General features: G+C 66.1%; 50 protein-coding genes and 1 pseudogene (1 of these 51 running past the window's edge). 15 read left to right on the top strand and 36 right to left on the bottom strand.

From position 1 onward, the window contains the following. Positions 1–628: 628 nt before the first annotated feature. The 6 genes from AC0L3X_RS15325 to AC0L3X_RS15350 form a co-directional block, all read right to left on the bottom strand. Positions 629–1861: a Zn-dependent hydrolase gene (locus AC0L3X_RS15325; protein ID WP_063981931.1), complete on the bottom strand. Its 1233-nt coding sequence runs from the start codon at positions 1859–1861 to the stop codon at positions 629–631. Continuing rightward, positions 1854–2639: an ABC transporter ATP-binding protein gene (locus AC0L3X_RS15330; protein WP_063981932.1), complete on the bottom strand. Its 786-nt coding sequence runs from the start codon at positions 2637–2639 to the stop codon at positions 1854–1856. The genes AC0L3X_RS15325 and AC0L3X_RS15330 overlap by 8 nt, the downstream gene beginning before the upstream one ends. Beyond that, on the bottom strand, positions 2636–3409 hold the full coding sequence (locus AC0L3X_RS15335; protein ID WP_063981933.1) for an ABC transporter permease: 774 nt from the start codon (positions 3407–3409) through the stop codon (positions 2636–2638). Before AC0L3X_RS15335 ends, AC0L3X_RS15330 begins: the two co-directional genes overlap by 4 nt. A 71-nt stretch (positions 3410–3480) precedes the next feature. Then, on the bottom strand, positions 3481–4425 hold the full coding sequence (locus AC0L3X_RS15340; protein ID WP_063981934.1) for an ABC transporter substrate-binding protein: 945 nt from the start codon (positions 4423–4425) through the stop codon (positions 3481–3483). Positions 4426–4529: 104 nt separating this feature from the next. Then, positions 4530–5258: a histidine utilization repressor gene (hutC, locus tag AC0L3X_RS15345; RefSeq protein WP_014493578.1), complete on the bottom strand. Its 729-nt coding sequence runs from the start codon at positions 5256–5258 to the stop codon at positions 4530–4532. Further along, positions 5255–6613 (bottom strand): formimidoylglutamate deiminase, encoded by a 1359-nt coding sequence (locus AC0L3X_RS15350; protein ID WP_063981935.1) that lies wholly within the window; start codon positions 6611–6613, stop codon positions 5255–5257. The genes hutC and AC0L3X_RS15350 overlap by 4 nt, the downstream gene beginning before the upstream one ends. Positions 6614–6695: 82 nt before the next feature. Between AC0L3X_RS15350 and hutI the strand changes: the two genes are divergently transcribed. The 3 genes from hutI to hutU are packed head-to-tail and all read left to right on the top strand — an operon-like array spanning position 6696 to position 11150. Continuing rightward, the gene (gene hutI, locus AC0L3X_RS15355) at positions 6696–7910 is read left to right on the top strand and encodes an imidazolonepropionase (RefSeq protein WP_063981936.1); all 1215 of its coding nucleotides are present in this window, start codon (positions 6696–6698) and stop codon (positions 7908–7910) included. After that, entirely contained in the window at positions 7907–9466 is a 1560-nt protein-coding gene (hutH, locus tag AC0L3X_RS15360; protein ID WP_063981937.1) for a histidine ammonia-lyase, read from the top strand. The genes hutI and hutH overlap by 4 nt, the downstream gene beginning before the upstream one ends. A gap of 13 nt (positions 9467–9479) precedes the next feature. After that, entirely contained in the window at positions 9480–11150 is a 1671-nt protein-coding gene (hutU, locus tag AC0L3X_RS15365) for a urocanate hydratase (RefSeq protein ID WP_063981938.1), read from the top strand. Here the strand turns inward: hutU and AC0L3X_RS15370 are convergent, their stop codons facing one another. Continuing rightward, on the bottom strand, positions 11151–11771 hold the full coding sequence (locus AC0L3X_RS15370; RefSeq protein WP_028170512.1) for a TetR/AcrR family transcriptional regulator: 621 nt from the start codon (positions 11769–11771) through the stop codon (positions 11151–11153). It lies immediately after the preceding gene. 257 nt (positions 11772–12028) lie between these two features. Here AC0L3X_RS15370 and AC0L3X_RS15375 point away from each other — a divergent pair, with 257 nt between their 5' ends. Genes AC0L3X_RS15375 through AC0L3X_RS15410 form a run of 8 tightly spaced genes read left to right on the top strand, consistent with a single transcriptional unit; the run spans position 12029 to position 20391 of the window. After that, on the top strand, positions 12029–12889 hold the full coding sequence (locus AC0L3X_RS15375) for an FAD binding domain-containing protein (RefSeq protein WP_063981939.1): 861 nt from the start codon (positions 12029–12031) through the stop codon (positions 12887–12889). Further along, positions 12886–13410, top strand: coding sequence for a (2Fe-2S)-binding protein (locus AC0L3X_RS15380; RefSeq protein ID WP_354142013.1), 525 nt, complete (start codon positions 12886–12888; stop codon positions 13408–13410). The genes AC0L3X_RS15375 and AC0L3X_RS15380 overlap by 4 nt, the downstream gene beginning before the upstream one ends. After that, a complete protein-coding gene (locus tag AC0L3X_RS15385) occupies positions 13407–15782 on the top strand; it encodes a xanthine dehydrogenase family protein molybdopterin-binding subunit (RefSeq protein WP_063981941.1) in 2376 nt (791 codons plus the stop codon). The genes AC0L3X_RS15380 and AC0L3X_RS15385 overlap by 4 nt, the downstream gene beginning before the upstream one ends. 22 nt (positions 15783–15804) lie before the next feature. Further along, a complete protein-coding gene (locus AC0L3X_RS15390) occupies positions 15805–17046 on the top strand; it encodes an ABC transporter substrate-binding protein (protein WP_063986203.1) in 1242 nt (413 codons plus the stop codon). Between the two features lie 10 nt (positions 17047–17056). Beyond that, positions 17057–17932, top strand: coding sequence for a branched-chain amino acid ABC transporter permease (locus AC0L3X_RS15395; protein WP_063981942.1), 876 nt, complete (start codon positions 17057–17059; stop codon positions 17930–17932). Next, entirely contained in the window at positions 17929–18927 is a 999-nt protein-coding gene (locus tag AC0L3X_RS15400; protein ID WP_063981943.1) for a branched-chain amino acid ABC transporter permease, read from the top strand. The genes AC0L3X_RS15395 and AC0L3X_RS15400 overlap by 4 nt, the downstream gene beginning before the upstream one ends. Beyond that, a complete protein-coding gene (locus AC0L3X_RS15405; RefSeq protein WP_063981944.1) occupies positions 18924–19679 on the top strand; it encodes an ABC transporter ATP-binding protein in 756 nt (251 codons plus the stop codon). The genes AC0L3X_RS15400 and AC0L3X_RS15405 overlap by 4 nt, the downstream gene beginning before the upstream one ends. After that, complete coding sequence (locus AC0L3X_RS15410) at positions 19672–20391, top strand: ABC transporter ATP-binding protein (RefSeq protein ID WP_063981945.1); 720 nt, start codon at positions 19672–19674, stop codon at positions 20389–20391. Before AC0L3X_RS15405 ends, AC0L3X_RS15410 begins: the two co-directional genes overlap by 8 nt. Before the next feature lie 27 nt (positions 20392–20418). Here AC0L3X_RS15410 and AC0L3X_RS15415 read toward each other — a convergent pair whose 3' ends face one another. From AC0L3X_RS15415 to blaBJP, 24 genes and pseudogenes are all read right to left on the bottom strand, one after another. Then, positions 20419–20940: a hypothetical protein gene (locus tag AC0L3X_RS15415; RefSeq protein ID WP_028152189.1), complete on the bottom strand. Its 522-nt coding sequence runs from the start codon at positions 20938–20940 to the stop codon at positions 20419–20421. Between the two features lie 15 nt (positions 20941–20955). Continuing rightward, positions 20956–24138: a DUF6519 domain-containing protein gene (locus AC0L3X_RS15420; protein WP_063981946.1), complete on the bottom strand. Its 3183-nt coding sequence runs from the start codon at positions 24136–24138 to the stop codon at positions 20956–20958. A 21-nt stretch (positions 24139–24159) separates the two neighbouring features. Then, a complete protein-coding gene (locus AC0L3X_RS15425; protein ID WP_063981947.1) occupies positions 24160–26289 on the bottom strand; it encodes a hypothetical protein in 2130 nt (709 codons plus the stop codon). After that, positions 26286–28925, bottom strand: coding sequence for a putative baseplate assembly protein (locus tag AC0L3X_RS15430; protein ID WP_063981948.1), 2640 nt, complete (start codon positions 28923–28925; stop codon positions 26286–26288). Before AC0L3X_RS15430 ends, AC0L3X_RS15425 begins: the two co-directional genes overlap by 4 nt. Then, complete coding sequence (locus AC0L3X_RS15435; protein ID WP_354142014.1) at positions 28922–31468, bottom strand: putative baseplate assembly protein; 2547 nt, start codon at positions 31466–31468, stop codon at positions 28922–28924. Before AC0L3X_RS15435 ends, AC0L3X_RS15430 begins: the two co-directional genes overlap by 4 nt. Then, the gene (locus AC0L3X_RS15440) at positions 31465–31836 is read right to left on the bottom strand and encodes a GPW/gp25 family protein (protein WP_063981950.1); all 372 of its coding nucleotides are present in this window, start codon (positions 31834–31836) and stop codon (positions 31465–31467) included. The genes AC0L3X_RS15435 and AC0L3X_RS15440 overlap by 4 nt, the downstream gene beginning before the upstream one ends. A gap of 12 nt (positions 31837–31848) precedes the next feature. Further along, the gene (locus AC0L3X_RS15445) at positions 31849–32163 is read right to left on the bottom strand and encodes a hypothetical protein (protein WP_063981951.1); all 315 of its coding nucleotides are present in this window, start codon (positions 32161–32163) and stop codon (positions 31849–31851) included. A gap of 9 nt (positions 32164–32172) precedes the next feature. Beyond that, positions 32173–32685, bottom strand: coding sequence for a phage baseplate assembly protein V (locus AC0L3X_RS15450; protein WP_063981952.1), 513 nt, complete (start codon positions 32683–32685; stop codon positions 32173–32175). Then, positions 32682–33812 (bottom strand): hypothetical protein, encoded by a 1131-nt coding sequence (locus AC0L3X_RS15455; protein WP_063981953.1) that lies wholly within the window; start codon positions 33810–33812, stop codon positions 32682–32684. Before AC0L3X_RS15455 ends, AC0L3X_RS15450 begins: the two co-directional genes overlap by 4 nt. Positions 33813–33826: 14 nt before the next feature. After that, positions 33827–34177: a hypothetical protein gene (locus AC0L3X_RS15460; RefSeq protein WP_063986204.1), complete on the bottom strand. Its 351-nt coding sequence runs from the start codon at positions 34175–34177 to the stop codon at positions 33827–33829. Between the two features lie 11 nt (positions 34178–34188). Continuing rightward, positions 34189–34854 (bottom strand): hypothetical protein, encoded by a 666-nt coding sequence (locus tag AC0L3X_RS15465; protein WP_063981954.1) that lies wholly within the window; start codon positions 34852–34854, stop codon positions 34189–34191. Further along, positions 34851–35399, bottom strand: coding sequence for a hypothetical protein (locus AC0L3X_RS15470; RefSeq protein ID WP_063981955.1), 549 nt, complete (start codon positions 35397–35399; stop codon positions 34851–34853). Before AC0L3X_RS15470 ends, AC0L3X_RS15465 begins: the two co-directional genes overlap by 4 nt. A 3-nt stretch (positions 35400–35402) precedes the next feature. Then, a complete protein-coding gene (locus AC0L3X_RS15475; protein ID WP_063981956.1) occupies positions 35403–37748 on the bottom strand; it encodes an eCIS core domain-containing protein in 2346 nt (781 codons plus the stop codon). After that, positions 37745–37978, bottom strand: a complete 234-nt coding sequence (locus AC0L3X_RS15480; RefSeq protein WP_063981957.1) for a hypothetical protein — start codon at positions 37976–37978, stop codon at positions 37745–37747. Before AC0L3X_RS15480 ends, AC0L3X_RS15475 begins: the two co-directional genes overlap by 4 nt. Further along, complete coding sequence (locus AC0L3X_RS15485) at positions 37975–39948, bottom strand: ATP-binding protein (protein WP_231142752.1); 1974 nt, start codon at positions 39946–39948, stop codon at positions 37975–37977. Before AC0L3X_RS15485 ends, AC0L3X_RS15480 begins: the two co-directional genes overlap by 4 nt. After that, entirely contained in the window at positions 39945–41294 is a 1350-nt protein-coding gene (locus tag AC0L3X_RS15490) for a Pvc16 family protein (protein ID WP_354132230.1), read from the bottom strand. The genes AC0L3X_RS15485 and AC0L3X_RS15490 overlap by 4 nt, the downstream gene beginning before the upstream one ends. Continuing rightward, positions 41291–41821, bottom strand: coding sequence for a KAR9 family protein (locus tag AC0L3X_RS15495; protein WP_187387983.1), 531 nt, complete (start codon positions 41819–41821; stop codon positions 41291–41293). The genes AC0L3X_RS15490 and AC0L3X_RS15495 overlap by 4 nt, the downstream gene beginning before the upstream one ends. Positions 41822–41934: 113 nt before the next feature. Then, positions 41935–42639, bottom strand: a complete 705-nt coding sequence (locus tag AC0L3X_RS15500) for a hypothetical protein (protein ID WP_199877126.1) — start codon at positions 42637–42639, stop codon at positions 41935–41937. Positions 42640–42647: 8 nt separating this feature from the next. Next, positions 42648–43172: a phage tail protein gene (locus tag AC0L3X_RS15505; RefSeq protein WP_063981960.1), complete on the bottom strand. Its 525-nt coding sequence runs from the start codon at positions 43170–43172 to the stop codon at positions 42648–42650. 24 nt (positions 43173–43196) lie between these two features. Continuing rightward, a complete protein-coding gene (locus AC0L3X_RS15510; protein ID WP_063981961.1) occupies positions 43197–44717 on the bottom strand; it encodes a phage tail sheath family protein in 1521 nt (506 codons plus the stop codon). Between the two features lie 36 nt (positions 44718–44753). After that, a complete protein-coding gene (locus AC0L3X_RS15515) occupies positions 44754–45122 on the bottom strand; it encodes a hypothetical protein (protein ID WP_063981962.1) in 369 nt (122 codons plus the stop codon). A gap of 244 nt (positions 45123–45366) precedes the next feature. Beyond that, positions 45367–46149, bottom strand: coding sequence for a LuxR C-terminal-related transcriptional regulator (locus AC0L3X_RS15520; protein WP_063981963.1), 783 nt, complete (start codon positions 46147–46149; stop codon positions 45367–45369). 245 nt (positions 46150–46394) lie between these two features. Continuing rightward, positions 46395–48404: pseudogene (locus tag AC0L3X_RS15525) on the bottom strand (putative bifunctional diguanylate cyclase/phosphodiesterase). Positions 48405–48739: 335 nt separating this feature from the next. Further along, complete coding sequence (blaBJP, locus tag AC0L3X_RS15530) at positions 48740–49624, bottom strand: BJP family subclass B3 metallo-beta-lactamase (protein WP_473316498.1); 885 nt, start codon at positions 49622–49624, stop codon at positions 48740–48742. A 272-nt stretch (positions 49625–49896) separates the two neighbouring features. Between blaBJP and AC0L3X_RS15535 the strand changes: the two genes are divergently transcribed. After that, positions 49897–51213 carry an alpha/beta hydrolase gene (locus AC0L3X_RS15535; protein ID WP_063981966.1) on the top strand — a complete coding sequence of 439 codons (1317 nt, stop codon included), beginning with the start codon at positions 49897–49899 and terminating at the stop codon, positions 51211–51213. A gap of 19 nt (positions 51214–51232) precedes the next feature. Here AC0L3X_RS15535 and AC0L3X_RS15540 read toward each other — a convergent pair whose 3' ends face one another. Together AC0L3X_RS15540 and AC0L3X_RS15545 are read right to left on the bottom strand one after the other, a co-directional pair. Beyond that, positions 51233–51511 (bottom strand): Plug domain-containing protein, encoded by a 279-nt coding sequence (locus AC0L3X_RS15540; RefSeq protein ID WP_187387984.1) that lies wholly within the window; start codon positions 51509–51511, stop codon positions 51233–51235. Between the two features lie 63 nt (positions 51512–51574). After that, on the bottom strand, positions 51575–52927 hold the full coding sequence (locus AC0L3X_RS15545; protein ID WP_063981968.1) for a hypothetical protein: 1353 nt from the start codon (positions 52925–52927) through the stop codon (positions 51575–51577). A 125-nt stretch (positions 52928–53052) separates the two neighbouring features. On the opposite strand from AC0L3X_RS15545, the gene AC0L3X_RS15550 reads away from it, so the two are divergent. Both AC0L3X_RS15550 and AC0L3X_RS15555 read left to right on the top strand, forming a co-directional pair. Further along, complete coding sequence (locus AC0L3X_RS15550; protein ID WP_187387985.1) at positions 53053–53460, top strand: hypothetical protein; 408 nt, start codon at positions 53053–53055, stop codon at positions 53458–53460. Between the two features lie 179 nt (positions 53461–53639). Further along, positions 53640–54449, top strand: a complete 810-nt coding sequence (locus tag AC0L3X_RS15555) for an ABC transporter substrate-binding protein (protein WP_063981970.1) — start codon at positions 53640–53642, stop codon at positions 54447–54449. Here AC0L3X_RS15555 and AC0L3X_RS15560 read toward each other — a convergent pair. The 3 genes from AC0L3X_RS15560 to pstS form a co-directional block, all read right to left on the bottom strand. Continuing rightward, positions 54423–55121 (bottom strand): ABC transporter permease, encoded by a 699-nt coding sequence (locus tag AC0L3X_RS15560; protein ID WP_063981971.1) that lies wholly within the window; start codon positions 55119–55121, stop codon positions 54423–54425. The two genes, AC0L3X_RS15555 and AC0L3X_RS15560, sit on opposite strands and share 27 nt — an antisense overlap. Further along, on the bottom strand, positions 55118–55486 hold the full coding sequence (gene arsC, locus AC0L3X_RS15565) for an arsenate reductase (glutaredoxin) (protein ID WP_063981972.1): 369 nt from the start codon (positions 55484–55486) through the stop codon (positions 55118–55120). Before arsC ends, AC0L3X_RS15560 begins: the two co-directional genes overlap by 4 nt. Before the next feature lie 182 nt (positions 55487–55668). After that, the gene (pstS, locus tag AC0L3X_RS15570; protein WP_187387986.1) at positions 55669–56724 is read right to left on the bottom strand and encodes a phosphate ABC transporter substrate-binding protein PstS; all 1056 of its coding nucleotides are present in this window, start codon (positions 56722–56724) and stop codon (positions 55669–55671) included. Between the two features lie 244 nt (positions 56725–56968). On the opposite strand from pstS, the gene AC0L3X_RS15575 reads away from it, so the two are divergent. Continuing rightward, positions 56969–57671, top strand: the 5' portion of a protein-coding gene (locus tag AC0L3X_RS15575; RefSeq protein WP_354102673.1) for a 3-hydroxybutyryl-CoA dehydrogenase. Its footprint extends 209 nt past the window's final position; only the first 703 of its 912 coding nucleotides appear in the window; it begins with the start codon at positions 56969–56971; its stop codon lies off the right edge, out of view.

The raw sequence follows: 57671 nt of genomic DNA on the forward strand, positions 1-57671 counted from the left end.
TTGTCGTGCGGACGCTGAAAGGCTTAGGGCCGGGCCCTTATTTTGGTGAAGCCCGCTGAAACAGCCCGCATCAGGCTAGTTGAAAAAGCCTAAAAGGGTTTTGTTAGTTTCGGCGTGTTTCACCGAATGCCAAAGTATAGACGTGTGGTCCTGGCCGTCGTCGCTACGGTCAAGCCTTTGCGGATGCGGCAGTCGCGTCAACCGGCGCGGTGTCGGTGACTTTCGCAGGCGTGAGGGAGGCCAGAAGGAATTCGGCTCCCGGGAGAGCACGGCATAAGCCGTCCAACCACTGCGCAGGGAAGGCCGAGTGATTGGCACCACCTGTATGCTGCTGTGCGGTTTCCTTGCGCTACCTTTCGCGCAGCGGGCCGCGGGTGCGAGGTCAGCACCCGGCCTTCCCTGCGCCCTCTTGGCTTCGAGGGTGGAACGACGAAGCAAAGCTCGGGCGAGATGCGCCGCGAGAGCGCGAAGGTGTGTCTGCAACACGCGCTGTCATCGCCCGCGAAGGCGGACGACCCCAGCATTCCAGAGGCGGGTGTGGTTGAACGCTGCGCTTCGGCTATGCCGTGCCGATCACGAAGGGCAAGTACGACATCGTCCAGGAGTTCAGATGCGGCGGCACGTCGTTCTAACCACCGAGGAGCCGCCGGCAGGCGTCGACGAAGACCTGCGCGCCCGTGACGATGTCGGCGTCGGCGGTGTTCTCGGTCCAGTGGTGGCTGATGCCGCCGATCGACGGCACGAACAGCATGCCTGCGGGCATGACGGTCGCAAGCAACTGCGCGTCGTGGCCGGCGCCGCTGGGCATGCGGACGGACCGTCCACCGGCCAGGGCCTTGCTCGCGGCCTCGATTGCGTCCTGAATGCCGGGATTCATCATGGCGGGAGCACCGGTGCGCAGCTTCTCCACGGTGACGGCGCAAGGGCCCTTCGCGCTGGCCTCGTCAGCCATGGTCCGCAGCAATTGCTCCAGCCGCGAGATCACAGCCGGATCGTCGTCGCGGATCTGGAACAGCAATTCGGCCTTGCCCGGAATGATGCTCGGCGCGCCGGGATCGAGCGTCATGCGGCCGGTGGTCCAGACCGTGCGCGGGCCACAGGCGCCCGGGAACCGCTCGTCGATCGCGACGCAGAACTTGGCCAGCGCGAGGCCGGCGTCTTTCCGCGCCGCCATGCGGGTGGTGCCGGCATGGTTCTGCTCGCCGACGAAATTGATCTGGTACTGCCAGATGCCGACGATGGAGGTCACCACGCCGATCGAAAGCTTGCCGCTTTCGAGCGTGTCGCCCTGCTCGATATGCGCCTCCAGATATCCGACGTGGCGTCCCGGCTCGGCAGCGACGCGTGCGCGGCCCGAGAGCCCCATGTCGGCGAGTGCGTCGCGCATGGTGCGGCCGCTGGTGCGGTCGCGGGCGGCATCGATGTCGGCCTCGGTCACCTGTCCGACATAGGAGCGGGAGCCGAGGAAATGCCCAAAGTGTCCTTCCTCGTCGCACCAGGCGGCAACTTCGACCGCACCCTTCACGGACGGGTCGGCATTGAGCACGCGGGCCGCTTCGAGCGCATAGACGACGCCGAGAGGGCCATCGAGCCAGCCGGCGTAGTTCTGGCTCTCCAGGTGCGAGCCCGCCAGCAGCTTCGGCCCCTGCTTCGCGCTGCTGCCGAACACATTGCCGATGCCGTCGATCGCGGCGGTAAGGCCGGCGTCGGGCAGCTTCTGCACCAGCCAGTCGAGCGACTTCTTGTGCGGCTCGGAGAAGGTCGGCTTGTGCACGCCGGTCTTGTAGACGCCGATGGCACGGAGCGCATTGAGATCGGCGAGAACGCGTTGCCCATCGGCACGCGGCTTGGTGTCAGGCATGTTCGGCAACCTTCAGCGCCTCGGTGCGGATCTCCTCGACCAGCCGTTCCTTCAGCTGGACGAATTCGGGCGTGGTCTTGATCTTGTAGGAGCGCGGATGCGGCAGGTCCACATTGATCTCGGCCTTGATGCGGCCGGGGCGCGCGCTCATCACGATGACGCGGCTGCCGAGGAAGATGGCTTCCTCGATGTCGTGGGTGACGAACAGCACGGTCTTCTGGTCGCGCTCCCAGATTCCGAGCAGCATTTCCTGCATCAAGGCGCGGGTCTGGTTGTCGAGCGCGCCGAAGGGCTCGTCGAGCAGCAGAATCTTTGGATCGTTGGCGAGCGCGCGGGCGATCGCGGTGCGCTGCTGCATGCCGCCGGAGAGCTGCTTCGGCCAGTGGTTCTCGAAGCCGGACAACCCGACCTGGCGGATGAAGGCATCGGCGATCTTGTTGCGCTCCGCCTCGGGCACGCCGCGCTCGCGCAGGCCGAAGGCGATGTTCTCGCGCACGCTCAACCAGGGAAACAGTGTGTAGGACTGGAACACCATGCCGCGATCGGCTCCGGGGCCGGTCACCTCGCGCCCGTCGAGCGTGACGCGCCCGCTGGTCGGCCGGTCGAGACCGGCGACGATGCGAAGCAGCGTGGACTTGCCGCAGCCGGAGGGGCCGAGGATGGTGACGAAATCGTTGTTGCCGATGGTGAGGTCGGTCGGCTCCAGCGCCCTGGTCGGTGCGTTGCCGTGGCGCGCGGGGAAGGTTCGCGAGACCTGTTCGATCTTCAGCGTGGTCATGCGAGCCTCCACGGAAACAGCCAGGCGTTGAACGCCTTGAACATGAAGTCCGAGAGGAGACCGATCAGTCCGATCACGATGATGCCGAAGATGATCTGGCCGGTGTTGAGCAGCGCCTGGCTGTCGGTGATCATGTGGCCGATGCCCGATGACGAGCCAATCAGCTCGGCGACGATGACATAGGTCCAGGCCCAGCCCAGCACCAGCCGCAGAATCTCCGCGATCTCGGGTGCGGAGGAGGGCAGCAGCACCCGGCGGATGATGCCGCGGTCGCTGGCCCCGAGCGTATAGGCCGCCTCGACCAGATCGCGCCGCGTGGTGCCCACGGTTACGGCGATCATCAGGGTGATCTGGAACACCGCGCCGATGAAGATGACGAGCAGCTTCTGCAATTCGCCGATGCCGGCCCACAGGATCAACAGCGGGATAAAGGCCGAGGCAGGCAAATAGCGAGCAAAGGAGACGAACGGTTCGAGGAACGCTTCAACCGGCTTGTAGGCGCCCATCAGCACGCCGAGCGGAACCGCGATGATCGCAGCGAGCGCGAATCCGCCGACGACGCGCCAGATCGTCATGCCGATGTCGAACAGGAAGCCTTGCTTGGCGAGCAGGTCATAGCCTTCCTGCATCATGGTCAGCGGGTTGGCGAGAAAGGTCTTCGACACATGGCCGCCGAGCGTTGCCCACGACCAGAGGGCGACGAACAGCACGAAGAACGCGAGGCCGTAAGCCACGCGCTGCTTCGATGTCACGGGATCCAGGGGACGCATCAACGATCTATCCGGGCGGTGAACGAGTTTCCGGCCCCGCCGCGAGACGGGGCCGGCAGCTCCTCAAGGGTTTACTTGATGTAGCTCGCGTCGAAGAGGTCCTCGACCTTCGGCGCGGCCTTGATGATGCCGATCTCGAGCAGGAGGTCGGCGGCGTCCTTGTTGAAGGTCAGGAAATCGCCGGCAAAGAACTTCTGGTTCGCGGCCTTGTCCTGCCAGCGCAGATACTTTGCCGAGTTGCCGAACGCCTCGCCGGTCTGCTTCACGTCGGCACCCATGATCTCATAGGCCTTGGCCTGGTCCTTGGCGATCATGTCGAGCGCCTCGAAATAGCTGTCGGCGAGCGCCTTGGCAGCCTTCGGGTTCTCGGTGAGGAACTTCGGCGTGCAGCCAAAGGTGTCCATGACCATCGGATAGTCGAGCGTGGTCGCGATGATCTTGCCCTTGTCGGGCGCGGCCCGAACCGTCGACAGATACGGCTCATAGGTCATGGCGGCGTCGTTCTGGCCGGAGACGAAGGCCTGCGCGGCCGCCGCGGGCTCGAGGTTCACGACGGTGACGTCCTTCACCGAGAGCCCGTTCTTCTTCAGCATCCAAGCCAGCGCGAAATAGGGCGAGGTGCCGGGCGCGGAAGCCGCGACGGTCTTGCCCTTGAGGTCCTTGATCGATGCGAGATCGTTGCGCACGGCCATGCCGTCGGCACCGTAGCTCTTGTCGAGCTGGAAGATCTGTTTGGTCGCAACGCCATTGGCGTTCCACGAGATCCAGGTCTCGACGGTCGTGGCAGCGCACTGGACGTCGCCGGAGGCGATCGCGAGGTGGCGGTCCTTCTGCGGGATCTTCTTGATCGTCACGTCAAGACCGTTCTTCTTGAAGATGCCGGCCTCCTTCGCCAGCGTGAGCGGCGCGAAGCCGGTCCATCCGGAGATGCCGATGCCGACCTTGACGTCGTCGGCGAGCGCGGGAGTGGAGGCCGTAAGGGCAATGATTGTCGCAAATACCTTTGAACTACGCATGATTGTCGTCCTCTTGCCGATCGATGGTTTGACGTCCTGTTGATCATTCGGTCCTGATGGACCGTTGCCCGAAGCGTTGCACGATTTGTGCCGACATCGTTCTCTCAGCCTCCCTTGAATCGGGCGACAAGGCGGTGAGAGTCACCGGGATAGAGCAGGCGCACTGCGGTGATGGTGCGCGCGCTGCGCCAGGTATAACGGTCGATCACGAGGCAAGGCGCGCCGACGGCGATGTCGAGCGCCTCCGCCGTGCGATCGTCCGCAACGATGGCGCTGATCGTATGCTCGGCTTCCGTCCATGGGACATGATGAAGCAGCCACGAGCCGGGCGGCTCGCGCGAGAAATCCGCGGTCGCTGCATCCGGCACGGAGGATAGATCGATCAGTCGGTCCTCGACGGCAAACGGCACCTTGTCGGCGCTGTGCCGGCAGGTGATCGCAACGACCTTGCCGGCCTTCTTGACACCAAGACGCTCGCGGTCGGCGGCGGTCGCCGCACGCAGCTTGCGCCCGATCAGCTCGTAGCCGTAGCCGCGGCCAAGCGCGGTGATCTCGGCGCGAATGTCTGCGATCTTCAGCACCGCCGACAGATGCTGCGGCCGGCGTACGAAGGAGCCGGCGCGCCGCCGCCGTTCGATCAGGTCTGCCTGCGCGAGCTCCGACAGCGCCTTGTTCACCGTCATGCGCGAGCAGCCGTAACGTGCGACCAATTCGTGCTCGAACGGGATGCGATGCCCGGGCGGCCATTCGCCGGTCAGGATGCGCTTCTCGATATCGGCGCGGATGCGCTTGTAGAGCGTCGGCTGGTCGGCGGCATCGGTGGCCAGGCTCATACGACAAGCCTCCGCATCGCCGCGTTGAAGCGTTCGCGCGCGGTCTGTCGCAGTCTGTGTCGTCCGCCTTCGACGACCTTGTGGCCGCCGGCCCAGACGCAATCGATCGCGCCGGTCCCTCCGGAAAAAATCCAACCGTCGATGGCGGCGTCGCGCAAACGTCCCGCGAGCGACGGATGTGCGGTGTCGAGCGTGACGATGTCGGCGCGTGCGCCGGGCCCGAGGCCAGCCGCCGCCTGTGCCAGCGCGCGTGCACCGCCGGCGAGCGCATGATCGAACAGCGTACGTCCCGTCGAGCGGCCTGCGCCGCCGGAGAGCACGTTGCGCTCGCGATGCTTGAGACGCTGGCCATATTCGAGCTGGCGCAGCTCGTCGGCTGCGCCGACCAGCACGTTGGAGTCGGTGCCCACACCGAACGCGCCGCCAGCACCGACGAATTCGCGCGCGGGAAAGATGCCGTCGCCGAGACTGGCCTCGGTGATGGGGCAGAGACCCGCCACCGCACCGGTCTTTGCGAACGCGGTGACTTCCTCATCCGTCGTATGGGTCGCGTGGATGAGGCACCAGCGTTGATCGAGCGGCGCGTGCTCCAGCAGCCATTGCACCGGCCGTCGTCCCGACCAGGCCAGGCAATCCTCGACTTCCTTCACCTGCTCGGCGGCATGGATATGCACCGGCCCGCCATCGGCGAGCGGAATGATCGCCGCGAGCTCGTCCGGCGTCACCGCACGCAGGCTGTGCGGCGCGATGCCGATATTGGCGCCCGGCAATCTGCTGATCGCCTTGCGCGATGCTGCCATCAGCGCGGCGAACTGATCGACCGAACAGATGAAGCGGCGTTGTCCAGCATGCGGTGCGGCGCCGCCGAAGGAGCCATGCGCATAAAAACTCGGCAGCAGCGTCAGCGCAATGCCGGAAGCTTCGGCGGCCTGTGCAATGCGGGCAGCCATTTCCGCGAGGTCGGCATAAGGGGAGCCGTCGCGATCGTGGTGGAGGTAGTGGAATTCGCCGACGCGGGTAAAGCCCTGTTCGAGCATCTCGACATACAGCAGCGTCGCAACGGCGGCGACATCGTCCGGCGTCATCGTCAGCGCGAAGCGATACATCGTGTCGCGCCAGGTCCAGAACGTATCGGTGCTATCGCCGCGCAGTTCGGCCAGCCCCGCCATGCCGCGCTGGAATGCGTGGCTGTGCAGGGTCGCCAACCCCGGAAGCGCAATTCCATGACGCTCGTCGCCGGCGGCCGGCGCCACGCCCGGCGTCACCTCGGCGATCGCGCCGGCGGTGATCACCATCTGCACGTCATTGGCCCAGCCCGAAGGCAGGAGCGCGGAGGCGAAATGCAGTCGGGTCATGATTACACGCCGGCTGGACAGAACCGCCCCACGATTATATGTCTAGACATATAAGTCAAGCATCCCACGAAGGGACCATTGCATGGCAGAGCGCTTCGACCGGATCTGGCACAACGCCCGGCTCGCCACGATGCGGGCCGACCGTCCCGATCTCGGCGAGATTGAGCATGGCGTGATCGCCACGCGCGGCGGCCATATCGCTTATGCGGGCGCTGCGGCGGATTTCCCTGGTGATGCGGATGCGATCAAGCGGATCGATTGCGAGGGGCGCTGGATCACGCCCGGCCTCGTCGATTGCCATACCCATCTCGTCTACGGCGGCAACCGCGCGCATGAATTCGAGCTGCGCTTGAAGGGCGCAAGCTACGAGGAAATCGCGCGCGCCGGTGGCGGCATTGTCTCGACAGTCGCCGCGACCCGCAAGGCGAGCGAGGCCGAGCTCGTTGCAAGCGCGCTGCCGCGGCTCGATGCGCTGATCGGTGAGGGCGTCACCACCATCGAGATCAAGTCCGGTTACGGCCTCGATACCGAGACCGAGATGCGGCAGCTCTCAGCGGCGCGCATTCTCGGTCGTCAACGACCGGTTGCGATCCGCACATCCGCTCTCGGGGCGCATGCGCTGCCTGTGGAGGCCGGCGGTGACAAGGATCGCTACATCGATCTCGTGTGTCATGAGATGCTGCCGGCCGTCGCAAAGGCCGGTCTTGCCGATGCCGTCGATGCCTTCATGGAAGGTATCGCGTTCTCGGCCGGGCAGACCGCGCGGGTGTTCGAGACGGCGAGGGGGCTTGGGCTGCCGGTCAAGCTCCATGCCGACCAGCTGTCGAACCTCGGCGGCGCTGCGCTCGCCGCAAAATTCTCGGCGCTCTCCGCCGATCATCTCGAGCACACCGACGAGGCCGGCGCCGCCGCAATGGCGAAGGCCGGAACTGTCGCCGTGCTGCTGCCCGGCGCCTTCTATTTCATCCGCGAGACGCAGAAGCCGCCGGTCGAGGCGTTCCGCAGGCACGGCGTCCACATGGCGCTCGCGACCGACTGCAATCCCGGCAGCTCGCCGCTGACATCGCTCCTGCTCACGATGAACATGGGCGCGACGCTGTTCCGGATGACGGTGGCTGAATGCCTCGCTGGTGTTACCCGCGAAGGCGCGCGTGCGCTCGGCGTGCTCAGTGAAACCGGCACGCTGGAAGCCGGGAAGTGGTGCGATCTCGCGATCTGGGACATCGAGCGGCCCGCCGAGCTCGTCTACCGCATCGGCTTCAATCCGCTGCGCCGCCGGGTGTGGAGGGGACAGTGACGGAGCAGGGCCCAGCGATCGTCGTCAAGCCGGGAACGGTCAGCCTCGACGATCTCGCGCGCGTGCTCAAGGGACAATCCGTCGTACTCGATCCGTCATTCTGGCCGCGCGTCGAGGCGGCCGCTGAGATCGTCGCAAAGGCAGCACACGCCGCCGCGCCGGTCTACGGCATCAATACCGGTTTTGGAAAACTGGCCTCGAAGCGCATTCCGCCCGACCAGACCGCGCTGCTCCAGCGCAATCTCATCGTCTCGCATTGCTGCGGCGTCGGCCCGGCCACGCCGGAGCCGATCGTCCGGTTGATGATGGCGCTGAAGATCGTTTCGCTTGGGCGTGGTGCCTCCGGCGTCCGCCGCGAGGTGATCGAGCAGTTGCAGGCCATGCTGGCGCAGGACGTCTATCCGCTGGTGCCGCAGCAGGGCTCGGTCGGCGCCTCCGGCGATCTTGCGCCGCTCGCGCACATGACGGCGGTGATGATCGGCGAGGGGCAGGCGATCGTCGATGGCAAGACTGTCTCCGGCCGTGAGGCACTCGCCGTCGCCGGCCTTGCGCCGCTGACGCTGGGCCCCAAGGAGGGGCTCGCGCTGATCAACGGCACGCAGTTCTCGACCGCCTACGCTATCTCCGGCGTGCTGCGCGCGTTTCGCCTGGCTCGCGCCGCGCTCGTCACCGGCGCGCTGTCGGTCGATGCGGCAATGGCCTCGACGGCGCCGTTCCGCCCCGAGATTCAGGCGTTGCGCGGTCACGCCGGACAGATGGCTGCCGCCGCGACGTTGACCGCGTTGCTCGACGGCAGCGATATCAGGTTGTCGCATCTCGAAGGTGACGAGCGCGTGCAGGATCCCTATTGCCTGCGGTGCCAGCCGCAGGTCGCGGGGGCTGCGCTCGACCTGCTCACGCAGGCCGCGCGCACGCTGATCGTCGAGGCCAATGCCGTCACCGACAATCCGCTCGTTCTGGTCGAGACCGGCGAGATCGTCTCCGGCGGCAACTTCCACGCCGAGCCGGTCGCCTTTGCCGCCGATACGATCGCGCTGGCGCTGTCGGAAATCGGTGCGATCAGCGAGCGGCGCATCGCGACGCTGGTCGATCCCGCGCTCAATTTCGGTCTGCCGCCGTTTCTGACGCCCGACCCCGGCATCAATTCCGGCTTCATGATCGCCGAGGTCACGGCTGCCGCACTGTACGCCGAGAACAAGCAGCGTGCGGCTGCCTGCTCGATCGACTCGACTCCGACCAGCGCCAACCAGGAAGACCATGTTTCGATGGCCGCGCACGCCGCGCGTCGCCTCTCGGATATGGCCGACAATCTCGCCGCCATCCTCGGCATCGAGCTTCTGGTTGCCGCGCAGGGAATCACGCTGCGCGCGCCGCATGCGACCAGCGCCCCACTCGTTGCCGTCATCGCTGCGCTTCGCGAGCATGTGCGCGCGCTCGCCGCCGACCGCTACATGGCCGGCGATCTCGCCAGGGCGGCTGCGTTGATCGAAGCCGATGCGCTACCGGCCCTGGCGATCGCGGCGCTTCCAACCGATCCGTTCCCGAGACTTGACTAAAGAGGTGCTCCGCATGAACCGCCGACTGGACAATGACCGCACCATCCGCGCCCCCCGCGGCAGCGACATCAGCGCCAAGAGCTGGCTGACGGAAGCGCCCCTGCGCATGCTGATGAACAATCTCGATCCTGATGTCGCGGAGCGTCCGAGCGAGCTCGTCGTCTATGGCGGCATTGGCCGCGCCGCGCGCGACTGGGAGAGCTTTGACCGCATCACGGCGGCCTTGCGCAAGCTCGAGAATGACGAGACACTGCTGGTCCAGTCCGGCAAGCCGGTCGGCGTGTTCCGTACCCATGCCGATGCCCCGCGCGTCCTGATTGCGAACTCCAACATCGTGCCGCATTGGGCGACGCTCGATCATTTCAACGAGCTCGATCGCAAGGGCCTGATGATGTACGGCCAGATGACCGCAGGTTCCTGGATCTATATCGGCAGCCAGGGCATCGTGCAGGGCACCTACGAGACCTTCGTCGAGGTCGGCCGGCGCCACTATGGCGGCAGCCTCGCAGGAAGATGGATTCTCACCGCCGGCCTCGGCGGCATGGGCGGCGCGCAGCCGCTGGCCGCGACGATGGCGGGCGCCTCGATGCTCGCGGTCGAATGCCAGCCGAGCCGCATCGAGATGCGACTGCGTACCGGCTACCTCGATCGGCAGGCCGCGACGCTCGACGAGGCGCTGGCGATCATGGAAGAGGCCGCAAAGACGAAGAAGGCGGTATCGGTGGGCCTGCTCGGGAATGCCGCCGAGATTTTCCCCGAACTCGTGCGCCGCGGCGTCAAGCCCGACATCGTGACCGACCAGACCAGCGCGCACGATCCGATCAACGGCTACTTGCCAAAGGGCTGGACGCTCGCCGATTGGGAAGCCAAGCGCGCCTCCGATCCGAAGGCGGTCGAGCGCGCCTCAAAATCGTCGATGGTCGAGCACGTCCAGGCCATGCTGGATTTCCATGCGCAAGGCATTCCGACGCTCGACTACGGCAACAACATTCGCCAGATGGCGCAGGACATGGGCCTGAAGAACGCCTTCGATTTCCCGGGCTTCGTTCCCGCCTATATCCGTCCCTTGTTCTGCCGCGGTGTGGGGCCGTTCCGCTGGGCTGCGCTGTCGGGCGATCCCGAGGACATCTTCAAGACCGATGCGAAGGTCAAGGAGCTGATGCCTGACGACAAGCATCTGCACAACTGGCTCGACATGGCCAGGGAACGCATCAAGTTCCAGGGCCTCCCGGCGCGGATCTGTTGGGTCGGCCTCGGCGACCGAGATCGCCTGGGCCTTGCCTTCAACGAGATGGTGGCACGTGGCGAATTGAAGGCGCCGATCGTGATCGGCCGCGATCATCTCGACAGCGGCTCGGTGGCGAGCCCCAACCGCGAGACCGAGGCGATGAAGGACGGATCGGACGCTGTGTCCGACTGGCCGCTGCTCAACGCACTGCTCAATTGCGCCAGCGGCGCGACCTGGGTCTCGCTGCACCATGGCGGCGGCGTCGGCATCGGCTACTCGCAGCATGCCGGCATGGTGATCGTCGCCGACGGCACGCCGGAAGCCGCGAAGCGCATTGAGCGCGTGCTGTGGAATGATCCCGCCAGCGGCGTCATGCGCCACGCTGATGCGGGCTATGAGACCGCGATCGATTGTGCCCGCGACAAGGGGCTCGATCTGCCGAGCCTCGCGAGGTAACTAGCCGCTCACCAGCAGCTTCGGCATCGTCATCTTCGCGCCGTCCATGAAGGTCTGGACGGCGTCGCGGACGATCGCGTCGAGATCGGGCGGGATCGGCGTCTCGTAGATGAACTTGCGGATGGCGAGATAGAAGATGCGGCCGTGCAGGCCCCAGAACAGCTCGGTCTCGCGTTCGCTGAGCGGATGGGATTTCGCGTCGGGCAGCTTCAGATCGTGGCGCAGCTCGGCCGCCGCGGGCTCGATGATCTCGCGGCGGACAATGTCGAGATAACGGCCGGTGATGCCGAACGACTTCATGCCGGAGAAGACGAAGATCCGCACCCAATTGTACTCGAACACGCGTTCGACATAGTCGAGATAGAAGCGCGTCAGCCGCGCCTCGAGCGGCAAGGTTCGGTCGCGGATCATCGGCCCCCAATCCGGCGACCAGCGGCTGAGATAGACCTCCTGGTAGACCCGCTCGATCAGCGCCTCCTTGCTCGGGAAGTGGCGATAGATCGCCGAATGCGTGATGCCCATGCGTTTGGCGAGCTCGCGGGTCTGGCCCTCGAAGCCATGCTCGGCGAAGAAGCGGATCGCCTCGTCCACGATCGCGCGCTCGCGATCGGCCGCACGCATGTTGCGGCGCTTTGGCGCGGACTTGCTGCCTGTGTCCGTCCGCTTCCGGACCGGTCGCTTCGCTGGTTTCTGCGCTTTTCGGGCCATTTCGTCGCTGTTTAGCAATCTCCGGCTGCCTTCTTAGCCCAAAGGTGCATTTGTGACCAAATGGTCATTTCCTGTTGACCGCCTCCCGGCGGCGTGTCAGGATTTTGAGACCAGATGGTTACAAATCTGGCATCCCGGCTGATGAGCCGACGGATATCGAGGAAACGGCGGTGAAGGCGAGGGCTTTCAGCTATTTTCGTGCTGCGACGATCGACCAGGCGCTGGATGCTCATGCCCGCGCCGGCGATGACGCGCGCTTCATTGCCGGGGGCCAGAGCCTCGTGCCGGCGTTATCGCTGCGGCTACAAGCGCCGCGGTTGCTGATCGACATCACCCATATTGGCGAGTTGCGCGGCGTCCGGCGCGAAGGCGCCTATTTGCGTATCGGCGCGCTGACGCGGCACTGCGAGATGCTGAGCGAGCCGCTAATCGCCGAATTCGCGCCGCTGCTGCATGCTGCTGCGCCTTTTGTCGCCCATCCCGCGATCCGCAACCGCGGCACCATTGGCGGCAGCGTCGCGCTCGCCGATCCTGCCTCCGAATTCCCGGCGATGACCCTGGCGCTCGATGCCGAGATCGAGATCGCCGGCCCTTCCGGCAGCCGGCGTGTGAAAGCCGACGACTTCTTCGTCGAGCTGTTCGAGACCGCATTGCAACCCGGTGAGCTGATCACCGCGATCTACGTTCCGCTGTTCAAAGCCGATCAGCGTTTTGCGTTCGACGAGCTGGCGCGCCGGCGCGGGGACTATGCTCTGGTCGGATGCGGCATGCTTGCGACTTTCACAGCCGAACGCATCGACGACATCCGCATTTCCTTCTTCTCGGTCGGCAATACACCGACGCGGGTGAAGGGCGCTGAGGCAACTCTGATCGGCTCGAACCTGGATCCTGAACGTATCGCCGCCGCGCAAGCGGCGCTCGAAGGCGATCTCGCCCCACCCGACAGCGACGAGGTGCCGCCGGCGATGCGGCTGCATCTCGCCCGCGTGCTGCTCGGCCGCCTGCTCGGACGTCTGGGTGAGGGCGCATGAGCGGTTTTGACGAAACCCTGCTGGATGACGCGGGCGAGACCGTGCGGGTCCGCTTCGTCGTCAATGGCCGCAAGGTCGCCTGCGAGGTGGCGCCGCGCGAGACGCTGGTCGATTGCCTGCGCAACGGGCTCGAACTGACCGGCACGCATGCGGGCTGCGAGATGGGGGCCTGCGGCGCCTGCCTGGTGCAGCTCGACGGCCGCGCTGTGCACTCCTGCCTGATCTTTGCAGTGCAGGCCGATGGCGCCAAGATCAATACCATCGAAGGTCTTGCCGAGAGCGGCGTGATTGCCGATCTCCAGGCCGAATTCCATCGCCGCAACGCGCTGCAATGCGGCTTCTGCACGCCGGGCATGCTGGTCAATGCCCATGAACTGCTCTCGCAGGTGGCGCGGCCCAGCCGCGACGAAATCCGCGATGCGCTGTCGGGCAATTACTGCCGCTGCACCGGCTATGAAGCGATCGTCGATGCGATCGACGCCGTGGCGAAAGCACGCAGCGAAGACGGGGGTCCGGCATGACCGCGCCGCTGACCTCGCTCGACCGTCCCAACTCCTATATCGGCCGGTCCGTGCCGCGGCCGAACGCCAAGCGGCTGCTTGCCGGGCGCGGACGCTATATCAGCGATCTCAAGCTGCCGCGCATGCTCTATGCCGCGTTCCTGCGCAGTCCGCATGCGCACGCGAAGATCGTCGCCATCAATACCGAGCAAGCGCGCGCGCTCGAAGGGGTGCATCTCGTTGCCACCGGCGAGGACCTCGCAAGGATCTGCACTCCCTGGACCGGCACGCTCGACCACTTCAAGGGCATGACGTCGACTCCGCAATTGCCGCTGCCGCTCGACCGCGTGGTGTGGGCCGGGCAGGCTGTGGTGGCCGTCGTCGCCGAGAGCCGGGCGATTGCGGAAGATGCGCTGGAGCTGATCGAGATCGATTACGAGGACCTCCCCGTCGTCGTCGATATCGACAGTGCGCGCGAGGTTGGTGGCCCGCTGATCAATCCGGGGACCGCAAATAACACCTGCTTCCGCAGCCAGCTCGACAACGGCACAGTCGACGAGGCATTTGCGCAGGCCGCCCACGTGGTGGAAGAAGAGTTCTCCTTCGGCCGCCATACCGCGGTGACGCTGGAGCCGCGCGCCATCGTCGCCGACTACGACCCGGCCGCCGGCGCACTCACCGTGCATCACGCGACGCAGACGCCCTACCAGTTCCAGGATCTCTATTCGCGCCACTATGGCATCCCCGAGGCCCGTGTTCGCGTGATCGCGACAGATATCGGCGGCTCCTTCGGGATGAAGCTGCATGTCTATCACGAGGACATGGCGGTGGTCGGTCTCTCGATCTTGCTCGGCCGTCCTGTCAAATACGTCGCCGACCGCATCGAGTCCTTTGTCTCCGACATCCACGCCCGCGATCATCGCGTCCGCGCCCGCATGGCGCTCGATGCCAAGGGCGAGATTCTGGCGATAGACGTGCTGGACCTAACCGCGATCGGCGCGTTCTCGACCTATCCGCGCACCAGCGTGGTCGAGGGCAACCAGGTGATCCGCCTGATCGGCGCGCCCTATCGTTTCAAGAACTATCGCGCCACGCTGGAGGTGATCTTCCAGAACAAGGTGCAGACCAGCCAGTATCGCGCCGTCGGCCATCCCATCGCCTGCGCCGTCACCGAGCGGTTGGTTGACATGGCGGCGGTCAAGGTTGGCCTCGATCCCTTCGCCATCCGCGCGCAGAACGTTATCGCTGACGATGCCTATCCGCAGACTTCGCCGACCGGCTATCGCTTCGAGGCGCTGTCGCATCAGGCCTGCCTGAAGCGCCTACACGAGATGATGGGTTATGAGGCGTTGCGCGCCGAGCAGGCCGATTTACGCAAGCGCGGCATCTATCGCGGCATCGGCATTGCGGCCTTCGTCGAGATCACCAATCCCAGCCCGGCCTTCTACGGCGTCGGCGGTGCGCGCATCTCGTCGCAGGACGGCGCGATCCTCAGCCTGACGCCGTCGGGCGAGGTCCGCTGCCTGATCTCGGTCACCGAGCAGGGGCAGGGCACCGAGGCGATCATCAGCCAGATTGTGGCCGATCAGCTCGGCCTTGCGCAGGAACACGTCAAGGTCATCACGGGAGATACCGAGGTGACGCCGCATGGCGGCGCCACCTGGGCCTGCCGTGGCGCCGGCATCGGCGGCGAGACCGCGCTGCAGGCCACGCGCGTGCTCAAGCGCAATATTCTGGAGATTGCCGCGCTCATTCTTCAGGAGCAGCCGTCGGCACTCGACATCATCGATGGCGAGGTCGTCGACGCCGTGACCCGGAACCAGCGGTTGCCGATCTCCGAGATCGCGCGGATCGCCTATTTCCGCTCCGACACCTTGCCGCCCGGTACGCAGGCGCAGCTCACCGTCAGCCATCATTTCGCGCCACAAGGCTATCCCTTTGCCTTCACCAACGGCATCCAGGGCTGTTCGCTGGAGGTCGATGTCGAGACCGGCTTCGTCAAAGTGCTGAAGCACTTCATCGTCGAGGATTGCGGCCGCGTCATCAATCCGATGCTGGTGGACGAGCAGCTTCGCGGCGGCATCGTGCAGGGGCTGGGTGCGGCGCTGTTCGAGGAATGCCGCTACGGCGAGACCGGGCAGCTCATGAACGGCTCGCTCGCCGACTACCTCGTTCCGATGCCGATGGAGATGCCCGACATCGTCATCGGCCACGTCGAGACGCCGACCGCCGACACCGTGCTCGGAGCCAAGGGGGTCGGCGAGGCCGGCACGGCGGCGGCCTCCGCCTGTGTGCTCAACGCCGTCAACGACGCGCTCGCGCCGTTCGACGCCTCGATCAATTCGATTCCGATCACGCCCATAAAAGTCCTGAAAGCCCTGAAACGTTTCTAAAAAAAGACAGTTGGAGGAAATCATGCCCAAATCCGGTTCGACCTCGACAATATCCCGCCGCACTGCGCTCGCAGGCCTCTCCGCCGGCGCAGCCCTGCTCGCCATGCCGCGGCTCGGCCGCGCCGCGGACGAGACGATTCGCATTGGCTTCCCGACGCCGCTGACCGGACCGTTCGCCGCTGAGGCGCGCGATCAGGTCAAATGCGCCGAACTCGCCGTCAAGCTCGTCAACGACAAGGGCGGCATCGGCGGCCGTAAGGTCGAGCTCCTGGTGCGTGACGACAAGCTCAATGCCGGCGAGGCCGCGACCCGGACGCTGGAGCTGATCGAGAAGGACAAGGTCCACGCCGTGGTGGGCGCGCTTTCCAGCGCGGTGCAGCTCGCCGTCAACGAGGTGACCCGCGCCCGCGGCGTGATCTACGTCTCGATCAGCCAGTCCGACACGATCAACGAGGCCAAGGATTTCAGCAAATACACCTTCCATGAGGCGCTGAACCCGCACATGACGACCGCTGCCGTGGCGCGGCAGACCCTGAAGAAGGGCATGAAGGTCGCCCATCTCGCGGCCGACTATGCGTACGGCCACGAGATGCTGCGTGGCTTCAAGCGCGCGCAGGCGGCGACCGGCGCTGATAACGTTGGCGAGATCCTGCATCCGTTCGGCGCGGCCGACTACTCCACGTTCATGCCGCGCCTGATGTCGATGCGGCCGGACGTGCTCTGCATCTCCAATTTCGGCCGCGACCAGGCCAACGCGATCAAGCAGGCGGTGGATTTCGGCGTCAAGCAGCAGATGAAGATCGTCGTACCCGTCATCCTGCACAACCAGCGCCTCGCGGTCGGCCCCGACGTGTTCGAGGGCGTGGTCGGCGGCGCCAATTACTATTGGGGCCTGGAGCCGCAGAGCAAATCGGCGGCCGCTTTCAACGCGGCGTTCAAGGCTGCCAATGGTGGTGCGATCCCGACCGACTACGGCGCCTACGGCTATTCCGGCGTCGGTTCGCTGCTGGCGGCCATGCAGGCCGCCGGAGGCACCGACACCGACAAGGTCATCGATGCTCTCGAGAAGCTGCAATATGACTTGACCAAGGGCCCGCAGCATTACCGCAAATGCGACCACCAGTCGGTGCAGTCGGTGCTGGTGCTGGAGTCCAAGAAGAAGTCCGCGATGGCGAACGACAACGATTTGTTTGCGATTCTCGCCAACGATTCGGGTTCCGACGATATGCTGCGCAGCTGCAGCGAGCTCGGTCACGCGACCTGAAGCCTGGCCGATGGACCTGTCGCTGATCATCATGCAGCTTCTTTCCGGGATCGCCCTTGGGGCGGTCCTGGTGATCACTGCGCTTGGACTGACGATCGTGTTCGGCATGCTCGGGGTGGTGAATTTCGCCCATGGCGCGCTGTTCATGATCGGGGCCTATGCGGGGCTGTATCTGGCATCGCTCACCGGCAGCTTCTGGTGGGGATTGCTGCTCGCTCCTATCCTGATCGGCGCCTTCGGCATGCTGATCGAGCTCGTCCTGATCCGCAGGCTCTATGGACGCTCGATCGACGATCCGCTGCTGCTCACCTTCGGCCTCAGCTACATCCTGGTCGAGGGTGTGCGCATCGTGTTCGGCAGCGACGGCATTCCGTTTCCGACCCCGCCGCAGCTGATCGGCGTGCTCGATCTCGGCATCGGCTTCTTCCCGCGCTATCGCCTTTTCGTCATCGCGCTGGTGGCGGTGGTGCTGCTGGTGCTCTGGCTGGCGCTGGAGAAGACCCGCATCGGCCTCATTGTGCGCGCGGGCGCCCGCGATCCCACCATCATGCAGGTGCTCGGCGTTGATATCGGCCGGGTCTGGCTTGCGATTTTTGGCCTTGGCGTCGGACTTGCCGCGCTCGGTGGTGTGCTCGCGGGTCCCATGCGCAGCGTCAATCCGGAGATGGGCTCGCTGGTACTGGCGGAGGCCTTCGTCGTGACCGTGATCGGCGGGCTCGGCTCGATCGTCGGCGCGGTCGTCGCCGGCCTCATGGTCGGCATCTCCATCAGCCTTGTGGCGCTGTTCGCACCCGAAATGGCGACCATCGTGATGTTCGCGCTGATGGCGATTGTGCTGCTGATCCGGCCGCAAGGCCTGTTCGGCGTGAGAGGGAGGACCGCGTGACATCACCATCGAGCGGCGAAGCGGTCGCCAAGCCCTCGTCCCGCGGGCTCGGCTGGCTTCTCGAGCAGCGCGTCCTGCTCTCCATCGCGGTGCTGGCCGTGCTGCCATGGCTGCTGCCGTCCCAGGCGCTGGCCGTCAACGTCCTGATCTACGGCGTCGTGGTGATGGGCTACAATCTGCTGTTCGGCTACACTGGGCTGCTGTCGTTCGGGCAGGCGGCGTTCTTCGGCGCGGGCGCCTATTTCACCGGCATTGCGATCGGCCGCTACGGCGTGCCCTGGTTCGCCGCGGTGCCGATCGCCGTCCTCCTGAGCACCGGCCTTGCCGCCGCAATCGGCATCGTCTCGACGCGCACCCGCGGCATCTATTTCTCCATGGTGACGCTGGCGCTGGCCCAGCTGGTCTACTACGTCGCGCTGCAGGCCTCGTCCTTCACGGGCGGCGAGAACGGCCTGCGCGGCTTCACCGTCGACCGCATCAGCCTGTTCGGCTTCCCCGTCAATTTCCTTGACCCCGTCAACAAATATTACGTGCTGATGGCCTTCGCGGCGCTCGCGATGTGGTTCCAGTTGCGAATCCTGAACTCGCCGTTCGGTGCCGTCATCGAGGCCATCCGCGAAAACGAGCAGCGGGCGCGGGCGTGCGGCTATGACGTCGAGCGCAGCAAGCTGATCGTGTTCATGCTGTCGGGTGCGATCTCCTCGCTTGGCGGCTGCATGCTGGCGCTGCACCTGTCGATCGTACCGCTCGACCTTTTGCACTACCAGACATCGGGCATGATCGTGATGATGGTGCTGCTTGGCGGCGCGCGCAGCTTCTTCGGGCCCTTCGTCGGGGCTGCGAGCTTCCTGATCCTGGAGGATGTCATCTCGCTTTGGACGCCGCATTGGCAGATTTTTGTCGGCGCGATCTTCGTGCTGTTCGTGCTGTTCCTGCCCAAGGGGATCTGGGGAACGCTGCTCGACACGCTCGGCATCGGAAAGGCGCGGCCATGAGCGGCGAACTGCTTCGCGTCGAGGGGGTCGGCAAGCGTTTTGGCGGCTTCGTCGCGCTCGAAGACATTACCGTGTCCTTTGCGGCGGGACAGCTCACCTCGATCATCGGGCCGAACGGCGCTGGCAAGAGCACCTTCTTCAACATCCTCTCCGGCGCGCTGCCCCCGACGTCGGGCACGCTGCACTTCAGGGGACGCGAGCTGAACGGCCTTCCGCAGCACCGCTTCGTGCATCAGGGCATCTCGCGCTCCTACCAGATCACCAACATCTTTCCGGATTTGTCCGTGCACGAGAATGTGCGCGTGGCGGCGCAGGCGCTGACCGTGAGCTACGACATCTGGCGCAACCGCGCCCGGCTGACGGAGCTGAATGCGCGCGCCGATGCGGCGCTTGAGGCGGTCGGACTGCTCGGCAAGCGCGCCGAATTGGCAAAATTCCTCTCGCACGGCCAGCAGCGCGCGCTGGAGATCGCGATCGCGCTGGTCTCCGAGCCCGAGCTGCTCCTGCTCGACGAGCCCACCGCCGGCATGGGGCCGGAAGAAACCAAGGACATGGTCGCGCTGCTCGAACGGCTCGCGGAGAAGCGCACGGTGCTGCTGGTCGAGCACAAGATGAAGATGGTGCTCGGCCTGTCCAAGCGTGTCGTGGTGCTGCATCACGGCCGTCTGCTGGCGGACGGCGCGCCCGACGAGATCAGGAGCAACCCGGAAGTCCGACGGGTTTACCTCGGACAGAGTGAGGGCTATGGCTGAGACCGCGCTGCTCGAAATCGATGATCTCCACGCCTGGTATGGCGCAAGCCATATCCTGCACGGCATTTCCCTGCACGTGAAGGAGGGCGAGGTGGTCGCTCTCGTCGGCCGCAACGGCGCCGGCAAGACCACGACCTTGCGCTCGATGATGGGTCTGATGCCGAAGGCGACCGGCCGCGTGCGCTTTGCGGGCAGGGAGCTGCTGCCGCTCCGCGCTCATCAGCGCTTCCATCTCGGTTTGGCCTATGTGCCGGAGGAGCGCCGCATCGTTCCCGGTCTCTCCGTGCGCGAGAACTTGCGGCTCGGCCTGGTCGCGGCCGGAAGCGAGATCGAGGAGCGCGCCGCGATCGACGAGATCGCCGAAACCTTTCCGCGCCTGAAGGAACGCCTCGATCAGGAGGGCGTCACGCTTTCGGGCGGCGAGCAACAGATGCTCGCGATCGCCCGCGCGCTGATCGCAAAGCCCAAGATGATCCTGCTCGACGAGCCCTCGGAAGGCATCATGCCCGTCCTGGTCGAGGAGATGGGCGTGCTGTTCCGCCGCCTGCGCGACGAGGGCAAGACACTGCTGCTGGTCGAGCAGAACGTCGAATGGGCCCTCCGGCTGGCCGACCGCGCGGTGATCATCGACCAGGGCGAGGTCGTGCATCAAAGCAGCGCCGCGGCGCTGCTGGCGGACAAGGACATCCAGGAGCGCTACTGCGCGGTGTGACGGCTCCGAGGGCCGCACGCGAGCAGGTCATCCAAGCAGCTTGCCGAGTTCGTTGAGCTTTGCGATCGCGGCCTTGCCGACCTCAGTGATGTTCTTTTCCGCGCGTGCGGCAAGCTCGCGATCGGCCTCGAAGCCTTTCCTGACGGCATTGACGCTTTCGCGGATCTGGCCGCCCACATTGGGGTCGCCGATCGCTTTCTTCACCGCGCCGTCGTCGAAGGCCTTGACGGTCTGCTCCTGATCCGCGAGCCGCGCGTTGCTGCCGGCTGCGGTCTCCTCGAGCGCGAGGCCGAGCGCCTCATCCAGGAGTTCGTGCAAGGCTGTGAGCGGACCCTCGGTGGCGGAGCTTGTGGTGCTGACCTTGAAGCCCGGCGTATCCGGCACGAACAGCACAGTGCCGCGCGCGAGCCTGTTCAGATCGGCATGCGGATTGGCCTCCTGCAAGGCTTTCAGCGCAGCCTCGCTGCGAACCTGACTTAGATTGGCATGCAGCAGCTTCTCGCTGACAGCCTTGAGTTTTGTCTCGTCTCCAACGATGAAGGTGCGCATCGAAATCTCCGCGGATTAGCCGATCACGTTGAGTGGCGCCCACGGCGTGTTGGCAATGCCGCCGGGGATGATGATGTTGCTGGTTGTGATGTTGCCGATCACGGTCACTGCCCGCGCGCCGGTGAGGCGGATCGAGCTTTCGCCGCCGCGCACCCGGTTCGTGCTGATGATGGCGACCGCGCTCTCCAGCGAAACGGCGACGCTTCTGCTGCCGGATTCCACCCGGTTGTCGTTGAACAGGCATTCCTGGCCGGCCACGATCAGAACGGCGGGGGCTGGCCCGCGCGCGGACAGCATGTTGCCGATGATGCCGGCGCGCGCGCCCTCGGTGTCGTTGGCGGCAAGGCTTGCCCTGACGAACGCATAGTCGGCGCCAAGCGCGAGGATCCGCCCGTCGCCGAGCCGGATCGCGATCTTGTCGCCGGCTTGTCCGAACGGCACCTTCGGATTGACCTCTGCCGTGGTGAGCGCGAACCAGTTGCCGTCTGAATTGTCCACGCCTGCCGTGAGGTCGCGCTGCACGCTGTTGTGATTGACCTCGATCTGGGTCTGCGGCGCGCGCAGCATGATGCCGGCGCTGGTGCCGACAAACCCCTTGGCGGGCGCGACCTCGACGATCTCGTTGCCGCCCACGCGCGGGCGGTTGACGCCGAAGGTGACGACGCCGGCGCGCAGTGCGGACTTGACCGCCGTCAGGCCGATCGCGCGAACCAGATTGCCCGCAATCGTCGCGCTGTCAGCGCGGATCACCTCGATGCCGACCACGGTGCCGTTCTCGCTCTCGGTGACCGGTTCGATGTTGCGGATGTGGTTATTCTCGATCGAGACGGCTGCGGCGTCGGTCGCGCCGCCGAGCATGATCCCGGCGCCGCAGGCGTCGATCGCGTTGAGCTTGATGATCAGGTCCTGTGCTCCGGCAATCACCTTGATTCCGGCCGTGCCGAAGCCGTGGATCTGGTTGGCGAGGATATGCGCAGTGGCGGTGCTGCGGCGGTCGAGCCCGGGGATCAGCCCGATGCCGACGTGATCGCCGGGCGACCAGTTGCGCAGCTGGTTGCGCTCGATCCACAGCCCCGCCGCGGCACAGGCGATGCCGTTGGCCGTGACGTTGCAACTGTTGCCGTCGATAGCCAGCGAGGCGCCGGGAAGCGCAAGGCCCTGCGCGGCGATGGCGGTGTCGGTGCAGCCGATGATCTCGTTGTGCGCAATCCGTGTGGCGAGCAGATGCAGCACCTCGTCGGCGAAGGCGATCGCGCCGCGCTGGCACAGAAGGACGTTCTCCTCGATCGTCACCGCGGCCGTCAGCAGGAAGCCGGCACCGTTCTCCACGCCCTTGAGGGCGCCGCCCGCAATCGCAACCGGCGCGAAGATCGCGTTCTCGGCGAGCTTCGCACCGCCAACCACACCGCGCAGCACCACCGCCGGGAGCTGTGCATTCTCGGTGCCGAGTGCCGCGATGGCGAGACGGGTCAGGCCGAGGCCGATGCAGGTCGAGACGTCGATGGTGGGGTCGCGTGCGAGCGAAAGGATCGCGAGGTCCTCGATTGCGATCGCAAAAGAGTCCTGGATGGCGAAGGCGCCGGTCGGCGCCACCAGCAGCGTTGCCGGGCCCTTGCCGGCGATGCGGACCGATTTCGCCTGGTTGATCGCCACGGCCTCTTTGAGCACGTAACGGCCGGGGCCGAGGCAGATGGTGCCGCCGGTCTCGCGCACCTTGTTGACGGCGTCCTGGATGGTGAAGCTGCCGCTCTCGTGCTGCTCGACCGTGACACAGGCCGTGCAGGCACAGTCGTGGCCTTCGCCTTTCGGCGGCCACGGGTGGCGGCAGTCGGTGACACTCTTGGCGCCGACATCCCAGATGCCGAGCCGTGCATAATGGTGATGGATGCCGCGCGGCGGAGCGCGGTCGAGCAACTCGACGCTGGCATCCGCCGTGCGCGCGGCGAAGGCCCACCAGTCGCCGGCACGACAGCCCGCAGCCCCGGTCGAATCGAAGCTCACTGTGACGCCGTCCTCGAGCAGGACTGTCGTGCCCGCGGCGGGCACCTTGATCACGCCGGTCGATCCGGCGGCATCGAGATCGCCGATCTGCACCGGCGTGCCGCTGGCATCGGTCCGGAACACCTTTCCCTTCTGATCCCAGCGGCGCACTCGCAAATTGGTCTGCTTCGGCCAATCGCTGTTGGGGAATCCCGGCGGCAGCATCAGGGCCGGCAGTGCCGGTGTGAAGCTGATGCGGCGGGTCGCCTCGGTGACGGTGATGCGGCGCATCTCGCCGGCCTTCTGCGAGAACTCTCTGGGGTCGTCGATGATCTCGACCCAGTCGCCGGTGTTGAAACGCAGCACGTCGTCGCGCCCGAGACTGTCGAGCTCGAGTTCGGTGGCCGAGATCATGCTGGCGACGCGCGAGCCGACGCTGGCATTTTCGCGCGACCATTTGAAGGTCGCAGTGCCGCCGGGCTGGCCGGGGTCGTGGATCTCGACCCGGTAGAGCTGGTTCTCGAGGCCGCGGAAGCCGCCGGTCGGCGGCAGCTCGCAGGGGTCGGTCACCGGAGCTGCGTCGAACGTGCCTGTCGTAAGCACGCCGGTCGATGGCGCGATCACTGTGGTCCAACCCGGCATGTCCTCGTCGGGCGTCGCGCAGCTGGTGTTGGCGCCGGCATCGGTGTCGAGCACGCGCACCTGCCACACCGTCTGGAGCCGCGAGCTGGTCTCGACGCCGACGGCGATCTCGACCAGTTCCGGCCGCTCGAGCCAGGTCAGCTCGCGATTCCAGACGTCGAGATAGACGAGATGACGGCCGGCGGTCGGCAGTGGCGGCCGCACCTTGGCCGGCAGATAGGGCTGGGTCTCATAGGTCAACTTGTCGGTGAAGACTGTCTCGGCCATGAGATCGTCGAACAGGCGCTTGCCGGGATCGGCAAGGCCGTGGTTCTCCGCGAGCAGACCGTCGACATAGAGCCGCCCCTTGCCGATCTCGAGCGTATTGCCGGCAACGCCGAGCTTGAATGCATCCGGGGTCGTCGAGGACACCGTATCGCGGTCGAGAATGTCGCTGGCGAGTGCACGCAGCCTGCGATCGAGGATCGCCATCAGCTCGTTGGCGTCGCCGTCCAGCAGCACCGCGCCCTGTTTCAGCTCCACGCCGGCGAAGTCGAGCAGCGGGTCGAGACGAACGCGTGAGAAGTCGGCACCCATGATAGCCTCCGATGCACTCGGTCAACTCGCGAAGAACAGGCCCGCGTGCAGCCCGAAACGTAGATATTCATCGAGCCGCAGCCTGAGATTGGCCTCGCGCTGCGGCTGGAATAATGCGTTGAGAACGCCGATCTCGCTGTCATTGTCGCCGCCGGCGCGGATCGTGAGGCTCGTGGCGCGGCGCAGCTGCCCGTAACCGGGATCGCCATAACGCAGCGAGGTGAACAGCGGCAGCGCCGTGGGCGCCGTGTCATTCGGCACGCAATGGAAGCGCCGCGGCGTGATCGAACCCGCGGGCACGTAACAGAAGCGGACGCAACCTTCCTGGCGACGCTGGACCAAGAGCGGCGCGATCCACTTTTCCGCGGGCTTTGGACCAAGCTCTGCGAAGAAGATGGTGTTGGAGGCGAGCTTCAACAGTTTCGTGTGAACCTTGCCGATGACGGTGCATTGGGCGACCGTCAGTTCGGCGCAGGGGCTGCCCGCGGCATCGGCGGCAAAGGCGACGTTCGCCGGCGCGCCGGCATCGATGATGCAGTCGGTCAGCGTTACCTCGGCATCAGTGACGGCGCGGATCGGGCCGACGATGCAGCGCTCCAATGTCACTTTGGCGAAGGGATGCTCGATGATCAGGCTCGGCTCGCCCGGCGAGGTCGGACTGCCGTCCCCATTCAGGGTAAGCCCAGGCACCAGCGTGCAATCGCGCAGCAGCAGCTCCCGCGGCTCGACATCGGCAAAGGCCGCCAGCCGCAACGCGCCGCCCGATATCACGAGCCCGTCGAGCGTGAGGCGACCGCGCGCGCCGATGTCGAGCGTGATCTCGCCGCCCGCCGCCAGCAGCGGGCGGGTCTGGTCATGCGCGGCGACCACGACATGGTGCGGCGTGGCATCTCCGGTCACATCGTCGACGACAAAGGTCGGCGTCTCCCTGTAGGTCAGGCTGTCGCCGATGATGAGGCGGCCACCGGTCCTGATCAAATTGAGCTTGGCCTGCCACGCGCCTCCGGCATCGACGGTCTGCTCGTTGCCGATATCGCCCGCGGCGGGCACGCGCGGATATTCGCCGCCGCCGATCTGCCGCGCAGTGCCGTAGTGGAATGTCGCAAGCAGCGGTCCGTCGGCGGGATTGCCGAGCAGCACACGGCCACGCTCGGGATCGAAGCCGATCGTGCCCGCCGTCACCTGCGCCTCATGGGCCCAGCCGATGACATTGCCGCCGCCATCGAGAATGTCGCGGAGATCGCAGACCCGCACCTTGGCCGTCGGCACCGGGATGGGCGGGGTGCCCGGCGTGAAAAACACCAGGCTCTCGCCGTCGCCATAATCGTCCTCGCGCCGTGCGTTCGGCTGTGCGGTTGCCTGCGCGGCGCGCACCGCCATCGCCATCAGCCGCACCGACAGCGGCTCCGGCGCATTGATCGGCTCGGCGAGATGGGAGATGTCGGACTCGGCCTGCGCGAATCGAAACAGCCGCATGTCCGCGCCGAGTGGGTTGAGATGGAATTTCCGGCCGGTCGCGTCGCCGGCGTCAGGCGTCAGCGGCACCGCCGTGAGTGACAGCGATAACAGCCGCCACAGGAAGATGCCGATATTGGGGATGTTGTAGCGGCCGGCGCCCGTTTCCGGCCGCCGCATCTCGGCGGTGTGCGCGATGCTGTTGAAGGCGCCGTCGCGCCGGAACAGTGCCGCCGTGTCGCGCAGATTGCAGGTCGCGGGCGCATGCAGTCGGATGTGCTTCATGTATTGCGTGGTGGCGAGCTGCTCGAAAAATTCGACCGCATGTGCCGGCCAGCCGGTGACGTCCTGCGCGAGCTCTTCCAGCATCAGCGCGGTGCCCTTGCGGCGGCGGAAGGCGATGGTGTCGGCGACTTCGGCACGCGGCGAGGTCAGCTCGGTGCCGAGCCCGCGCAGCGGCCGGTAGCCGATGAGATCGCCGATATAGGGCGTCACCCACTCGGCGCAGGTTTCGATGAACTGGTCGTCGTAGAGCTGGTCGACGGACTCTTCCAGCGTGGCGAACTCGCGCGCAAATGCCGCCAATAGAGCTTGGAGCGGACCGGCCTTTGCCGGATCGCCCGCAAGCGCGGCGTCGCGCAGCCGGTGCAGCGTCGGCAGCAGGCTGTAGAGCCGTTCGGGGGTGAGGCTGTTCATGCCATCTCCTCCAGGATGTCGAACGGCGCCGGGTTCAGCGTCAGCAGCTCGCTTGGCTTCGCCGCGCCCTGGTCGACATGCATCCGCGAGGCGAGCAGGCGGACCTGGCGCGAGGGAATGGTCTGCGCGAAGGGCGCCGTGCCGCCATAGAGCTGGACGAGGTCGACAGCAACGACGCCGGGCACCGACTGTGCCGCCGCGATCACGTCGGATTGCTGCACTGGCTGGCCGAGCTCACGCGCGTCGAAGGCGAAGTGCGCACGCAGCGCCGCCTCGACCGCGGTGAGCACGGCCTTGGCGTCGAAATCGGGATCGCGCTTGACCTTCAATCCGATCCGGAAGGTGCCGGGCTGGTAGGGCAGCAGCACGACAGCGACATGCGGATCGCCGCCGGCCTTCAGCGCAGCGAGCAAATTGGTCCACACCGGGCTGGTCGAATTGACGGGAGCGCCGGGCGGCCCCGCGATCGTGATGGCGATGGTCTTTCCGCGCGGCAGTTGCAGCACCTGCGCCTGCGCCTTGGCAATGCCGGTGAAGGCGCGGGCAAAATCCTCATAGTCAAGGACGGACACGACGCGGCCGAGCGTGCGTGCGCCGAGCGGCATGCTGCGTCGCGCCGCATCCGCCGGCTCCGGATCGTTGCCGCCTTCGGCCGCGAACGGGTTGCTCACGCCCTTGAGGCCGAGCGGGCGCGACAGCAGTTGGCTCAGTGTCTCGGCGCGGACATTGCCGGCGCCCCCGATGCCCTTGCGGTAGGTGGCGCGGACGTTGTTGAGCCCGCTCGGCAGCCGCGCACCGCTGGCGCCGTCGCCGAATTTCACGAGATTGCGCCCTTGCTCGTCAATATCGAGCGCAAAGACGCGATCGGTCGCGGCTGTGCCGAACAGCGTCGCGCGCTCGTGCCATGCGATCTCGCCGACCCGCAACGTCAATTCGCTCGCGGCACCACTCTCATTGGCGGCGGCGCGATAGGTCAGCGGAACCTGCTTCAGCTCGAATTGCTGGAACGGCTGGGCCGAATCGCCCGAGCCGAGGATCTGGGTCACCGTCTCGCCATGCGAAGCCGGCACTACATTGCCATGAACCACGATGCTGCCGCGGTCGAGGCTGCCGGCGAGCGGCGGGTCGATCTGAAGCATGCAGCGGCCGGCATCGACAGCCTGGGCGGATACGAGGTTGGCCTGCACGACAACGGCCTGGCCGTCGGAGACGCGATTGCCTCGCACGATCAGCCGTCGCCCTGCGACGAGGCCATCGGCACTGACGGCTGCAGGGATGCTGCTGCCGGTCGCGGCATCATCGACGGCGTAGGGCGCAAGCGCGAGCTGCTCGGACTGCACGAAGGCTGTGATGCGACGAACTTGGTCCTGATAGCGGTCGTAATGGGAGCCGCGCAATTGCAGCCGGGTGACCTTGCCGGCCAGCGCGAACTCCGCGCGCGACGTCTCGTCCGCATCGGCTATCTGGTAGACGTCGAGATGCGGGCCGAGATCGAGGATGACATCCGACTTGCCGAAGGCCTTGATGATGACCTGGATGGAGCCCCTGGCTGCCATCGAAAGCACGACGTAACCGCCGGCGCGGACCTCGGAATAGACCGTATCGAGATCAATGAAACCGCCGCCCTGGGCCGAGCCCATCGGCGAGATCGTGTAGTCGGGCCACTCCGGCGCGTCACTCCCGCTCGGATAGTTGTTGCGAAAGTCCGTCGACATCGACTTCCACATCGGCGCGTTGTGGCCGAAGGGTGCTGCCCGCTTGCGCAGCGCATAGACCTTCGAGTTCTGGGCGGCCGTGACCCCGGAAAGACCGAGCTGCCAGGTCACCTTGGTGCGATCGAAATCCAATTGCAGCTCGACACTGTCGATGAAGCGGAAATCGCAGTTGCTGTCATTCGTACCGGGATTGAAGGCATCGCCGACGATCAGCAGCGCATCGCCCGGCTTCAGATTGTTGCGCTGGCCGGCGAGGTACATGACCGTGTCGCCTTTGTCCGGTCTGCGTGTCTCCGCCAGCCACGGTCGGATCGCATTCCAGGCCGGCCGTGCGGCGGCCAGTCGCTCGACCGTTTCGAAGGTCTGCGGCTTCTCGTCCGGCCCCGGTACGCTCTGCACTTTCGTGCCGATCTCGATCGACACTTGAGCGGGCACGCCGGTGACGAAGCTGCCCGGCTCGGGCGACAGCTTTGGCGGCGGCGCAGGGGGCGTTTCCAGCGTGAAGGCGAGCCAGGTCTCGGCGGCGACGCCGGGCCGCAGGCGGTAGCCGATCAGCCGGCCCATCTCCTGGAGCGAGACGCGCTCCAGCGCAGTGCGGAGATAGGATTCGTTGGCGATGCGCTCCTGGTAGAAGGTGAGCACGTCGGCAGCGCAGGCGAACGCATCGATCAGGCCGATGGTGAAATCGTCATCGGCGCGGCTTTGCAGCTTGCCCAGCGGTGCGAACGCGGCAGAGGACAGCGCGGCGTGCAGGCTGTCGCGGAACTGGGCGTGGTCGCCGACGCGGTAGGCGATGGCGGAGAGGCCGTAGCGGTTCGAGATGCCTTGCGGCGTCTCGGCTTCAATGCCGGCGCAGCAGCCGCAGCTCTCGCTGCCGGCAGGCAGGGCATGAGGCTTGATGGTTGGGACCGGTAGCGTCATTTGCCGCCTCCCGCCTCGATGATGAGCCGGCCGCGCTCGCGGAAACTCGGATTATTGGCAAGCTGCGCGATCTCGAGGCTTCCGATCGGGATCACCTCGTCATCCAGCGAGGTCGCGAGCGGCGAGATCAGCCGCTGGAATTTTTCCGCCTGCACCGCCTCGACACCCTCGACCGCTTGTGCGGCCGCGATGATGCGGCTGAGATAGACGGGATCGCCGAAGGTGAAATTGTCGGGATGGAACAGGCCGAGCGTGCCATCGGGCAGCACCGCGCTCGACAGCACCGTCCGCACGGCCTGCGCGACATCGGCGCGGAAATAGTCTGGCTTGACGCAGACATGCAGTGTGACATCGAGCGGGACATAGCGTGGCGGCCGTACGTCGAGGTCGTAGCCGGCCATCCTGAACCGCTCGAGATGGTTGCGCAGTTGCGTAGCGAAGGGCGCGTCGACTACGCCGCCGCCGAAGCGGTCGGGCGTCACGAACACGGTGTGCCAGCTTCCGGTCCAGCGGAACGTTGCGGCCGCGCGCTGCACGTCGGCACGTCGTTCACTGGCGGCGGCGTAATCGGCCGCCGTCACCGCGCGCTCCTGGGTACGGAACGCCTGTGGGGCATCGCGTCGGGCGGCTTCGATGTCCTCGGGCTCGACGCCGCCGGATGCGGGAAGCGGATTGCGTACGGCCTCGAACACGCCGTCCGTGGTGCTGACGATGTGGGCGATGGCTTCGGCGCCGACATTTCCGGATGTGCCGTTGCCGATCCGGTAGGTCGCCGTGAATGCGGTGTCTTCGGCCGGGCGCTTGCCGAGCAGGCCGTCACCGAACCGCAGCAAGGCCTCGCCGTGGTTGTCGATCTCGACCACGACATGCGGCGCGTTGCCGGCGCTGTCGATGAGGTCGCGTCGCGGCAGCCAGTGCTCGGTGATGCCGGCGACTTGTCCCGTGAGATCGACGATGGCAGGCGTGGCGTCGCGCGGCGACAAGAGCGAAAATGCGCTGGCCGCCCACCACGGCTTGTCGTTGCTGACGGGAACGGCGAGCAGCGCGCCGAGATCGAAGGATTGCGTCAACGGGCTGTTTGCCAGCACCGGGCGGAAGCGCGGCGGCAGCATGACGTCCGGGGACGAGGTGCAGCAATTGCCCGGCGCGCGCGATGCCTGCTTCAAGCTGGCGCGCGGCATCACGCCGAGCTGTTCGGGCGGCAGCGTGCGGCCGTGATCGACGAGCACGATATTGCCGCGCGCAACACTGATCGCGAGCTCGGGGCGGTCCTCCACCGTCAGGCAGAGCGGGAAGGGCAGCGCGTCGGCCTCGCTCCAGGCGAGCTCGGTGACGTCGACCGGGCCGTCGACCGGAGGCTCGTCGAACAGCCCGCCGGACGGATCGCTCGTAAGCGTCCTCTCGGTCAGCCGCACCGCGCAGCGATGGCCAGGATCGGCATCGGCGGCAGACAACGTCGTTGGGCTGATCACCTCCTCGAAGATCAGGATATCGCCGATAGCGAGCGTATCAATGTGGCCGCGCAACGTCGCACGCGTGGTGCCGCGGGGCAGGCAGCATCCGTTGTTGCCCCAGGCATAAAAGGTGAGACTGTTCTGTTGCTGGTCCAACTCGGCGGGAGCGACCGTCCCGAACATCTCGGCGCCACCGTCGATCGCGTCGTTCAATTCGCGCGAGCCCGGCGTCAGCACTACGTCCAACCCGGGCACGCGGGTGAGAAGCTGCGTGCCCTTCGGTAGCGCGATTTTCTGTCCATTCACGCCGAAATGCACGAAGGCGCGCGCGTTGCAGCCCTCGTGCAAATGATAGTCGACCAGCCTCGCATGGCGTCGCACCGAGATGCGCTGCCGCGCGGTGGCGAGATAGGCTTCGTTGGCGACCGCATCCTGGCGATAGGCGAGGTTGTCGGCGGCATAAGCGAGCAGCTCGACCAGGGTCACGCCGAGATCCGCCGCCGAACGCTCCTGCCAGCCGGGCACGAGCAGGCTGAGCCTATCAAGCATCAACCGGCGAAAACCCTGATAGTCGCGCGCGAGATAGTCGATCTCCGGCCTCAAGCGCGGCACGGGCGGGCACGGCGCGGTGTCCGCGCAGTCATAGTCCGAGGGACATTCGACCTTGAAGGTGAAGTCGATCGCCGACAGCTTTGGATCGAAGCCGGCCGGCGGCTGGTCCGAGCCGGAATTGGCGAAGATGCCGAAATTGTAGATCGAATAATCCCCGCCGCTGTCGGTTCGGACGACCAGCGTGCGGGCGAGATCGTCGACGGTGTCGACGAGGCCCGGCTCGGCCTCGGCCGGCAGCGCGTCGGCCGGCGCACACCAGACCACGCCGACGGTCGCGATCCGTTCGCCGCCGGTGATGCGCAGATTATCCGACGAGAGCGTGAAGCCGGAATGCAGCAGCCGCACCAGCAGGGTCTGTTGCCGCGGCGCGCCGGGCGGAGAAGCGAGGTCGAGCACCTCGATGAATGCGATGGCGTTGGCGCTGCCCTTGGCCTCGAGCACTTCGAGCCGGCGCGGATCGCAGCAATGTTGCTTCATGCCGCGCCCCCCGGAACCGCAAAGCTCGCGACGTGGCTGGTGCGGTCGGCAAGCACGACGTAGCGGATCTCGACCCGCAGCACCGCATCGTCATTGATCACCTCGACCGAGGTGACGGCGATCAGATGCGACAGGTGCTGATGCAGCGCGGCCTGGGCCAGCATCTGCGTGGTCGCGGCGAGCGTCACCGAATTGGGCTCGAACACCAGCGCCAGGAGTCCCGCGCCGAAATCCGGCCGCATCACCCGCTCGCCCTGCATCGTGAACAGCACCTGCTCGATCAGGTCGCGGATGTGATCGGGACGGCCGGTCGTGGCCGTGCGGCCCTGGTCGTCGAAATGATAGGGGAAATCGAGTTCGCTGCTCACGCCGTCCTCCCCTCAGGTTGCCAGCACGCGCGTCTGCGCCACGACGGGCAGCATCGGGGTGCCCGTCGGCGTGCAGACGGATTGCCCGATCATGGTCGCGGCCGGTGCGCCGCCGATCATCACCCGTGCGGCGCCCACTACCATCTGCGCCGTGACGCAAGGCGGCGCCGAGCCGGTGAGCGAGCAGGCCGCGATCGCATAGGGGCTGGTGAGATTGACCGCGGGCTGGCCCGACAGCATCACGCGCGGGAACGGCGCGATCGGCGTCGCCTGTCCGGCATGGCTGCACAATACCGTGGCGCCGAGATGCAAGACGGGAGCGGGCATGTGCGTCTCCTAGATCACGGTGAGCGCGCCGAGATTCACGTCGACGGTCGGTCCGGTCATGGTGATGACCGCGCCTTTGCCGTTGGAAATGGTGATACCGACGTCGCTGACCGAGATCATCGCGCCCGTCGTGGTCTGCATCAGGATGCCGCCGGTCGGGCCCGGCACGTCGCTGATGGTGAGACCGTTCTTCAAGGGGGTTTGCAGGGTGATGCCGGGGACGCCGGGTGGCACTGCGTGCGCCAGTACCGGCACCTCCGCGGCACTGCCCCAGTAGCACCCGACCCAGATCGGATAGTCGGGGTCGCCGCGCTCGAACTCGATCCAGACCCCGGCGCCGATGATCGGCACCGTGAAGAAACCGGCATTGATGCCTGCGGTCGGCACGCAAGGCATCGCCCAGCTCGTCGGTATCACGGCGCCGACGTCGGGCACCATCACCTGGATCCGGCCGATCTGAAGCGGATCGATATTGTTGATCACCACCGCGCGATACTTTCCGAAAAGTGGCGCATCGCTCATGTCGGCACCTGCGGAACGGTCGAGATCAGCGCGTTGCGTGCGAGCGAGAATGATTGCTTGTAGGAGCCGCGCTCGATCTCGTGGGTGACGTTCTTGACGTAATAGAGCCCGTCGAACGGGAGGCCTGCGCCGCGCACGCCAACCAGTTGCCGCGACTTCAGAACGCGGCCATATCTGGCGACGTCGAGCTTGCCGCTCCCGAACACGCTGTCGCTGTGCTGGCTGGCGTAAGCGAGCCCCGCCATCAGCGCCTGCGGCGCGGACAAATGCGCGGTGTTGGAGAGCTTCTCGATCTTCGGCGGCAGCGGCGGCACCACGCCGAGCGGCGGGCTCATCGGCGTGATGTCGGGGATCGGCACCGGGATCGGCGCCTTGCTGTTGGCCTCCTGGAAGAACACGATCGGCATGACCTTGCGTTCCTTGTCGAAGTTGAACGAGATTTCCTCGACATTGGTGAGCGCGTCCATGTTGGTGGTGAGTGCCGGCTGCGGCGCGCCAAAGCGGATTTCCGGTCCCCAATAGGCCTTGGAGGCACCGGGCGCGGGACCGGCTTCGAGATAGAAGACGTAGCCGGCTTCACCCGCGAGCTTCTTGACGTAGGCGTAGTCGCTGCCCTTCTGCTGCGGGATCTGCTGGACCGGGATCGGCGGGATATCGAGCACGCTCGGGATCACCATCGGGATCACGCCGAGTGCTGCGTATTTGGCAAGGATGGCCAGCACGCGCACCGAGGGCGGCATCGCCGGGAAGGGCAGGCCCGGCAGCTCGATGATGTCCATCAGCGCCGACATGTCCTTGCCCTTGATCACCAGCTTGCCGACGCCGCCGCTGCCCGGCTGTGTCTCGACATTGGTGACCATGCCGTCGATGACGGACTCGGCCATGCCGTTGATGGTGACGATCAGCACCACGCGCAGCAGCGGCGGCAGCGCGCCGCCGCCGGCAAGCAGGAAGATGGTGCGCAGCGGCGAGCGCACCGGCAGGTCGAAAGTCAGCTCGAATCCGCTCTGCGCATCGCCCGATCCGATCTCGATCTTGGCATGGGTCAGCGTCTCCAGCACCTCGCGCGGCGCCGGCACCGGCGCCGGGCCGATCTGGAGCGAGAGCTGGACGCCACCCTGCATCATCGGGAATCGTCTCCCTAAAGCCCGTTCGGGCGCGGGATCTGCACGCGCTCACCGGGCGTGTCGGTGAGTTCGAGCGGATCGGTCACGACATTGGCGTCGGCGATCCGCCAATACAGTTCGGGGTCGCCAAGCGTTGCGGAGGCGAGCGTGTCGGGCCGGGCGCCGGCATTGACGATGTGTTCGCCGGCGATGCCGATGTCGCGCCCCTGGGGGATGAAGCGGCGCAGCACATAGGCGACACCGGGATCGTCGGCGCTGCGCTTGAGCCGTCCGATCGCGGTGCCGTGATAGCGGCTGTTCGGCGGAAAACTATTGTCCGGAAACGCGCCGGCATCGATCAACATCTGGACGGGATCCGAGGACATCATGTGCTCCGTCAGGGCAGGCTGGAAAGACCAAGCGAGGCCAGTGAGGCGCTCCCGGTCAGGCCGGCAAGCGTCTCGCGATTGCGCAGGTAATTGAGGAAGATGGTGCCGCCACGATGCGAGAAGCCGAGATCGTCGGTGCTCATCACATGCAGCCCGAGCGAGACCTTTGCGCGGATCGGATTGAGCGCGGGATCGAACGCTTCCTCGACGATGGAGAACTCGGCGACGCGCACCGGCGCGACCCGGTTCTTGCTCCAGACGAACAGAGTGAGCGGCGCCTCCGGCGGCAGGATCTCGAGCGTGCCGCCATCGGCCTGGCTTGCGATGCCGAGCAGATCGTCGACGCTCGGATTGACGAGCGCCTCGAGCACCGCGAGCTGCGGCGCGATGCCGAAGGCGACCGCATTGGCGTGCGCGTCGGGATCGGCGAGCTGGTCGGTAGCGTCGATCTCGGCGTCGAGCTTGATGGTCTCGATCGCGGGCCCTTTCAGCCGGAACGGTTGCGCCCGCCCGCCGGCCGAGCCGTCGCCGCCGGTGCCCTGCACCTGGTAGCTGCGGCTCAGCGTGTCCGGATTGTACTGGAGCGCGATCTGCCGTCGCACCGTGCCGCCGCCCGGCGCCAGCACCACGAGGCCGCCCTTGATCAGTTTTGGGGACGAGGTGAGGCCGGTCATGGCAGGCGATCCCCCGATGGGCCGCGCGACGGTGGCAGCCGTTTCATCTGAAGGTCGAGCCGCAAGTCGCGCTGATAGCGTTCAAGACTGCCCGGTGCGAACGCGGCAATCCGGAGCGTCGTATCGACGGCGCGGTTGACGTAGAGCGTCAGGCCCCGCTGCGCGTACACGTATTCATTGGCTTCGACCTCGAACGTCCCCTGGAACGAATTGAGCCTTGTCTCCGGCTCGCCGAGTGCGTCGAGCAACGACGGCAGCGGCTCGACGAGGACGACGTCGGTCGCATCGATCAGCACCACCGTGCCGTCGTTTGCCCATACCCGCGCGCCTCGCGCGAAGCCTGCGGCCGCGGCGTTGAACCAGTCGGTCCGGTGCCTGGCGCTGCCGAGCGCGCCCTGTCCATGCCAGGAGCGGTCGAGATCGAACACGGCTGCGACGTCGTCGAGGGAGGTCGGGTGCGCGAGGCCTGCGAACGAACGCAGGTCGCGGCCGGCGAGCAGCCGCAGCGGTGACAGAGCGAGATCCGACGGGCGCGCGGCTTGCATCGCTCAGCCTCCGATCTTCTTGACGTCGCCCTGGAAATAGGCGGCGTAGAGGTTGCGGATGCCGACGACGTTGACGAGCTTCACCGCCTCCGCATACGAGGAATAGCGTCGGCGTGATGCCGGCTGCACGGTGATCGGTTTGAGCTTTGCATATGCGGGGCCCTCAACCGCCTCGCGCAGCTTGGGATCGTTGACCCGCGGTGCGACATTCTCCCAGGCGATCTCGTCGAAGAGCGAATCGACGCCTTCGATCAGCGTATTGTTTTCGTTGGAGCCGTCGCCGAAAGTATTGGCGAAATTGTCGTATTCCGTGGTCCGCAGCGTGTGGATATATTCGTGGATCAGCGTCTGGAACATGTCCCACAGGAAATCGCGATCTTTGTCCGAGTCGGCCTTCTTGAAGATCTGGATGTTGATGTCGCCGAGATTGGCGGAGGCATCCCAGCCGCGGTCGATTTCGTTCAGCTTGTCGACCTGCGCGGCCGTGCTGGTGAAGTCGTCGGCGATCTGGTCGAGGATGATCGCCTCGTCGCCCACGGGATTGTTGCTGGCATCGAAATGCGGTGAGGCATTGAGCTTGCGATTGATGGCGCGCACGCGGTCGTTGGCCTGAAAGAAATACCGCATCAGCGCCTTCGCCTTGTCGCGCTTCTCGGTGCTGTCCATGCCCGCGAGCTCGGCCTCGGTCTCGGCGAACAGGTCGTGGATGTTGCCGCGCGCGCCGAGCGTATCGGCTTTCAGCTCGGGATGCTTCGACTGGTCGTAGTACTCGCCGAACACCTTGTCGGTTTCGTCCTTGCTGGCCTTGCCGATCCGCTCGAACTCCGCAAGCTGGTGCACCTTGTTCGGATCGCCGTGCTCCGCGGTCCCCTTGTCCTTGACCATTTCATCCCAGTAGTCCTGGATCATGCCGGGCATCAGCAGGCGCAAGGCGTCGTCGTACTTCTTCTTGCCCGCCGGGGAGTTGTCGAATGGCAGCGGGCTGCTGGGGTCGGGCCTCAGCGCCACCGCGATGTCTGCCTTCTTCGCGGCATCGGGTTCGACCGTCGTCGACAGATCGCCGGCGCTGGTGATCAGCGTGACGTCGCGGAACACGCCCTGAAGCATGACGTCGTATTTGTCGAGGATCCTTTCCGTCGCGTCAGCCTGCTGTTTGAGCGTTGCTTTCTTCGCCGGATCGCTTTCGTCCTCGGCCTGGTCGCTGAGGAGGTCGAACCGGCGGGCGATGTCGGCGCGCTCGCGGCCGAGTTCCTCCGTGGCCTTCGCCCGCTCGGCCGGCGCGAGCGCGAACACCTCCGCGGCGATGGTGGCGACCTCGTCGTGGCCCGCTGCCGTCGCAATCCGGATCTTGATGGCCATGGCATCGTAGGCGAAGGTCGGCGCGCCCTTGCCCGGTTCGCCCAGCGGCTCGACGTCGCCCTTGGCGAGCGCGTCGCGTCCGCCGCGAAAGCGGGTTGCGAAGAAGCGCTTCAACCTCTTGTACTCGGCGCCGTCGATGTCGGATTCGAGCTCGGTGACGCTGAGTTTGCCTGAACCGAACATGATCCTCAGTGCGGCGATATCGCTCAGCTCGAGCAGGTCGAGGATCGCGTTCTCGTCGTCATCAAGTGTGGGGCCGTCCTGCATCTCCAGGATCAACAGCGCCTTTTGGACTGGATCGAGCTTGAACTCGGCCTGGCCGGCTTTCCACCGACGGACGATCGCACGCGCCTTGTTGTCGCTGTCGAAGCTGCCTTCGATCGCGGCGGACTTGGTGATCTTTTCGAGATAGGCGAGCAGCTCCTTGTCGCCGAAATTGCCCTCGGCGCCGAAGAACACGGCGATCGATTCGTACCAGGCGAGCCGCTGCACCGCCGCCGGCGACACGGTCGCGCCGCGCTGCTGCACGACATGGGCGAGCTCGTGCGCCAGAATGTGCCGGCCACGTGGGCTTTGCGGATTGTATGCGCCGTCGCCGAACACGATGTGGGCGCCCGCGGTGTAGGCGGTTGCGCGGATCGCACGGGCCGAGGCTGCGGCCTGCGCGTCGGTGTGGATCCGCACATAGCTGAAGTCGGACCGGAATTGGCGTTCCATCGTCTCGCGTGTCGGAGCGCCGAGTGGCGAGCCTGCCGATCCGACCACCGCGGATACCGCGCCCGGCGCGGCCTGTCCCGTCGTGCCAGCAGAGCGTGGAAGCGGCGACAGCACCGGGGCCGGGCCAGCCGGCTGCGATGGCCGCAGGGCGTTCTCGGCCGCGTGCTCGGCTTCGCTCTCGAAGCGGTCGCGGGCCGGACGAAGCTCGAGCGAAGGCGCATGGGCCGGCGAGGATTGCTTCGGCACTGCCTTTGGTGCGGCATGCACGGTCATAGCTTGCCTCGCGGAGCGCCGGCGCCGGATGTCGTGGTCAATCGTGCCGCGATCCGATCGGCGACGGCGCGCGGCGCCTCGGCATGGACGGCGCTCGCCTCGTTGGCGGACCCCGTGAGCCGCTGTTGCAAGGCCTGTCCGATTGCGTCGGCAAGTCCCGCAGCTTCGGAGTGTCGCGACGCATCGACGACGAGACGTCCAATCCGGATATCGATAGCGGCGTGTTTCATGGCCCGACTCCCGGCCAAGGCCGCTCGAGCTTGGAGAACTCGGCACGCACCGCGGCATTGATCGCGTCCTGCTCGATCCGTCCGCCGCCGGCGGCGGCCAGGAAGGCGGCGTTAAGCGCGATGGCGCGGATGTTGCCGCCGGTCAGTTGCAGTCTGGCGAGGCCTGCGAAATCCACCTCGCCGAGCGGTGCATCGGAGGGGAACTGCATGCGCCACAATGTTTCGCGCGCGGCAGCGTCAGGGTAGGGGAACTGGACCACGTAGCGGATGCGGCGCAGGAAGGCGCGGTCGAGCGCGCTCTTCATGTTGGTGGTGAGGATCACGAGCCCGCGATAGGTCTCGATCCGCTGCAAGAGGTAGGCGATCTCGATATTAGCGAAGCGGTCATGGCTATCGCGCACCTCGCTGCGCTTGCCGAACAGCGCATCGGCCTCGTCGAACAGCAGGATGGCGCCGCTGGTCTCCGCGGCCTCGAACAGCCGGCTCAGATTCTTCTCGGTCTCGCCGATATATTTGCTGACCACGCTGGCAAGATCGATGCGGTAGAGATCAAGTGCGGCCGCGCTCGCGATCGCTTCGGCCGCGTAGGTCTTGCCGGTGCCGGATTCGCCGGCGAACAGCGCGGCGGTTCCGAGCCCGCGGCCGTTATGCGCGGCAAAGCCCCAGTCGCCATGGACGCGCGGCCGGTGCTGCAATTCATTCGCGATGGCGCGGAGCTGCGCGGTTACCACCGGGGGCGCGACCAGGTCGTCGAAGCCAACGCGGCTGTCGATCCGCTGCGCCAGCGTGTCAAGCCCGCCGCGCACCGCGGCGCGGCAGAGCCGCCATACCGCCGGCCCGAGCAGAGCGGGATCGGCCTGGGTCTCGGCGAGGGCTTCGGTGACCACGAGGCGCAGGTCGGCGGCGGGGACGTCGAACTGCCGCAGCGCCGGGCGCAGCGCGGCTGCGAGCGCGGCGGCCTGCTCGCGCGTAAGCCCGCGCAAGGCTGCGACCTGCCGCGCGGCGGCCGGGGCATCGGCGACCTGGAGCCGCAGCATGCGGCGCTGCCGCAGTCGCGACAAGCGGGCCGGCTCCGGCGCGTTGAGCACGATCGCGGGTCCCATCAGATGGGCGAGCAGCGTCATCGCATGCGCCTCGGCATCCGCCGCCTCGATCGGGCGGTCGAGCTCGAGCGCGATGATGGCATCCGAGAGCGCGGCCTCGCGGTCGAGCAGACGGGCGATCTCGGCGAGCTCGCGCGGATCGTGCGGCAGGTCGCGGGCGTGCAACCACAGGCCGTTCGCACCGAGGCAGGCGAGCGCGGCGCGCGCGAGGTCGCGCTGCGGCTCGATCTCGCCGCGAGCGTGACCCAGGGTGGCCAGGGCGGCCGCGCCCGTGCCGAGCGCGTGCGCGATCGTGTTCGCCTGTGGTGTATCGGGCTCGATGGATCCGACCGGCTCGCAGCGAACGAGCCCGATCAGGCGGGCATCCATCGCGGGGAGGCCGGTCAGGTAGTGCAGCACGCGCTCGTCGATCTGGATCGGGCGGCGCGGCGGCGCCTCGCGGCCCTCGCATGCGATCAGGCGCCAGCGCCGCAACGGCCGGAGCGGCGAGAGCGCATCCCAATGTGGTTCGCTCAGCATCTGCATGGCGAAATTGAACGTCGGCTGCGTGCTCGCGATGGCTTCGGGCGCTTGCGCCATCGCCACGCCGACGAGGCGACGCAGCGCACTGTCGAGCTCGACGCCGGCCGCGAGCAGCACGACGTCGCGCTCGAACGCCGACAGGCCGAACAGCTTGGTCAGCGCCTCGAGCGCGGGCTCGAAATCATCGGCGCATTCCGGCGGAGGCGGCTCGGCGTTGGCCGATGTATCGCGCAACTGCCGTGCGAGGCGCCCGCGCAGCGCAGCGAACTGCGCCGCCAGCCAATGCTGGTTGCGGCTGGCCCAATCGAGCACGGGCTGCGCTTGCGGTCTGTCGTGCATGTTCATGGCGGCACGCTCAGGGTTTGCGAGGCATCGAAAGCGGGCGCATCGCCGCTGAGATCGAGCAGGAGGCTGTCGACGCCGTCGATGCGCAACCGCGCCGGATAGGCCCCGGCGGGAAGCGTCGCGGGGAAGTCGAACACCAGCGGATCGGTGGCCGCGCTGCGCGGTTTGGCGGTGGCTTCCGCCGTGCCGAGGACGAGGCTCGCGCGCTGCCGCGGCTGCACCTGCGGCCGCGAGAATAGGGTGGCCGTGACGCGCAGCGGCGCAGTCTTGCGCAGCACGGTCGCTGCGGACAGCGAAAGTCCGGCATCGGCTACAATGACCAGTGCTGGGGCGATGACCAGGGCCACCGCGTTGGTCTCGCGCTCATTGGCTTCGCCGGCCGGCAGCAGGCGCAGCGTGAGGCTCCATTGCCCCGGCGCGAGCGCTGCCTGCGCGGCAGCATCGTTCGGCAGCGTCACGGTGAGCTCGGTGCCGTCGTCGTTGGGTGCGCCCGGCACCAGTTCAAAAGGCGCCGGAAATAGCGGGTGCGCCAGCCGCACATGAAAATTGCTGCCGCTGAGGCGAATGCCGGAGAGCGCCACGGGCTCGCCAAGCCGTGCGCCGGCCTGCTTGTTCTGCGGCGTCGCCGCAAACAGCGTCGGCAGCGGAGGCAACGTGTCGGGATTGACGACGACGCCGCGGTCGCGCTTGGTCGCGGGATCGATGATCCCGCGCGACAGCGCCGGCAGCGGCGAGACTGCGGGCTTCGTGGCTTCGATCAGCACCACCGACACCACATAGGCGGCCGTCGGCCGGTAATGCGACTGGATGGCCGCCCATAGTCGTGACATCTCCTCCGGCCCCATCACAGCCGGCGTGATCTTGATCAACTCGGCCTGATCGGCAAGGTCGGCGGCAGCGAGCGCCTGGAACGCTGGCGGCAGCATCGCGACGTCGAGCGGATTGGGATTGAGCGCGCGCTGCACCGCGGCGCGATCGAGCACCGGGCGCTCGTGCAACAGATGCATCCCATAGCCGAGCAGGATTTCGGCCTGGCAGTCGACCCGCGCGTAGGCCGTCAGCAGATAGTGCAGGTCGAGTGCGAGCGGTGCGTTGGTCAGTCGCTCGCCGCTGGTCGAGGACCGCGACGGCAGGGAGCGGTTGCGCCAGCCCGGGTTCGGCGTCACCTGATGCAGGAACAGATTGAGCCGCGGCTGCTCTTCAGGGCTGGCGAGGTCGATCGTGTCGGGCGCAACCGCACTGACATTGACGGTGCCGCCGACCGCGGGCCCGGCCTCGATCAGCCCGTTGTCGAGCAGGTTGCGCAGCACTGCGCTGACCGCGCCGATCGCGAGCGGCGAACTCATGCGCGGCCTCCGGGTCCAGGGCGGCGCAGATAGTCGGATAGCGACACCGACGGCTTTGATGCGGGCTTAACGGCGCGTGCCGTGCGTGGGGGCTCCGGCGAGCGGATGTCGATGCGGTCGATCGTCACCTTGATCACCGGCGGTGTCTCGCGCCGGCGCTGCGCCTGGCCGGCGAGCACGGTCTGGCCGAGCGGAAGCGCCGGCGGTGTTGCAGCTTCGTTTCGGGGGCGGGGCGTGTCGCGCAAGACCGTGTCACGCGGCTGTGTGCCGCGCGGCGGATCGCGCGGGTCGGCAGGCAGAGGGGCATCGACAGGCGATCTCGACGGCGCGTCGGTCGATTGAAGCGGCGGCGCGGCAGCTGCGACCTTGGCCTCGAGACGCAACGGTGCGCCTTCGTTGTCCGGCTCCATTTGTCTGCGCTGCGGCGCCTGCACGCCAGTGGCAGGATCGTCTGCGCCGGTGATGTTCGGCAATGCCGCCGGCGAGGATGCCGGTGTCTGCCTTTCATCCCGTGTCGTCTCGTGCATCGGAGCATCGTCATTCCGGGGCGGGGCGGCAAAACGCGGCGGCAGGGCAACGCGTGCCGCGCCGGGAATCGGTTCGCAGCGGCCGATGCGTGCAAGATTTTGCAGGAGGCCCGTCATGACGCGCCCGCAAGTTGCAGGTAGGCGGCGCGGCGGGTGTGCGGCAATGCCAGCACCTCGGCTTCGCTCCAGCCATATTCGCGCGCGAGCGCGTCGACTTCGAGCAGGGTACGCTCGGCCGCCGCCTGCACCTCGGCCCAGAGCGCCGGCGCGATGTCGATCACGGCCTGCCAGGCGTGGCCGCAATCGGGGCAGTCGAGCGCAAAACTGAGCACCGCTCCGGGATCGCAACGTTCGAGCTCGGCTTCGACCCTATGCAGGATGTCCTGCGCGGCCGGCGGCGCGTCACCGAGGCAGCGCGCGAGCAACAGTTTTGCCGCGGCGGCGGAATCGCAGGTCGCGGCGAGGCTTGCAAGATCGGAAAGCGTCGGCAGCCGCAGCGCCAGCTCGCGGCCCCCGTTCGTGATACGCGGCGGCACGGCGTCAGCCGGTGGTGCAAGTCCGTCCGCGAGCACTGCGCTGTCCGCCGTGAACTCGCAGTCGGTGTGACAGGTGGGGCAGGCGGCGCGCAGCCGCCACGGCGCGCCGAACAATCGCGTGCGCAAGGCCAGCAGAGCGGCATTGCCTGTGCCGATCGAGTCCGTCGGCGCTGCGCCCGCCGCCGCGAACAAGGCATCGTCGCGCTGGCGCTGCGCGCGGCCGGCGGCCCGGTCCCACATCGCCAGGATGTCCTGCTCGCGTTGTGCGGTGGCGGAGAGCATGAGCGGTCTCAGGCCGGATCGGTGAAAGTGGGCTCGGACGGCTCGGCGACGGCTTGATCGCGCTCCCATCCCTCGTTCTCCAGCTTGATGTGCTGGATCGCCACCGCATTGGCGTTGGCGTCGAGATCGGGTAGCGACTGGTATTCGGAGACCCAGCAGCGGTAGATCTTGTAGGCGAGCGCGAGCTGCCCGGCTTCGTTATAGACCTCGAGGATGATGTCCTTGCGGAAATCCTTCAGCGAGACCTCGGCGCCAAGTCCTGCGCCGAAATGCCAGACCTTGTTGGCCCATTTCTCGAACTCGGTGTCGTGGGTGACACCGCGATCGAGCGTGATCGCCTCGAACTTGCTGCGGCCGGGCGACTTGCGTCCCGTCGAGGGATCACCGCCCTCGCGGTGCTCGACCACCTCGGTGGTGCGTTTCAGCGCCGACACCTTGCTGATGCCGGCGACGTAGCGGCCGTCCCATTTCACGCGGAACTTGAAGTTCTTGTAGGGATCGAAGCGCTGCGGATTGACCGAGAACTGTGCCATTTGCTTGCCTCAGGTGTCTTTGCCTCAGGTTGGAATGTCGCCGGCGATCTGCTGGATCTTGATGACGACGAACTCGGCGGGCTTCAGCGGCGCGAAGCCGACGATGATGTTGACGATGCCGAGATTGATGTCGGCCTGCGTCGTGCTCTCGCGGTCGCATTTGACGAAATAGGCCTCGCGCGGCGAGCGGCCCTGGAACGCGCCCTGCCGGAACAGGCCCTGCAAGAAGGCGCCGATGTTGAGCCTGATCTGCGCCCAGAGCGGTTCGTCATTGGGCTCGAACACCACCCATTGCGTGCCGCGGTAGAGGCTCTCCTCCAGGAACAGCGCCATGCGCCGTACCGGAACGTATTTCCATTCCGAGCCGCGGTCGTTCTGGCCGTGCAGCGTGCGCGCGCCCCAGACCACGTTGCCGTAGACCGGCAGCGTGCGCAGGCAGTTGACGCCGATCGGATTGAGTTGGCCGTTCTCGGCGTCGCTCAAGCTCAACGCGAAGCCGACGCCGCCGTTGACGCTGGCATCGGTGCCGGCCGGCGCCTTCCAGACCCCGCGCGTGGCGTCGGTTCGGGCGTAGACGCCGGCGACGAAGCCGCAAGGTGGAAAGTCGCGCACGACGCCGGATTGCAGTGGATCGGCCTGCATCACCCACGGGTAGTACAGCGCGGAGAAATTGCCGTCCGAGCCGGTCAGGCCGGCCTCGCCGTTGGCGCCGCTCATGTTGGCGACGGTCTCGTTCTGGAGGCTGTCGATGATCAGGAACGCACGGCGGACGTGGCAGCGTTGCTGTAGCTTGGCGAGTGCGCCCTGGGTTGTTGAATTGACGTTGGTGAGGCCGGGCACGCAGACCAGGTTGAAGATGTCGATACGATCGACGATCCCGCCGGTCGCGAACAGCGGATCGATCGCGCTGACGAACGGACCGTCATTGGCGGAGAGGACCGTGCCATCGGCTCCGCCCGCAAGTGGTTTCGTGGCCGGGGTCGGGACCGTCGTTGACGCCGTGGTCAGCTTGTCCATGAAGGCGGAGCGGCCGTTGACGACGCTCGGCGCGTAGCGCGGATCCGCCTTGTTCATCGACAGGTCCTGGAACGTCTCCACGATGTCAGTGCTCGGCGACGGGCCGATGACGTCGAGCCGGAAGCGGGTGCTGTCGTCCGCGCGTAGCGTCAGTCGGACGCTGTAGGAGTTGGCCCACAGACCCGGCGAACTCGCCTCGATACCGAGATCGTTGATCGCGCAGGTCGCGGTCTTCGCGTCGTTGGCGGGCGTTCCCGAATTGAACAGCGCGATCCGCACGACGTAGGCGTCGCTGCCGCCGTTGTCGAAGAATTGGCGCACGGCGTAGCCGAGATTGGCGCGGCGGTCGAGCCCGCCATAGGCGCGCTCATAGTCGGCAAAGCTCGAGATGCGCACGGCACGGTCAACGGGGCCGCGCGGCGCCCAGCCGATGAACAGCGCGATCGACGTCGCCACGCCCGAGATCGAGCGCACGCCGCTGGAGATTTCCTCGATATAGACGCCGGGTTGCAGAAGGGCTGAGGGCATGTCGGCTCCTGTGATTTGGCGGTCCGTCTTCCTTGGTCAGACCGCGGCGATGGTCTTGCCCAGCCGGCGCGCGCGCCGCTGGCGCGGCCTGCGCCTCGGGCCGGGCGGATCCCGAATGGCTTCCGACAGGGATTGCGTCGTGATCTCGGTGATGGCCGTGCGGTGCGGCCGCAGCTCGTAGAGCGCGCCGCTTTCGCCGCTTGCGACGATGGTGACGACCTTCATCCGCGGCCGACTGTGCAGAAGGCTTGCGAGGCTGTCGCGCTCGTCCGGTGCCTTCTGCGCCACCACGAGAACGTCGGCCCGGGTGCGGCGTGCCTCCGCCGCCAGATTGGCGTCGTCACTCGTCCCGACTATGGACAACGCCGGATCTTTCGCGACGACATGCTCGAGAAGATCGGTCATCAGCCTCGGAAATCCCGCAATGAGGATGCGTCTCTGTCGCAATGGCCACCTTTGCGGTGAGCCTTGCACAAGGCGCGACGGCGCGACTGAGCCAAAAGGTCTAGCGAGGATGGAGCTGATGGTCCGGACCATGCCCGCGGTGGTGAGACCGCGATGACGCAAACGGGCGCGCGCTTCACCGCGACATGGCGGCTTCGCGCGCGATGCCGGCCCGTGCCGGCTCGGAGGATCTAGGCCGAAAGGTCTAGCGGGTCTGGATCCGCGACGATGCAGGCGCGGGCGCGCCGTTCGCGTGCAGATGCTTGCTGATCTCGCCGCGCCGGCGAATCTGCAATTTGCTGAGCACGTTGTGCATGTGGTTCTTCACCGTCGAATTGCGGATCCGCAAGGCTCGTGCGATCTCTTTGTTCGACAGCCCTTCGCCGACGAAGCGAATGATCTCGTGCTCGCGTGGTGTCAGCGTGTCGACGCCGGCGGCCGGCGCTCGCGTGACGGTCCGCGCGGAGAGCAGCGCGAGCCGGCCGAACAGGGCGGCGGCGACTTTGGGTGAGCACACGAGCTCGTCGCGCATCGCGTTACGGACGGCGGCGACGACGTCGCTGATCGAACCCTCGCGCAGCACGAAGCCGGACACGCCGGCCTCTGCGCAGGCCAGGATGTCCTGCTCGGCCTCGGCGACCGCAATGGCGACGACCTTCAACGCCGGCGTCAGCGCGCGGCAGGCTGCCGATTGCTGCAAGCCCTGCGGCGTCGCTATGTCGACCAGCAGCACCTGCGCGCCGCTGTCGACGACTTGCTCAGGCAGGGTCGCAAGATCGCCGTGTCCGGCGATGCGTAAGCATTCCTGCCGGGCCAGGCAGGAACTGAGGCCTTCGCAGAGCAGGCGCACATCGCTGAGGATGAAGAGGCTGATGGGTATGAGGCTGCCGCCGTCCGGCTCGGCGGGCGGCGGTGATGCATGCGAAGCGGTGAGGTGGGAATGCGGCGGGGCGTGGCGCCCTGCCGAAAATGACGCATTGGACGACATGCCTGCCTCCCGATTGCCAACTCACAACCGTGTTTGCCGCCGCGCCCAGTTGAAGGCCACCAAGATCAAAAAGTTGTATATTAAATATCTTTCCCCTTGAAATTGAGTATCGCGCGTTTTGGCGTCGCTGACAAGCACCGACACGGCATCCCGGCATGTCGGGGGCGTTTCGACGCATGTGAAGCGGACGATTGACAGGCAGCAATTTAATTTATCAGCGCTACGCGTGCGTAGAGATCTGGACTTCAGGCCACGATCTTGGCGCCGGCGTCGCCGAGACGCTGGCGTTCCTTTGCGAGATAGTCGCCGATCGCATCGCCCGACATCGGCTTTGCGAAGTAGTAGCCCTGGATGAAGTCGCATCCCAGGCGGCGCAGGCTGTCGAGCTGGGCGCGGGTTTCGACGCCCTCGGCGACGCAGGCGATCTCCATGTCGTCGCACAGGCCGGCGAGAGACTTGATGATCTTGTGACTCACCGGATTTTCGTTGATGTCGGCGACGAAGCTGCGGTCGATCTTGATCTTGTCGAGCGGCAGCCGATGCACGTGGCTCAGCGAGGAATAGCCGGTGCCGAAATCGTCCAGTGAAATGCCGCAGCCCATTGCCTTCAGCGTCGCGATCGACTGCTGCGCGCGCACGAAGTCGAAGGTGACGGCGGTCTCGGTGATCTCGAAGTCGATCCGGTGCGGCGGCAACCCGCTTCTCTCGATGATCGAGATCAGCGGCAGAATGCCCTCGGCTGCGCAGACATCGTGAGCGGAGAGGTTGAACGACAGGCGGATGTGGTCGGGCCAGGTCCTTGCCGTCGCGAGCGCGCGGACCAGCAGCGCCTGCGTCAGCGGCCGGATCAGGCCGATGCGCTCTGCGGCCGGAATGAAGTCGGCCGGCGAGACTAGGCCGAGGCGGGAGCTGCGCCAGCGCGCCAGGACTTCGAAGCCGGCGGTGTGCTCGCTCATCGCGTCCACGATCGGCTGGAACACCAGGTCCATCTCGGTGCTGAAATCGGCGGTGCGGAGCAAGTTCTCGATGACGCCGCGGCTGCGGATCTCGGCCTCGAGCTCGCTCGAGAAGATCACGGTGCGGCCGCGCAGATGGCGCTTGGCGTGATAGAGCGAGTAGTCGGCGCATTCATAGAGAGCTTCGGCGCTGGTCGCCGAGCTTGGGAACAGCGCGAAGCCGATCGAGCAGGACAGCCCGGTATGGGCGGTGTCGAGCTGGTAGGGCAGCTTGACCTGTTCGCCGATGCGCTGGCCGAGCCGCATCAAATCGTCATCTTCAGGATCGCCGCACACCACGAGGCCGAACTCGTCGCCGCCGAGCCGGGCAAATTCCACTCGCTGCGGGCCGAAGCCTTCGCAAACTTCGCGGATGCGGCGCCCGGCTTCGATCAGGACGCGATCGCCGACCGAGTGGCCGTAATTGTCGTTGATCGGCTTGAAGCCGTCGAGATCGATGATCCCCACCGCGACGCGAACGCGCCTGCGCTCGGCGTCGGTAAAGGCGCTCGACAGCTCGGCGAAGAAGCGGCGGCGGTTCGGCAGCTCGGTGAGGGAATCGAGATTGGCGAGGCGGAAGTTCTCGTCCGAGAGCGCTTGCGTCGCCGCCTGCTACGCCAGCAGCGATTTGCGGCTCGAGACGAGATCGGCGAAGTCGCGATAGTAGATGAACAGCACCGTCACCATCGCGCCGGAGACGAGAAGGTTGTTGACCGCGATCGCCTTCAGCGTCGGTTCGCCGGTGGCCCAGAAGAACAGCACATAGGGAACGTCGACGACGAGCGTCACGATCAGCGCCGCGGAACGCAGATGCATCAGCGAAAAGATGCAGCCGATCACGGTCACCGCCATGTAGAAGGCGACCTGGCTCTTGGCGAAGGCATCGCCGTAAGGGTACAGCGCAAAGGACCATGCGGTGAAGCCGGCGCCGATCGGCAATGTCATCCAGTTGGTGGCGCGCAGATTGCGCAGGATATCGGCATCGCTGCGCACGAGGTGCCGCTGGCGTAGCCACCAGAAGGTCCGAAGCGCGGCGAGCACGGTGAGCACGCTCGGCACGATCATCGTCAGCCAGTCCGGCGCCACGTTGACATAGGTATAGGCAACCGCGATCGTGTTGCTCATCAGGATGAAATAGAGCAGCGGGATCTGCTTCGAGAAGGCGTCGAACTGCGCGCGCGTCAGGTCCGGGTTGTCGGCCGGCACGCGAAACAGCCGCATCGCAGCGGCGAGCTGAGACTTCAAATTGACGACAGGCATTGCAATACGCGCCCCGGATCCCTTCAAAACGGCGGCGATCTTGCACGACGGGGGTAAAGGTCGCGTTAGGTGGGGCTGCACGAAAAGCCAGCGCAGGTTGCGCGCGGCCACGGGATTTTCCAGCCGCGTGCATTGGTGAGACCGTGTTAAGGATATCCGGCGGCCGAGGCGCGTGTCTCAGGCACACCTTGCCCGCAGCCACCCGCAGCTACGATCCGCTAACCATGCGAGACCTTGGCTTTCACATCGGCGACGGCGCATGGCCGCGCGGTCAGCCGACGCACGTGCTTCACCTCTCCCCGCGGAAGGAGAGGTGAAGAGAGGACAAATGGCCGTTATTTCTTCTCCAACGCCGCCGTCTGCTTGGTGAGTTGCTTGTCGAAATCCTCCGACAGGCTGGTTGCGTAGGTTGCGAGCTCGTCCGGCTTGACGAACGGGTTCGGTGCGCCGTCCTTCATCTCCGCACGCTTGGCCTGCATGCCATAGACTTCCGGATGCGGTCCGAGCAGCACGTCGATCTTCATCGCCTTGGCCTTGGCGAAGGTCGCGCGGTAATCATCAACGATGCCGGCATAGGTCGGCTGGCCGACCAGCCGGTTCAGCGCCACCGTGCCGCTGCAGAAGAACAGCACCTCGCGGTCCTGGCCACCGTCCTTGACGGTCATCTCCCAGCTCGTACAGCCCGGCGAGTGGCCGGGCGTTGCATGCGCCGTCAGCGTGGTGTCGCCGAGCGTGACCTTGTCGCCTTCCTTCACCGCGCGGTCGACCTTCACCGCCGGAAAGGCGAGGTCCTCGTTCTTCTCGTCGCCTGGATAGTAGCCGCCTTCGAGCAGCGGTTTGTCGCGCTCACCGGCAACGAGCTGCGCGCCGGTCTCCTTCTCGATCTCGGCGAAGCCGCCGGTGTGGTCGAGATGCGCATGCGTGTTGAGGATGATCTTGATGTCCGCGACCTTGAGGCCGAGCTTCGCGATGTGCTCCTCGATCATGCCGGTCGACTGGGGCATCGCCGTGTCCATCAGGATCAGGCCCTGCGATGTCTTGATGACATAAACGGCAATGCCGTCGGTTCCGACATAATAGATGTTGCCGATCAGCTGGAACGGATCGAATGGCGCCGTCCATTTCTGCATGACCGCTGTCAGGAAATCCTTGATGGTCTGCGCCTGTGCGCCGGTTGCGAGGAACGCCAGCGCACATAGCGTGGCCGCGAGCTTCTTCATAGGTTGCCTCCCGAAGTGTTCTTGTTCATTTTGACCGTGCGCGCCTTTTGCTTGGCACGGCGCGGTGCGCAAGCAACGTCGCGCGAGCTGCGGCAGCAACGGCCTCGTATCCGGAAATATTCATGGGCATGCACGGAATAACGGTCGCCGTTCGGTTTGAGCATGGCGGCTATCGCTGGAATGCGGCCGCTTGCTGTTTGACCGCGCGCAGGCGGCCCGCCATACTTTGCGTCAAGGCGAGCCGGAAAGACTTGTCGGCACCGGGAGCTGAAATGACCAATTCATTCTCCGTCCTCGCAGGGACGCTGATTTCCCTCGTCTGCTTCACTTCAATTGCACTGTCGCAGCCGGCCTGCGTCACCCAGAACATGGCCGTGCCGCCCGGGGCCAACACCACCGATAAGGCGGCACGGTTCTTCATCGACACGACGGGCCTCGACTTCAAGACGGCGCCGCCGACGCGCGATCCCTCGAACCCCAACTATCCGCGCGCGACCGAGCTACCCGACGGAACGCTGCCGCCGTCCGGCGCCGAGGGCAATTTCATCATCGGGCCCACCCACAATCCCGCGCCGGAGACGATTGCGAAGGAAGGCGTGCCACGCGGCACGACAAAATCCTTCACGCTGACGTCGAAGGACAGCACGATCTACAATCCCGGCCTGATCCGCGACGACGTCGCCGGCTGCACCAATTCCTCGATCATGACGACCGTCACCGCGCCGGATGACAAGTCGCACATGATCGTCACCACCAGCCATCCTGGAATCTGGTCGCGCACGATCGACGTCTACGTGCCGGCGCAATATGTGCGCGGCACCGAGGCGCCGTTCATCGTGGTCGGCGACGGCGGCTCCAACGCCTACAAGGACCTCGCCACGACGCTCGATAATCTGATCGCGCAGCGCCGCGTGCCACCGATGATCGCGATCCAGATCGGCAACGGCGGCCAGGACGCGCAGGGCAGCCAGCGCGGCCGCGAATACGATGCGGTGTCAGGCGACTATGCGCAATTCGTCGAGCGCGAGGTGCTGCCGCTGGTCGAGAAGAACGCCGACGTCAAGTTGACCAAAAACCCCGACGGGCGCGCGACCATGGGCCTGAGCTCGAGCGGTGTGGCGGCCTTCACCATGGCGTGGTTCTATCCCGATCTCTATCGCCGCGTGCTGGCGTTCTCGCCGACGATGGTCAACCAGCAATGGCCGCACGATCCGTCGCTGCGTGGCGGCGCCTGGGAATATCACAGCGCATGGACGGGGCCGGCCGGTCCCAACCTCATATCAAAGGCCGGCGTGCTCACGCCGGCCGAGCCGCCCGGCGTGCCGCTGATCGTCGCCGCGCCGGCGAAGCCGATCCGCTTCTGGTTCTTCGGCGGCGACCAGGACCTGTTCTATCCGAACCCCACCATTCCCGACGGCATGCACGACTGGACCCTGTCGAACGCGCTGATGGCGAAGGTGCTGGCGGAGAAGGGCTACCACTACCAGTTCCTGTTCGTGCGCAACGCCAAACATGTCGACCGGCCGACGATCGCGCAAACGCTGCCGTCGGCGCTGGAGTGGGTCTGGAAGGGCTATCCGATCCCCTGAACGCGAAGTCGCGCGAAATCTAGCGGCCAATCCCTATCGTCACGCCGGCGGTCGAGCGCATGGCGTCCCGGAGGGTCGTCGCGTTCATGTCGTCAAGGATCTGACGTGTCAGCACGGTGGTCTGGCCGGGCGTGTTGAGGATCGTCTCGCCGCGCGAGGTCGAGAGCCGGTCGGCCTTGTAGGGCGCGGCCCGATCGGTGGCGGGCGCATGGTGCGGGCGTTTACCGGACGCCGCAAAGGCCCCTTGCGAGATGCAGAGGGCGGCGATCACGATCAGGCGCAATGATCTTGCGGGCATGCGGCCTCCCATGTCCAAGCCGTCAGCCTAGCATATGGCGGGCATGGTCGCAGAGGACAAGGGTCAGGCGAGAGCGGCCCGGCGCTCCCGTACCGGTTCGCGGGGCCGGTCGGGGTTACGCGGCTCGGCGAGCCGGGTAAAGCTGCGCTGACCCGCCGACGCGGGCGCCTCGACGACGACGCCCTCGCAGACGATCTGCCCGTCCAGCATCCTGAATTCGAGCTTGTCGTAGCGTGGCATGGTCTCGCCGGGCGCGGGCGGCAGCAGCTCGACGCGGCCCTGGATGTTCAGCGTGGCGTCGCCGGCGCCGTGAAGCCGCGGATTCCACATCCTGATCCCGGTCTCCGTCCAGCGCTGCCGGATCAACGTGGCGCGGTCGACGGGTTCCACGACCTTTGCGCGCGTCTTCGGAGCGCTGGGGATCACCGGAGCGGGAGACTCGAGGACCGGCTCCGGCGCGACATGCGTGACGGCGCTCGCTGTGTCGGCGGAGGGACCCTCCGTTGCGATCGGGGCGGGATCGTTGGCCGGGACCGGCTCGATCTCCATTGCGACGACAGAGATGGCAACGCTGTCGATGCTGTTCCCGGAGACCTCCCCCGCCGAGACGTCGCTGTCCGCAAGCGCGACACACGTGTCCTCCACGACAGTCGGCTCCACATCAGCGACGTCGGAGGAGGTATCGTCGTTGACGGCGAGAACGGGGGCATCAACCGGAGCGGTCTCGATGTCGATAGACGAGACCGGCGTCTCCTCTGCGACGACGAGCTCCACCTCGGCCGAGAGGTCGGGAGATGGATCGCTGCCGATGACGGGCTCGGAAACGTTGGCCTGCCGGCTCTCGGCCTCGACAGGCGACAGCCGCGCCTCTTCAACGATGACGGGTTCAACGATCTCCGGAAGTTCCACAGGTGGGTCGCTGATGACGAGCTCGGGTGCACCGACCGGCTCACTCTCGATCTCGACAACCGGGACCGGTGTCTCTTCTACGACAACGGGTGCGACGCTGGTCTCAAGCTCCGCGGGCGGATCGCTGCTGACGAGCACAACGGCCTCGCTCTCCACCTCGACTGATGAGACCGAAACCTCTTCGACGACGATCGACTCGACCTCTGTCGGCGCTTCCAAGGATGAATCATCGGCGACGCTGATATCAGTTGACGCTGCGGACGGGCTCTCCGGGATGACAGAGATAGCGGCGCCATCTTCGGCGACCGGAGCCGCAACGGTGATCTCGGTGTCACTGGGCTGCGGGTTGGTGCTGATGCCGTCGGGAGCCGGAACGGCTTCTGCGATGTTGGCGACGATTGCGGGCGAATCGCTTGCCGCGATCGGCGCGACATCGATGCTGCCGCCGTGAGGCAAGGGCCTAAGCCGGGTGAACGCCCATTTCACCGCGGGAATGCGGCGCAGCAACGATATCAGTCTCGAAAGCACAGGGAGTTGTCCAAGAGGTACTCGGCGTGAAGCAATCGCTGATTCGCCAGCAATGCAAAAAACTGCCCCGGCCGTCACATCGATGTCAATGTAGGTGGGACCAATTGCAGAACATCCGTGCGTCCACCGCGCGGGAAAGGGCAACGCGACTGCCGTGTCGGATGCGACAATGCACCACCGCCGGGTTGCGAGCGGTCGCGCCTAGGATGGGCGGGACAGCAACGCAAAGCACGCGCATGTCCGATCCTCCCGACGACAGGATCGTTCCGATCCGCTCGTTGCAAGGCGCCCGGCTCGACGAGCGCTTTGACGCAACGCTTGCGGACCTCGAGGCGCGCCGCGATGAGCTCGTGCAAATCATCTCGCGTCTCACCGACGGCTTGAGCGTGATCGATCAGGCCGCCGCTGGCGGATCAGCCCAGTCGGCGCGCGATCTGCTCGATCTGCTGGCCACGGTCAAAGCCCAGCTGAACGAGGTGACGGCCATCATCGAAAAGCTGCGGTCGTCCTGAAGCTCCGGCGACAAGCTTTGGGTTGCCTGGCAAGAGCAGTGGATGAAGGAGCCGGACCCGCAGGGCTACCGCAACGTCATGCGGTACTGCCCCGGCCGTTGATCCTGCGCCGAACGTCGGACTTCCCTGCGCCATCCTTCCCGCCTAAGTTCAAACGTCTGGGGAGTGAGGACAACGCAATGAGAAAGCTTGCCGCCATCGCAGCGGTTCTGTTCTGGTCGACATGCGCATTCGCGCAGGATCGCACCATCACCGTGGCCTCGACGACGTCGACGGAACAGTCGGGCCTGTTTGGTTACCTGCTGCCGTTGTTCTCGAAGGCGGAGGGCATCGAGGTGAAGGTCGTTGCCGTCGGCACCGGCCAGGCGCTCGATATCGGGCGGCGCGGCGACGCCGACGTGGTGTTCGTGCATGACAGGCCGGCCGAGGACAAGTTCATGTCCGAGGGGCAGGGCGTGAAGCGCTTCGATGTCATGTACAATGACTTCATCATCGTTGGTCCGAAGAGCGATCCCGCAAAGATCGCCGGCGGCAAGGACGTCACGGATGCGCTGCGCAAGATCGCGGCGGCAAAGGCAACCTTCATTTCGCGCGGCGACAAGTCCGGCACGCATGCGGCCGAGCTGAGATTGTGGAAGGAGGCGGGCGTCGATATCGGCGGCGGCAAGGACAGCTGGTATCGCGAGATCGGCCAGGGCATGGGTCCGGCGCTGAACATGGCCTCGTCGTCGAACGCCTATCTCCTGTCGGACCGTGGCACCTGGCTGTCGTTCAAGAACCGGGGCGAGCTTGCCGTCCTGACCGAGGGCGACAAGCGGCTGTTCAACCAGTATGGCGTCATGCTGGTGAATCCGGCGACGCATGCGAACGTGAAGGCGAAGGACGGACAGGCCTTCATCGACTGGCTGGTCTCGCCGAAGGGGCAGGATGCGATCGCCGGCTACAAGGTCGGCGGCGAGCAGCTATTTTTCCCCAACGCGTCCCACTAGCAGGAAGGCGACGGTCGACACCGCCACGCTGAGCGCGAGCAGGATCAGCCCGAGCCCGAGTGCCAGCGGCAGGTCGCCCTTGCTGGTCTCCAGTGCGATCGCCGTCGTCATCGTGCGCGTGAAGCCGCGGATGTTGCCACCGACGATGATGATGGCGCCGACCTCGGCGATCGCGCGTCCGAAAGCCGCGAGAAAGGCCGTCAGCAGCGACGTTCGGCCGAGCGCGAACAGCAAGCCGATGCTGCGCAGTATCGATAGTCCGTCGATCCGCGCGAGGTCGCCATACTCGGCCCAGAGCAGGCTTGCCGGCCGGTGCACCAGCGCGACCACGATCGGGGTCGCGAGCAGGGTCTGCGCGATCACCATGGCGGTCGGCGTGAACAACAGTCCGGCTGCTCCGAGCGGGCCGGACCGCGACAGCAGAAGATAGAGCGCAAGCCCGACCACGACCGGCGGAAGGCCGAGCAACGCATTGGTCAATACGATGACGACCTGTCGCCCGCGGAATCGGGTGATCGCGAGCAGGGCCCCGAAGGGCGCGCCGATCAGCAGCGCGACGATGCCGGCGGTGAGGCTGACACGAACCGACAGCGCGACGATGCCGAGCAGCTCGGCGTCGGCCTCGCCGATCAGCGTGAGCGCGGCGCCGATGGATCGCGCGAAATCGTTCATCCGGCCGGACGCTGTTGCGCCGGCAGGAGATCAAGCACCAGATCCGAAGGGCGGCAAAGCCTGACGCCGTTCGGGGTCACCACGATCGGCCTGTTGATCAGGATCGGATGTACCATCATCGCTTCGAGCCGCTGGTCATCCGCCAGTGCCGGGTTGTCGAGCCCGAGCTCCGTATCGGGCGCCGCCTTTTCGCGGACCGCCTCGCGCACCGAAATCCCCATGCGCGCGAGCTGCTGCAACAAGGTACGCGAAGGTGGCGTCTTCAAATATTCGACCGCGTGCGGCTCGATGCCGGCACTCCTGATTGTGGCAAGCGCGCTGCGCGACGTGCCGCAATCGGGATTGTGGTAGATGATCACGTCCATTCGAAAGCCCCCGGGCCTGGACCTTCGCGCGTTCTCGCCGCTGCGAGCCGGCAACAGGCCTTCCGCGGGACTAAATCACGATTCACGGCGAGATTTCCAGAAGGATCGCGGTCGCGTGGCTGGCACTGGGAACGTGGATGCCCGGGACAGGCCCGGGCATGACGGCCGCTCGTTTCCAAGCTTCAGCGCTTGACGTTAGCCGAGGCCGAGACCGTGGGGTTTGTCTCGATGCTCTGCTGCCAATAGCGTTCGATCTGGTTGACCAGGGCAGGCGGAAGCGGCACGTAATTGAGCGTCTCGGCCTGGGCCTTTCCGTTCTCCAACGACCAGCGGATGAAGTCGATGGCCGCTGCCGATCGTTCCTCGGATTTCGGCGCCTTCGGCATCAGTACGAACGTCGTGGCCGTGATCGGGTAGGCGTCTTCGCCGGGCGCGTTGGTGAGCACGAGGTGGAAATCCTTCTCCGCCTTCCAGTCCGCACTCGAGGCCGCTGCCTGGAACGATGCGGCGTCGGGGACGACGAAATTTCCGGCGCTGTTCTGCACGACGCCAAATGAGATTCTATCTAGCCGTTGCAGCGCGTAAGTGTATTCGAGATAGCCGATCGAACCGGGCACGAGGCTGACGAGCGAGGCGACGCCGTCATTGCCCTTGCCGCCGAGACCAAGTGGCCACTCGACCGAGGTGCCTTCGCCCACGCTCGTCTTCCACTGCGTGCTGACCTTCGAGAGGTAGTTCGACCAGTTGAACGTCGTGCCGGATCCGTCGATGCGATGAACCACCGTGATCGCAGTGTTCGGCAGCCTGATGTCGGGGTTGATCGCGCGAATGGCCGGATCGTTCCATGATTTCAGCTTGCCGAGATAGATGTCGGCGAGCATCTGGCCGGTGAAGCGGATCTGGCCGGGTTTGACTCCATCGATATTGACGACCGGTACGACGCCCCCGATCACGATCGGGAATTGCATCATGCCGAGCCTCTCCAGTTCCTTGGGATCAAACGGCATGTCGCTTGCGCCGAAGTCGACGGCCTCTTTCTTGATCAGGCCGACGCCGATGCTCGAGCCGACCGCCTGATAGCTGACGGTGTTGCCGGTCTTCGTCTTGTATGCGTCGATCCATTTCGCCATCACGGGCGAAACGAAGGTTGAGCCGGCTCCCTTGGTCTCGGCCGCCAGGCTTTGCGTGGCGACGAGCAGAGCGGTGAAGAGTACGGGGAGAGTTAGGTGCTTCATCATAGGGCCGAGCCTAGCAGGCCGGGCGCGAGGCAGATGTGGCCTGTGTCACAAAGACGTCTTGGCCAGCTGCTCGCTGGCGCGCCCCTCGCCCCCTGCAGCGGCCGGGCAAAATGCGAACAAATCAGCTCGCCGGGGCATCAAATCGCACCTCTCCGCGGCGGAAGAGCGGCTTTATTCCCGCCCGGGATGCTTTAAGGAGAGGCAGGATCAGGTCGCACCCGCCCGGTGGCGGTGCTAGACCCTGATGCAGGAACAATGGGGCCGGGCCGTCTGGCACGCCCGCAAGGATGAAGGATACGAGGCAATGATCAACACGGTTGGCATCATCGGGGCAGGGACCATGGGGAACGGCATCGCGCAGATTTGTGCCGCGGCCGGGCTCTCGGTCGTGATGGTCGACATCTCCGATGCGGCGGTGAACCGCGGGCTGTCGACCGTCGGCGGTAGCCTCGAGCGCCTGGTCAAGAAGGAGAAGATGTCGGCTGCCGATCGCGAGGCGGCTCTCAAGCGCATCACCGGCACCACCGATCGCGCGAAGCTCGCCGATTGCGACCTCGTTATCGAGGCCGCGACCGAGAACGAGGAGCTCAAGGTCAAGATCCTGAAGGACCTCTGCGCCACGCTGTCGCCGCGCACGCTGCTCGCGACCAACACCTCCTCGATCTCGATCACGAAGCTTGCCGCCGCAACCGATCGTCCCGATCGCTTCATCGGCATGCACTTCTTCAACCCGGCGCCGGTGATGGCGCTGCTGGAACTCATCCGCGGCCTGCAGACCTCCGACGACACCCACGCCAAGGCGCTGGATTTCGCCAAGCGGGTCGGCAAGGTGGCGATCACGGCCAAGAACAGCCCCGGCTTCGCCGTCAATCGCATCCTGTGCCCGATGATCAACGAGGCGATCTTTGCGCTCCAGGAAGGGATCGCGACCGCCGAGGAGATCGATG

The organism is Bradyrhizobium sp. MI1.7, assembly GCF_055811795.1.

Bases quoted from the DNA above. Each gene is read 5' to 3' on its own strand.
- AC0L3X_RS15325 (WP_063981931.1), bottom strand. From the start codon at position 1,861: ATGCCTGACACCAAGCCGCGTGCCGATGGGCAACGCGTTCTCGCCGAT.
- AC0L3X_RS15330 (WP_063981932.1), bottom strand. From the start codon at position 2,639: ATGACCACGCTGAAGATCGAACAGGTCTCGCGAACCTTCCCCGCGCGC.
- AC0L3X_RS15335 (WP_063981933.1), bottom strand. From the start codon at position 3,409: ATGCGTCCCCTGGATCCCGTGACATCGAAGCAGCGCGTGGCTTACGGC.
- AC0L3X_RS15340 (WP_063981934.1), bottom strand. From the start codon at position 4,425: ATGCGTAGTTCAAAGGTATTTGCGACAATCATTGCCCTTACGGCCTCC.
- hutC (WP_014493578.1), bottom strand. From the start codon at position 5,258: ATGAGCCTGGCCACCGATGCCGCCGACCAGCCGACGCTCTACAAGCGC.
- AC0L3X_RS15350 (WP_063981935.1), bottom strand. From the start codon at position 6,613: ATGACCCGACTGCATTTCGCCTCCGCGCTCCTGCCTTCGGGCTGGGCC.
- hutI (WP_063981936.1), top strand. From the start codon at position 6,696: ATGGCAGAGCGCTTCGACCGGATCTGGCACAACGCCCGGCTCGCCACG.
- hutU (WP_063981938.1), top strand. From the start codon at position 9,480: ATGAACCGCCGACTGGACAATGACCGCACCATCCGCGCCCCCCGCGGC.
- AC0L3X_RS15370 (WP_028170512.1), bottom strand. From the start codon at position 11,771: ATGCGTGCGGCCGATCGCGAGCGCGCGATCGTGGACGAGGCGATCCGC.
- AC0L3X_RS15380 (WP_354142013.1), top strand. From the start codon at position 12,886: ATGAGCGGTTTTGACGAAACCCTGCTGGATGACGCGGGCGAGACCGTG.
- AC0L3X_RS15385 (WP_063981941.1), top strand. From the start codon at position 13,407: ATGACCGCGCCGCTGACCTCGCTCGACCGTCCCAACTCCTATATCGGC.
- AC0L3X_RS15390 (WP_063986203.1), top strand. From the start codon at position 15,805: ATGCCCAAATCCGGTTCGACCTCGACAATATCCCGCCGCACTGCGCTC.
- AC0L3X_RS15395 (WP_063981942.1), top strand. From the start codon at position 17,057: ATGGACCTGTCGCTGATCATCATGCAGCTTCTTTCCGGGATCGCCCTT.
- AC0L3X_RS15405 (WP_063981944.1), top strand. From the start codon at position 18,924: ATGAGCGGCGAACTGCTTCGCGTCGAGGGGGTCGGCAAGCGTTTTGGC.
- AC0L3X_RS15410 (WP_063981945.1), top strand. From the start codon at position 19,672: ATGGCTGAGACCGCGCTGCTCGAAATCGATGATCTCCACGCCTGGTAT.
- AC0L3X_RS15415 (WP_028152189.1), bottom strand. From the start codon at position 20,940: ATGCGCACCTTCATCGTTGGAGACGAGACAAAACTCAAGGCTGTCAGC.
- AC0L3X_RS15420 (WP_063981946.1), bottom strand. From the start codon at position 24,138: ATGGGTGCCGACTTCTCACGCGTTCGTCTCGACCCGCTGCTCGACTTC.
- AC0L3X_RS15425 (WP_063981947.1), bottom strand. From the start codon at position 26,289: ATGAACAGCCTCACCCCCGAACGGCTCTACAGCCTGCTGCCGACGCTG.
- AC0L3X_RS15430 (WP_063981948.1), bottom strand. From the start codon at position 28,925: ATGACGCTACCGGTCCCAACCATCAAGCCTCATGCCCTGCCTGCCGGC.
- AC0L3X_RS15435 (WP_354142014.1), bottom strand. From the start codon at position 31,468: ATGAAGCAACATTGCTGCGATCCGCGCCGGCTCGAAGTGCTCGAGGCC.
- AC0L3X_RS15445 (WP_063981951.1), bottom strand. From the start codon at position 32,163: ATGCCCGCTCCCGTCTTGCATCTCGGCGCCACGGTATTGTGCAGCCAT.
- AC0L3X_RS15450 (WP_063981952.1), bottom strand. From the start codon at position 32,685: ATGAGCGATGCGCCACTTTTCGGAAAGTATCGCGCGGTGGTGATCAAC.
- AC0L3X_RS15455 (WP_063981953.1), bottom strand. From the start codon at position 33,812: ATGATGCAGGGTGGCGTCCAGCTCTCGCTCCAGATCGGCCCGGCGCCG.
- AC0L3X_RS15460 (WP_063986204.1), bottom strand. From the start codon at position 34,177: ATGTCCTCGGATCCCGTCCAGATGTTGATCGATGCCGGCGCGTTTCCG.
- AC0L3X_RS15465 (WP_063981954.1), bottom strand. From the start codon at position 34,854: ATGACCGGCCTCACCTCGTCCCCAAAACTGATCAAGGGCGGCCTCGTG.
- AC0L3X_RS15470 (WP_063981955.1), bottom strand. From the start codon at position 35,399: ATGCAAGCCGCGCGCCCGTCGGATCTCGCTCTGTCACCGCTGCGGCTG.
- AC0L3X_RS15475 (WP_063981956.1), bottom strand. From the start codon at position 37,748: ATGACCGTGCATGCCGCACCAAAGGCAGTGCCGAAGCAATCCTCGCCG.
- AC0L3X_RS15480 (WP_063981957.1), bottom strand. From the start codon at position 37,978: ATGAAACACGCCGCTATCGATATCCGGATTGGACGTCTCGTCGTCGAT.
- AC0L3X_RS15485 (WP_231142752.1), bottom strand. From the start codon at position 39,948: ATGAACATGCACGACAGACCGCAAGCGCAGCCCGTGCTCGATTGGGCC.
- AC0L3X_RS15490 (WP_354132230.1), bottom strand. From the start codon at position 41,294: ATGAGTTCGCCGCTCGCGATCGGCGCGGTCAGCGCAGTGCTGCGCAAC.
- AC0L3X_RS15495 (WP_187387983.1), bottom strand. From the start codon at position 41,821: ATGCACGAGACGACACGGGATGAAAGGCAGACACCGGCATCCTCGCCG.
- AC0L3X_RS15500 (WP_199877126.1), bottom strand. From the start codon at position 42,639: ATGCTCTCCGCCACCGCACAACGCGAGCAGGACATCCTGGCGATGTGG.
- AC0L3X_RS15505 (WP_063981960.1), bottom strand. From the start codon at position 43,172: ATGGCACAGTTCTCGGTCAATCCGCAGCGCTTCGATCCCTACAAGAAC.
- AC0L3X_RS15510 (WP_063981961.1), bottom strand. From the start codon at position 44,717: ATGCCCTCAGCCCTTCTGCAACCCGGCGTCTATATCGAGGAAATCTCC.
- AC0L3X_RS15515 (WP_063981962.1), bottom strand. From the start codon at position 45,122: ATGACCGATCTTCTCGAGCATGTCGTCGCGAAAGATCCGGCGTTGTCC.
- AC0L3X_RS15520 (WP_063981963.1), bottom strand. From the start codon at position 46,149: ATGTCGTCCAATGCGTCATTTTCGGCAGGGCGCCACGCCCCGCCGCAT.
- blaBJP (WP_473316498.1), bottom strand. From the start codon at position 49,624: ATGAAGAAGCTCGCGGCCACGCTATGTGCGCTGGCGTTCCTCGCAACC.
- AC0L3X_RS15535 (WP_063981966.1), top strand. From the start codon at position 49,897: ATGACCAATTCATTCTCCGTCCTCGCAGGGACGCTGATTTCCCTCGTC.
- AC0L3X_RS15540 (WP_187387984.1), bottom strand. From the start codon at position 51,511: ATGCCCGCAAGATCATTGCGCCTGATCGTGATCGCCGCCCTCTGCATC.
- AC0L3X_RS15555 (WP_063981970.1), top strand. From the start codon at position 53,640: ATGAGAAAGCTTGCCGCCATCGCAGCGGTTCTGTTCTGGTCGACATGC.
- AC0L3X_RS15560 (WP_063981971.1), bottom strand. From the start codon at position 55,121: ATGAACGATTTCGCGCGATCCATCGGCGCCGCGCTCACGCTGATCGGC.
- arsC (WP_063981972.1), bottom strand. From the start codon at position 55,486: ATGGACGTGATCATCTACCACAATCCCGATTGCGGCACGTCGCGCAGC.
- pstS (WP_187387986.1), bottom strand. From the start codon at position 56,724: ATGATGAAGCACCTAACTCTCCCCGTACTCTTCACCGCTCTGCTCGTC.